This window comes from Nocardioides sp. P4_G10, from assembly GCF_056401175.1.
In genome coordinates this window covers 56248-99875 of sequence record NZ_JBFUJV010000017.1, presented here as the reverse complement: position 1 = coordinate 99875, position 43628 = coordinate 56248, and the positions used below count along the sequence as shown (strand labels likewise).

Here is a 43628-nt window from a genome sequence, read left to right as displayed (position 1 = left end):
ACTTCTGCGACCCCCACTCGCCCTGGCAGCGCGGCAGCAACGAAAACACCAACGGCCTGCTGCGCCAGTACTTCCCCAAAAGCACCGACCTGTCGGTCTACCAGCTCGACTACCTCGACCACGTCGCCGCCAAGCTCAACCGCAGACCCCGCAAGACCCTCGGCTGGAAGACACCGGCACAGGCACTCGACGAACTACTGTCGAACCCACCAAAACCAACCGGTGTTGCATCCACCGCTTGAATCCGCCACCTGGGAATGTGGCTGAGCCACCGCTCGATGGGTCAGCTGTCAGAAGGACGCCTCGTCGAGGTCCATCAGGTCGAGGGTGGTGGCCTCGGCGATGGCGCGCTCGGCGCTGATCTTCGGCAGGTTGGTCTGGGCGAAGAACTGGGCGGCGAGGACCTTGCCCTCGTAGAACGCCTTGTCCTTGTCCGACACGTCGCCGGCCAGCTTCTCCAGTGCGACCTCGGCCTGGCGCAGGAGCAGCCAGGCGCACACGACGTCGCCGAGCACCATCAGCAGGCGGGACGTGTTGAGGCCCACCTTGTAGATGTTGCGCAGCTCCTCGGCCGACGACATGAGGTCGTTGATCATGTGGCCGACGACGGCGTTGGCGTCCTCGAGGGCGGTGGCGAGCAGCGCCCGCTCGTTCTTGAGGCGACCGTTGCCGGCCTCGGAGGCGATGAAGCCCTCGATCTCCTTGGCGAGGTGGCCGAGCGCGCGGCCCTGGTCCTTGACGATCTTGCGGAAGAAGAAGTCCTGGCCCTGGATCGCAGTGGTGCCCTCGTAGAGGGTGTCGATCTTGGCGTCGCGGACGTACTGCTCGATCGGGTACTCCTGCAGGAAGCCGGAGCCGCCGAAGGTCTGCAGCGACTCGGTGCCCAGCAGCACCCACGAGCGCTCGGACCCGTAGCCCTTGACGATCGGGAGCAGCAGGTCGTTGACCGCGGCGGCGAGGCGGGCCTCGTCGGAGTCGGTGGTGCCCTCGTGCTCGGCGATCATCACCTGGTCCTGCCACGTGGCCGTGTAGAGCACCAGCGCGCGCATCGCCTCGGCGAACGACTTCTGGGTCATCAGCGATCGGCGTACGTCGGGGTGGTGGGTGATCGTCACGCGGGGCGCGGTCTTGTCGGCGGCCTGGGTGAGGTCGGCGCCCTGGACCCGCTCCTTGGCGTAGTCGAGGGCGTTGAGGTAGCCGGCCGAGAGGGTGGCGATGGCCTTGGTGCCGACCATCATGCGGGCGTTCTCGATGACCTGGAACATCTGCGCGATGCCGTTGTGGACCTCGCCGAGCAGCCAGCCCTTGGCCGGCTCGCCGCCGCCGACCTGCGGGTCGCCGAAGGTGACCTCGCAGGTGTTGGAGACCTTGATGCCCATCTTGTGCTCGACGTTGGTGACGTAGACGCCGTTGCGCTCACCGGTCAGCTCGCCGGTCTCGGGGTCGAAGTGGTGCTCCGGCATCCAGAAGAGCGAGAGGCCCTTCGTGCCGGGGCCGCCGGCGCCCTCGACGCCCTCGGGGCGCGCGAGGACGAGGTGCATGATGTTCTCGCTCATGTCGTGGGTCGCGCTGGTGATGAAGCGCTTCACGCCCGTGATGTTCCACGAGCCGTCCTCGTTGGCGACGGCCTTCGCGCGACCGGCGCCGACGTCGGAGCCGGCGTCGGGCTCGGTGAGGACCATGGTGCAGCCCCACTGCCGGTCGACCATGTGCTGGGCGACGGCCTTGTCGCGCTCGTTGCCGTTGCGGTGGACGACGTTGGCGAAAGCCGGGCCGGCGGCGTACATCCACACGGGCGCGTTGGCGCCGAGCACCATCTCGCCGAGCGCCCAGATCAGGGACGAGGGGGCGGGGGTGCCGCCCATCTCCTCGAACACCTGGAGGCGCCAGAACTCGGAGTCCATCCACGCCTGGTAGCTCTTCTTGAACGACTCGGGCACCGGTGCGGTGTGGGTGGCCGGGTCGAAGACGGGCGGGTTGCGGTCGCTGTCCTCGTAGGAGGCGGCCAGGTCCTCGCGGGAGAGCCGCTCGACCTCGCGGAGGATCTCGCGCGCGCTCTCGCCGTCGACCTCGCCGAAGGGGCCGGTGCCGAGCACGGCGTCACGGCCGAGCACCTCGAAGAGGTTGAACTCGATGTCGCGGAGGTTGGTCTTGTAGTGGCTCACAGCTTCCACCTGTTCCGTGTGCGGTGCGGTCTCGGGGGCGAGCCCTACTGAGTAGTTCTACTCGCCAGTAACTAAAGGATGCCTCGCAACCGCGCTTCGCGCAACACGAACGCCGAAAACCGCGCTGGACAGGGGGATCGGCGTACGACATCGCTGACAGAGGGGGTGCAAGGACACGCCGCGGGCTAGATCGGTTTTGTCTATCACCCTAAGTATGTCTACTCTTTCACCTGACATACCCCAGTCGCACGACTACTGCTCCCTGCTCCGTCCCGGAAGGACCTCGCAACATGCGCAAGCTCATCGTTCTCGGTGTGGTGGGCCTCATCGCCCAGCTCATCGACGGCTCCCTGGGCATGGCCTACGGCGTGACCTCCTCGACGCTGCTGCTGGCAGCCGGGGTCGCTCCCGCCGCCGCCTCGGCCGCCGTCCACTTCTCCGAGATCGGCACCTCGCTGGTCTCCGGTGCGTCGCACCACAAGTTCGGCAACGTCGACTGGCGCACCGTCTCGATCCTCGCGCTGCCGGGGTTCGTCGGCGCCTTCGTCGGCGCGACCCTCCTGTCCAACATGGACGCCGCGGTCGCCAAGCCGGTCGTCGCCGTGATCCTGCTCAGCCTCGGCTTCTACGTCGTCTACCGCTTCCTCCGCCTCGGCGGCGAGCGCCCGACCTTCAAGGGCCACCCCTCCGCGATGTTCCTCGCCCCGATGGGCCTCGTCGCCGGCACGCTCGACGCCGTCGGTGGCGGAGGCTGGGGTCCGGTCGGCACCACGTCGCTGCTCTCCAGTGGTCGGCTCGAGCCGCGCAAGGTCGTCGGCTCGATCGACACCTCCGAGTTCGTCGTCGCCGTCGGCGCCTCGCTCGGCTTCCTCTTCGGACTCGGCTCCGCAGGGATCAACTGGGGCTACGCCGGCGCGCTGCTGGCCGGTGGCGTGATCGCCGCTCCGATCGCGGCCTGGCTCGTCAAGCACCTCGCTGCCCGCGTCCTCGGTGTGGCCGCCGGTGGCCTGATCATCCTCACCAACTCCAAGACGCTGCTCGAGGCCGTCGGCGTCCCGGGTGTCGGCGTTGCCGTCGCCGCCGCGCTGATCTTCGTGCTCTGGATCTCCGGCATCGTCTGGGCGGTCAAGCAGGAGCGCCTGTCCAAGGCGGCGGCCCGGGTCGACGAGGCGGAGCTCGAGACCGCCACCGCCTGACCCGCACGTCGTTCGACGTACGCCGTCTCCCGCGCCCGCGGGGGGCGGCGTACGCGCGTGCGTGCGGGCTCCGTGTCGACCAAGAGCACTGTCTATGCCGACATATCTGACAAACTAGGCATATGCGCGTCTCCGCCAAAGCCGACTATGCCCTTCGGGCCCTGATCGAGATCGCGGTGCGCACCGACGGGACCGCGGTCAGCGCCGAGCAGCTCGGCAAGGCGCAGGGCATCCCGCACGGCTTCCTCCAGGCGATCCTCGCCGACCTCCGACGCGCCGACATCGTGGTGTCGCAGCGCGGCCAGTCCGGCGGCTGGCGCTTCGCGCGCAAGCCGGAGTCGGTGACGGTCGCCGACGTGATCCGCGCGGTCGACGGGCCGCTCGTGTCGGTCTACGGCCTGCGCCCCGAGGCGGTCGAGTACGACGACAGCGCGCAGGTGCTGCAGCACGTGTGGATCGCTGCCCGGCACTCGCTCCGCATGGTCTTCGAGCAGGTCACCATCCAGCAGCTGGCCGACGGCACGCTGCCGCAGGCGGTCTCGGCCCTCACCGAGGACGACGACGCCTGGCAGCCGCACTGACCAGACGCGTCAGGCGGCCGGCCTCCGGTCGAGCATCCGGCGTCGCCGGGTCACCTTGGCGAGCCGGCGGTCGAGGCGCGCCTCCTCCTCCATCAGCGCGATCCGCGCCACCTGCGCGGCCAGCTGCTCGTCGCTGAGCCGGGCGGGCAGCACGTGCGAGCGCTCGTCCTTCACCAGCGACAGCCAGGCGCGCGGCGGGTCGGTGAACCCGCTCGTCGCCACGAGCACGACGCGGAAGTCCGCGAGGCCGTCCAGCGCCAGTGCCGCCTGCTCGGGCGTCGCCCCGAACCACTCCGGCATGCTCACGAAGCAGTCCGCGCCGCTCTTGCGGGCACGTCGGCACACCCGGGCCCAGGCTCCCTCAACGTCCTTGCGCCGGAGGCCGGCCGACCGGTGCGCGCGCAGGATCTCGACCTGGGCGTGGGCGAGGGCGTCGTCGCCCACGGCGGGGGTCCGGACGCCGCCGACCGCCAGCGCCCCGGCCATCGACGACACGTCCACCGCGTCGGGACCGAGGTGCAGGATGAACAGTCTCTTGGCCATGGCGCGAGCCTCGGCCACGCACTCGACCCGCGGGTGAACGCTGCGCCACGGGCGGTCGAACTCCGCCCGTCGGGGCGCACCACCCGGATGCCTCCGTCACGGGAGCGGCGGGCCGCGGGCCGGTGGTCAGGGACGTCCGAGTCTCGGTGGACTGGCCACTGGCGGGGCCACCCGGACCGTCAGTCGGAGAGCATCCCCAGGCAGGCCACGGCTGCGGCACTCGCATCGCCACGGATGATCGCGTCGGAGAGCACGTCGAGCGAGTGGCGGAGCGCGGGGGAGTCCGGCGGGGCGGGAGCCTTGTCGGCCAGGAGATCGTCGAGGTCGGCGAGCAGCGGCGAGTCAGCGAGGCGGCGTACGCATCGCCACGTGTGCTCGAACGTGCGCGGGCGGCCGTCGTCGGCGAGCATGGCGAGCCGGAGCGAGGCATTCGGGTGCACCGACGCGGCGCGCGCCAGACCGGCGAGCATGGACTCGCGGGCGCTGGCCACCTCGGCGGGCGGACGCGTCTCGACTCGCTCCTTCAGCCGCGAGTCGGCACCGTGGTCGACGTCGCGCACGAGAGCGCCGACGCCGTGGCGGACCTCGATGCGCCCCCGCGTCTCGAGCGAGGCGAGGGCCCGCGACAGGGTGGCTCGACTGACGCCGAGCTCGGCGGCCAGCTGACGCTCGGGCGGCAGTCGGTCGCCCCCCACCAGGCCCTGCGCCTCGATGAAGTCGGAGATGTGCGCCGCCAGGCTCTCGTAGAGCCGCTCGCGGCGCAGCGGCGGCAGGTTCCTGCGGGACGGCGAGTCGGCCATGGCGTCATCCTAGGGGCTGGTGGACTGGTTGTCAGGTGGCCTAGCCACTGGCATGATGCTCGTCACACCGGCCCCTCGGGCACCTCGTCGAACCCAGCAAGGTGGACCTCGTGTCACACGAACTGATCTCCTTGGCGGTCCTCGCGATCGTCTTCCTCGTCGCCACCGTGCGCGGTGTCAACATGGGCGCGCTCGCTCTGGTGGCGTCGTTCATCGTCGGCCTGGCGGTCTACGACGCCACGACCGACGACGTGCTCGCCGGCTTCCCGAGCGGGTTGTTCGTGATCCTCGTCGGGGTGACCTACCTGTTCGCCCTCGCCAAGAACAACGGCACCGTCGACTGGATCGTGCACGGCTCGGTGCGTGCGGTCGGCGGCCGGGTCGCCCTCGTGCCGTGGGCGATGTTCGTGGTCTGCGCGATCGTCACGGCGATCGGAGCCGTCAGCCCGGCGGCCGTCGCGATCGTCGCGCCGGTCGCGATGGGCTTCGCGGTCCGCTACCAGATCCACCCGGTGATGATGGGCATGATGGTCGTGCAGGGCGCGACCGCCGGCAGCTTCTCGCCGATCGGGATCTTCGGGTCGATCACCAACGGTGTGGTCGAGAGCAACGACCTGCCGGGGAGCCAGACGTTCCTGTTCTTCTCCACCTTCCTCGCCGCCACCGCGATCGCCGTCGTGACCTACCTGGCGTTCGGCGGCCGGGCGTTGATCGCCCGCGGCCGCGAGGACGTCTCCGTCGCCACCATGGGGGCGGAGGCCGAGCGCGTGTCCCACGCCGCGACGCGTGCCGGCGCCAGCACAGGCGCCCCCCACTCGGCGGTCGAGGCGAGGCGCTCCGTCCGCCCCGCCGGCGCCGCGGGCGACGACCCGAGCGTGCTCAACGTCCAGCGCGGCGTGACCCTCCTCGGCCTGGTCCTCCTGATGGTCGGGGCGCTCGGCTTCGACCTCGATGTCGGCTTCACCGCCCTGACCATCGCCGTCGCTCTCACCCTCGCGTTCCCGGCCTCCGCCAAGGGTGCGGTCGAGAAGATCAGCTGGGGCACCGTCCTGCTGATCGGCGGCATCGTCACCTACGTCACGCTGCTGCAGAACCAGGGCGTGGTCGACTGGCTGGGCGACGGGGTGGCCGACGTCGGCGCGCCGCTCGTCGCGGCCCTGCTGATCTGCCTGATCGGCGCCGTGGTGTCCGCCTTCGCCTCGACCACCGGGATCATCGGCGCCCTGATCCCGCTGGCCGTGCCGTTCCTGCTCACCGACCAGGTCAGTGCGGTGGGCCTCATCGCCGCCCTCGCCATCTCCAGCTCGGTCGTCGACTGCAGCCCGTTCTCCACCAACGGAGCGCTGGTCGTGGCCAACGCCGAGCCCGACCAGCGCGAGCTGGTCTTCAAGCGCCTGATGCAGTGGGGGATGTCGATCGTGGTCATCGCGCCGCTCGTGGCGTGGGCGGTCCTGGTCGTGCCGACCGTCTGATCGTCCTCAGAGTCCGTCGACGACGTCGGCCAGCTCCGCGGCGTCCCGCACCTCGTGCGGGGGCCGTGGGCCGGTGGGGTCCACGACGTGCCCCGGGCGCACCAGTCGTACGGCGGTGATGCCGGCCTCGAGCGCACCTCGTACGTCTCGTGCCGAGGCCGCGACGTGGACCAGGCGTTCGGGCGCCACGGCTGCGACGGCGCGCGTGTAGATCGCCGAGCTGGGCTTGAAGGCGCCGAGCCGCTGCGAGCTCAGCACCAGGTCCGGGTCGACCAGCGGGTGCGCGCGAGTCAGTCGGGCGAGGTCGTCGTCGACGTTGGAGAGGAGCGCGACCCCGGCGACCCGGTCGAGGCCGGCGACCGCGGCCACCCCTGCCGCGACGTCGGGCCACAAGGGCCAGTCGGGGATCGTCTCGTGCAACCGGGCGAGATCGGTCGGCGCGAGCGCGGCGTCGAGCCGCAGGTCGGCGTACGCCGCCACGAGGGCCGTCCGTGAGACGTCGCGAAAGCTGGTCGGCGGGAGAGCCTCCCGCTGGAGCGCCTTGTTGTGGCCGTCCCAGGTGTCGTAGAGCGTCTCGCCGGAGAGGTCCCAGCCTCGCTCGTCGGCGATCGCGGAGAAGGCTCGCGACGCCCCGGTGCGGGTGTCGAGCAGGGCGCTGAAGAGGTCGAAGGTGACGATCATGGGCGTCAGTCGACCGGGACCGCGCGCAGCCAGCTGACCAGCGGGCGCAGGGACTTCCAGTCGGCGCGCACCCGGTCGACGAGCCCGGCGTCGATCGCGTCGGCCTCGAAGCCGTAGGACCGGCCGACGAAGAGCTGCTTGCGGCGCAACAGGTGGATGCGTGGGTGGTCGGTGTCGTAGCCGCGCGGCGACGTCTTCAGCTGCTCGCCGCCGACGTCGAAGCCGTCCTTCTCGAGGCGCTTGAGGAGCCGGTCGAGGGCTGCGCCGGTCTTGTCGTCGGCCATCGCGTCGCGGATCGCGGCGAGGGTGGGCCCGTCGGCGTCGTAGAACCCGGCCCCGACCCGCGTGCCCCGCGGCGAGATCTCGAAGTACCAGCCCGTGCGGGGGCCGGCCGCGACGAACGCGCCCTGGTGGGTCTTGTAGGGCGTCTTGTCCTTCGCGAACCGGACGTCGCGGTAGGGGCGGAACACCTTGGCCGTCCCGAACTCGGGCTCGAGCGCGGCCATCAGCGCCTTCGTCGGCGCCTCGACCGATTCCTTCCAGACGTGCTTGTGGCTCTCCCAGAAGGACTTGGTGTTGTCCATCTCGAGGTCGTCGTAGAAGTCGAGCGCGGCGACGGGGAATCCGGTGAAGCTCACGTCAGGAGACCGTAGCCCAGACGTGCTGGTCGCCCTTCTCGCCGTACGACGCCAGCGTGAGCACGCCACCGCCGCAGGTCGGCTCGCCGAGGAACGCGTTGCCGGTCGAGGGGGACTCGTAGGCGACCTCGAGCGTGCGTTGCGGGGTCCAGCGCATCAGTCGCGCGGGCTCGTCGGGACCCTGCGGGTCGCGGACGAAGTAGACCGAGTCGCCGCAGGGGACGGCGGTGCCGGTCGTGCCCGGTCCGAGGTCGAAGTAGGTGCCGTCGGCGGAGGCGTGGAAACGGGCCTCCTCCTGTCGGCGCGGCTTGGGCACCTCGGACCACAGGGCGCCGTCGGCGGTGGCCGCGACGTCCCACGCCGTGCAGTCGTCCGGACCCTCGAGCGGTTGCGGCACGCCGCTGTCGTCGAGGAGGTTGGCCGTGCGGCAGGCCACGGGGCGGGCGTCGTCGAAGGTCATCATCCCGACCCCGTGCTCGCTCGCCGTCAGCCCGGAGAAGCCGCTGCGGTCGGGGGCGCACCAGCCGTCCTCGCCGTTGTCGTCGGCCAGGGCCGCGGTGGCCAGGCAGTAGGCACCGCCGTCGCCGTACGTCGGGAAGTAGAGGTCGCCGGCGGTGAGGGCCCACGCGCCGCCGCTCGCCGCCGGGGGAGTGGCGACCTCGCCGGTCTCGCCGGTGGTGAGGTCGACGACCGCCACCTCGCTGGGGTCGGTCTCGGCCTTGTCCTGCCGGACGACGACGGCCCAGTCCTCGCTCATCAGGACCTCGGAGATCGTGCGCCCGCGGCCGGCCGCGACGGTCACGGCCTTGCCGTCGCGCGCGAGCTCGACCGTGGTGTCACCCGCGTCGCCGAGTGCCTCCCACTCCGGACCCTTGACGTAACGGGTGCCGGCCTCGACGCCCGTGTCCTGCCAGTCCAGCGGCGCGGATGCGGGCTCGACCTCGACCGGGTCGTCGACCGGGCCGCCGCTCGGCAGGTCGGCGGGCTCGTCGGTCGAGCTGGGGGTCTCCGTGTGGCTGGGGTCGTGGCTCGCGTCGTGGCCCGGGTCGGGCCCGTCGGGCCCGTCGGTCCCGGCGCAGCCGGTCAGCGCGAGCAGCAGCGCCAGCGTGGCCGTCGTACGTCCGCGCACGTCAGACGCCGATGTTGTGCTGGAAGTGGGCGAGGTTGGCGCGGAACGAGCGGTAGGCGTTGCGCCACTGCACGCGGCCGATGGCCGGCTCGCTGGGGTCGAACTTCGACTGGTCCCACGGCTCGAAGTAGCCGAGCTGCGGGTTCCCTCCCGGGTTCTGGTCGAAGCCGCGGCCGACCTGGAAGTGGCCGCTCGCGTCGTCGTCGAGGTAGGGGTAGTACTGCGTGAGCAGCGACGGGTGGAGGACGACGGGCGCCTTGTAGTCGTGGATGTGGCGCATCATCAGCCGGTACCACTGCTTGAAGCTGAAGTCGCTGATGTCGAGCACGACGTAGGGACCGGCGTGGGTGTCCTCGTCGTAGTCGGTCTTGTTGTTGACCACGCGCACCATGTCGGTGATCGCGGTGCCGGCCGTGGTGGTGCCGAGGCGCCGGGCCCAGTAGGACTGGTTCTTCCGCTTCTCCTGCGAGCCCCAGCCGATGGCCTGCATCGTCGCCGGGCCGCACCAGTAGGTGGTGTTCTGGGCCTGGGCCACCTTGCTGCTGAGGATCTTCGATCGCTTCGGGTAGGACTCCCCGAAGCCACCGCGGGCCTCGATCCCCGCCGTGACCTCGGGGTGGCGCGCGGCGAAGCCCTCGGGCAGCGGCACGCCCTGGATCTCGTGGCGCAGCATCCAGACCTTGCCGACCGAGCGGGCTGCCATCGTCAGCTCGGCGCGCTCCGCCTCCGTGCGTGCGGTCGACGTACGCGACTGGGCGCGGGCCAGCAGCCCGTCGGCGTCCAGGTCCCCGGTGCGCTCGGCGGCGCGAGTCGTCGGGCGGGTCTCCAGCCGTGCCGCGAGGGCCTCCTCCGACTGGTTGGTCCAGCCGAAGCCGAGGCAGTAGCGCTGGCCCTCGAAGGTCGCGCACCGCACCGACGCCTGCGCGAGCGCCGTACGCCCCTCCGCGCGGTCGAGGGCCGCACCCTCGCCGAGCACGCGGTCGATCTCCGTCCGCATCGCGGGCGTGACCCCGCCGCGGCCGACGGCGCCGGGAGCACGGGTCGTCTCGGCGGTCGGGGCGATCTCGCCCCGGTCGTCCTGCCCGCCGTCGGGGAGGAGCGGGACGGCGCCGAGGGTGAGCGCAAGCGCCGCGGCGGCGATGGTCACGGGGTGGCGCCAGAGCGGGCGCGAGGTGTCCTCGTCGGCGATGCGGTGGGCGACCTTGCGGAGGGTCGGGCGGGGAAGAGCAGGCATGGGGGAAGACCTTCGATCCGAGACAGACGGACGCCTCACTGTCCTCTCTGGCCCCAGAAGTCGCAAGTCTCACTCCTGCCCCATCCGGGGGATGTGAGCGGCGCGCTCCGGTCGCTCGAGCGGTGCGTGAGCGACATTCCGCAGGCCGGGAATGTGGGTGGGCCACCGCTCGTACGGCGACACCGGGGTGCGCCGGCGGGCGGTGCGTGAGCGACATTCCGCGGGCCGGGAATGTGGGTGGGCCACCGCTGGGGGCGGGAGACCAACGTGGAGCGGATGACGAGACTCGAACTCGCGACATCGACCTTGGGAAGGTCGCGCTCTACCAACTGAGCTACATCCGCAGTGCCGTCCGGGGACGGCGGGCCAGATGCTACTAGACGGGGCTACCGGACCGGCGGGCGCACGCTGGAAAGGGCGGGATGCTTCGGCGCGACGGTGTCGCCGGACGAGCGCCCGGTGAGCCGGCGGTGCACCCAGGGCACGAGGAACTCGCGGGTCCACTGCGCGTTGGCGGCCCAGGTCTCGCGGCGCCCGAGGACGGGGAGCGGACCGACGGTCACGGGGTCGAGGCCGTGCTCGACGCCGATGGCTTCGAGGACGGCGTGGGCCAGGTGGGTGTGGCCGGAGCTGTTGAGGTGCATCCGGTCGGTGTCCATCACGCCGGCGATCTCGATGTCGCGCATCCGCCACATGTCGACGACGCTCGCGCCGTGGCGGTCGGCGATCTCGCGGACCCACTCGTTGAAGATCGCCATCCGGCCGCGCATCGGGCCGTAGATCCCCCCGGCACCGGGGTCGAAGATGGTGAACATGACGACGTGCGCGCCGGTCGCGGTGAGCCGCGCGATCGCGTCGTCGTACGTCCGGGCGAGGGCGTCGATGTCGACGCGCGGGCGGAGCACGTCGTTGCCACCGCCGTGGATGGTGACCAGGTCGGGCTGGAGGGCGAGGGCCGCGTCGACCTGCTCGGTGACGATGGCGCCGAGCTTGCGACCGCGGATGGCGAGGTTGGCGTAGCCGAAGTCGTCGGTCTGCTGCGCGAGCACCTCGGCGACGCGGTCGGCCCAGCCGCGCAGGCCGTTGGGTCGAGCGGGGTCGGGGTCGCCGACGCCCTCGGTGAAGGAGTCGCCCAGTGCGACGTAGCGGTGGAAGGTCACCGATCCATTGTGGCCACGAGGGCCGCCGTCTCGAAACTGAGGCTAGGGTCGGCCGCGTGCTGCTCTCTGATCGCGACATCGCCGCCGAGATCGACGCCGGCCGGATCGCCCTCGAGCCCTGGGACCCGCAGATGATGCAGCCCTCGAGCATCGACGTCCGGCTCGACCGCTACTTCCGCGTCTTCGAGAACCACCGCTACCCCCACATCGACCCGGCGGCCGACCAGTCCGAGCTGACCCGTGAGGTCGAGCCGGAGGGCGACGAGCCGTTCATCCTGCACCCGGGCGAGTTCGTGCTCGGGTCGACGTACGAGGTCGTCTCGCTGCCCGACGACGTCGCCGCGCGGGTGGAGGGGAAGTCGTCGCTGGGACGGCTCGGCCTGCTCACCCACGCGACCGCAGGGTTCGTGGACCCGGGGTTCTCGGGCCACGTCACGCTCGAGCTGGCCAACGTCGCGACGCTGCCGATCAAGCTCTACCCCGGCATGAAGATCGGGCAGTTCTGCTTCTTCCGGCTCTCCTCGCCGAGCGAGCACCCCTACGGCTCCGAGAAGTACGGCTCGCGCTACCAGGGCCAGCGCGGCCCGACCCCGAGCCGGTCGTTCCAGGGGTTCCACCGCACGTCCATCTGAGCGGCGTACGCCGTCACCGTCCCGCCTCCTGCCGGGGTAGTCCATCGGGGGACGGTCGTCCTCGCGCGCCCCGGGCAACCGGAACCCGGTGGACCACCGCGTGGTCCACATCGCGGATTACGGCACACCCCTGTTGTCTTAATCGAGCGGTGTGTGGTTAGGCTTTCCTAAGTTAGCCTTGCCTTACCGAGCACACGGAGTCCTGATGAAGCGAAGCCTCGCCGCGCCCACCCTGATCAAGATGGCCGCGGTCACCGTCCTGGCCGCAGCCCTCGCCGGCTGCAGCACCGGGTCCACCAGCGGCGGCACGGAGGCCGCGGCGGAGCCGACGTCGACCACGTCCGTCGACCCCGACGCCTTCCCCGTCACGATCGAGCACGCGCTCGGCGAGACCACCATCGAGTCCGAGCCGACCCGGGTCGCCACCCTCGGCTGGACCGACCACGACCACGCCCTCGCGCTGGGCGTCGTCCCCGTCGGCGCCACCAAGATCACCTGGGGCGGCAACGACGGCGGCTCGACGGACTGGTTCGACGCGGCCGTCGAGGAGGCCGGCGCCGAGGCGCCCGTGCGCTACGACGACGCCGACGGCGCGCCGATCGACGAGGTCGCCGAGCTCGCACCGGACCTGATCCTGGCGACGAACTCCGGCATCACCGAGGCGGAGTACGCCAAGCTCTCCAAGATCGCGCCGGTCGTCGCCTACCCCGAGGCGCCCTGGACCACTCCCTGGCAGACCTCGCTCGAGATGGTCGGCGAGGCGCTCGGTCGTACGGCCCTCGCCGAGGACGTCGCGGCCGACACCCAGACCACGATCGACGAGGCCGCCGCGGCCAACCCCGAGCTCGAGGGCGCGGAGCTGATCTACGGCTACCTCGCCGCCACCGACCTCTCCACCGTCGGCATGTACGCCCCCGAGGACCCGCGCGTGTCGATCCTGCGCGACTTCGGCATGGTCGACGCGCCGGCGGTCGCCGACGCCATCAAGCCGGGTGAGTTCTACGGCACGGTCTCCGCCGAGCAGGCGGCCGACCTCGACTCCGACGTGTTCCTCACCTGGGTCGACTCGCCCGACAACGTCGAGACGATCGAGAACGACAAGCTCCTCGGCCAGATCCCCGCGATCGCCGAAGGCCACTGGTACGCCGAGACCGACAAGCAGAACGCGATGGCGTCCACCAACCCCACGCCTCTCTCCATCCCGGTCATCGTGAGCGACTTCCTGCCTCACGTGGTCGAGGCCATCGAGGGCTGATGGCCGCCCTCGTCCCGACGCGGGACGACGTCTCGAGGGCTCCGGGGGGAGGCCAGAGGCGTCGTCCCGCCCTGCCGGCCAGCGTCGCGATCTCGATCGTGGCGCTGGCCGGTGCCGGCGCCCTGTCGCTGCTGGTGGGGGCGCGAGCGGTGCCGCTCGCCGCCGTCTGGGACGCCGCACATCCCATGCACGCGGTGGTCGAGGCCCGCCTGGACCGCACGCTCCTCGGCCTCGCCGTCGGCGCCGCCCTCGGGCTGGCGGGGGCGGTCATGCAGGGCCTGACCCGCAACCCGCTCGCCGACCCCGGCATCCTCGGCGTCAACGCCGGAGCCACCTTCGCGATGGTCGTCGGGATGACGGCCTTCGGGTTCTCCGGGATGGGCCAGTTCCTCCCGCTCGCCTTCGTCGGCGCCGCCGTCGCCGCGGCGGCGGTCCACGGCATCGCGTCCCTGGGCCGTGACGGCGCGACGCCGATGAAGCTCGCGATCACCGGCGCGGCCCTCAGTGCCGGCCTCGCCAGCTGGACCACCGGCCTGCTCCTGGCCGACCGCAAGACGATGGAGAGCTTCCGCTTCTGGCAGGTCGGCACCGTTGCCGGGCGGGGCACCGACGTGCTCCTCGCCGGGCTCCCGTTCCTGCTCCTCGGCGCAGCGCTGGCGCTCGCCGGCGCGCGCCTGCTCAACACCCTCGCGCTCGGCGACGACCTGGCCCGCGGCCTGGGCCGCCGAACCACCCGCGACCGCCTCGTGATCGCGCTCGCGATCGTCCTGCTCGCCGGCACGGCGACCGCGCTGGCCGGGCCGATCGCCTTCGTCGGCCTCGTCGTGCCCCACGTCGTACGCGCCCTCGTCGGCCCCGACCACCGCCGGCTGCTCCCGTTCTCCATGCTCGGCGGCGCCGTCCTCGTCGTCGTCGCCGACACGGTGGGCCGCGTCGTGCTGCCGCCGTCGGAGGTGCAGGTCGGCATCATGGCCGCCGTCGTCGGCGTCCCCGTCTTCCTCGCCCTGATCCGCCGCACCGGGAGGGCGTTGTGACCGTGACCCTCGGCCGCCCCCTCGCCACCGAGCCGCCCACGCCGTCCAGCCCGGACGCCCTGGACGTCGTACGCCGTGCGCGCCGCGCGCCGGTGCGCCACCACCGCCGCCTCCTCGCAGGCCTCCTCGTCGCGCTGGTCGGCGCCTTCGCCGCGCGCGTCCTGCTGGGCGACTACACCGTCACGGTCCCCGACTTCGTCCGCATCCTCGGCGGGGAGCAGCTCCCCGGCGCCACCTACATCGTGATGGAGTCCAAGCTCCCGCGGGCCGTGCTGGCCGTGCTGGTCGGTGTGGCCTTCGGCGTGGGCGGTGCCATCTTCCAGACCACGCTGCGCAACCCGCTCGCGAGCCCCGACATCGTCGGCGTGAGCCTCGGTGCGAGCGCCGCCGCCATCACGGTGATCGCCCTGGCCGGCTGGACCGGCTGGCCGGTCTCCGCCGCCGCCATCGTCGGTGCCCTCGCCGTCGCGCTCGCTGTGCGCGCCGTCGCCGGTGACCACGGCGGCTTCCGGCTCGTCCTGGCCGGCATCGGCCTCGCCGCCGCCATGCAGTCGGTCATCCAGTACGTCTTCACCCGCGTCGACGAGTACGACGTCCAGCTGGTGCTGCGCTGGCTGACTGGCAGCGTCAACGGCGTCGCGTGGCAGGCGATCGGGCTGCTGTCGCTCGCCCTGGCCGTCCTGCTGCCTGCCACTGCGTGGGTCGCCCGCTCGCTGCGCGCGACCGAGCTCGGCGACGACACCGCCGCCGGCCTAGGCGTCGGGCGCGGCCGTACCGACCTGCTCATGCTCCTGGGCGTGCTGCTCGTCGCAGTCGCGGTCGCCGCGGCGGGCCCCGTCGCGTTCGTCGCCTTCCTGTCCGGGCCGATCGCCCGCGCCCTCAACCACGGACGTACGACGCTCCCGGCGGCCGCTCTCGTCGGGGCGGTGATCGTGCTGGCGGGCGACTACGCCGGCGCCTACGCCTTCGCCGACCTCAACCTGCCCGTGGGCGTCGTCACCGGCGCCTTCGGTGCCCCGTTCCTCCTCTGGCTGCTCGCCCGCGGCCCTCTCAGAGGACACCGTGGAAGGAGGGCGGCATGACCACCGCCACACCCACCCAACCCGCCCGGCTGGAGGCCAGCAGCCTCACGCTCGGCTACACCGACACCGCCGTCGTGCGCGACCTGGACCTGCAGGTCCCGCACGGCCGCATCACCGTCATCGTCGGTGCGAACGCGTGCGGCAAGTCCACGCTGCTGCGCGGGCTCGCCCGCCTGCTCCGGCCGCGATCGGGCTCGGTCCTGCTCGACGGCGAGGCGATCCACCGGCTGCCGACCAAGCAGGTCGCCCGCACGCTGGGGCTGCTGCCGCAGAACCCCGTCGCGCCCGAGGGCGTGACCGTCGCCGACCTCGTGGGCCGCGGCCGGCACCCGCACCACGGACCGTTCGGCCGCTGGACCAGCGCCGACGACGAGGCGGTCGCCGAGGCCCTCGCCCTCACCGACACCCTCGGGCTCGCCGACCGCGTCGTCGACGAGCTCTCCGGCGGCCAGCGCCAGCGGGTGTGGATCGCGATGGCGCTCGCCCAGGGCACCGACCTGCTGCTGCTCGACGAGCCGACGACCTACCTCGACGTCGCGCACCAGGTCGAGATGCTCGACCTGCTCGCCGAGCTCAACGCCCGGCGCGGCACCACGATCGTCATGGTGCTCCACGACCTCAACCTCTCCGCCCGCTACGCCGACCACCTCGTCGCCCTGCACACGGGGCAGATCGTCGCCGAGGGCAGTCCGCGCGAGGTCGTCACCGAGGAGGTCGTGCGGACCGTGTTCGGCCTCGACAACCGAGTGATCGACGACCCGGTCTCGCACACGCCCCTCGTCGTGCCCGTCGGCCGCCACCAGCCGCGACGCCCCAGCCCGTCCACCCCTGCCCGCCACGCCAGCCAGGAGATCCGATGACCGTGACCGCCAGCTCGAACCAGGCCGCCCTGCCCATGCTCTTCACCGAGGTCGAGGTGGTCGCGGTCGAGCGGCTCTCGCCGACCTTCGTCCGCGTCGAGCTCGGCAGCCCCGACCTCGCCGAGTTCGGGGTCGACGGTCCGCGCTGGGACCAGCGCATCAAGCTCATCCTCCCGGACCCCGAGACGGGCGGCATCACCTCCACCGAGGGTGCCGACGCGACCTGGTTCTCGACCTGGCTCGAGCGTCCGGCGGCCGAGCGCGGTCACATGCGCACCTACACGATCCGCGACGTCCTCGGCTCCGGGGCAGCGACGACCTTCGTCGTCGACATGGTGCTCCACCTCGACGGCGACATGGTCGGCCCCGGCTCGCTCTGGGCCTCGCGCGCCACGGTCGGTGACCGGATCGCGCTGCTCGCGCCGCGGCGGGGCTACCCCTACGGCGGCATCGAGTTCACGCCCGGCCCCGGCGCCGACCTCCTCCTCGTGGGCGACGAGACCGCCGTGCCCGCCGTCTGCACCGTGCTCGAGCAGCTGCCCGACGACGCCCGGGGGACGGCGTTCCTCGAGGTGCCTCTGGCTGCCGACGTCCAGGACGTACGCGGTCCGGCGGGCGTCGAGGTCGTGTGGCTGGCCCGCGAGGGCGACGAGCTCGGCCTCGGCCTGCACGACGCCGTGGTCGCCCACCTGGGGATCCCGGGCGCCCACGTCGACGTCGCTCCCGACGAGGTCGACCCCGACCTGTGGGAGACGCCGTTCTACTCCTCCTCCGGCGAGGACGTCCCGGGCGACGTGACGGGCGTGGGCGGCACCTACGCGTGGATCGCGGGCGAGTCCACGGTCGTCACGGGCCTGCGCCGCCACCTGGTCAAGGAGCTCGGCTTCGACCGCAGCCAGGTCGCCTTCATGGGCTACTGGCGTCGCGGTGTCGCGATGAAGTCCTGAGCGGCCGGCTCCACGACCGGGCGGGGAGCTCGCAACTTCCCGGCCCGTGCGCACGTCTCCATGCGGACAGCACCGACGAAGGAGCCCGCATGCGTACGACGTCCCTGACCGCCGCGCTCGGTCTGGCCACCGCCCTGGCGGTCACCCCGACCCTGGCCGCACCCGCGTCGGCCGACGTGCCGACCTGTGAGGGGAAGACGGCCACGATCGTCGTGCAGTCCACCACGACGTGGCCCAAGCCGTGGGTGGTGGGGACGCCCGGGGACGACGTGATCGTCGGCACCGACGGGCGCGACCGGATCGACGGCGGGGCCGGCAACGACACGATCTGCAGCCTCGGCAGCGACGACCACGTCGTCGGCGGGGCCGGCGACGACCGGCTCTTCGGCGGGCTGGACGAGTACTACCCCGACGACGACTACTGGGGCGACGTCATCGAGCCCGGCCCGGGCGACGACTTCGTGGACCTGGGCTTCCAGGGCGGCTGGAAGGACATCGACTTCGTCGACAGCGTCTACGCCGACCAGGTGAGCTATGCCAACGCCGCCGGACCGGTCACCGTCGACCTCACCACGCTGACCGCGACCGGCGAGGGCACCGACACGTTCGCCGCGACGCCGGCAGGGAAGTTCACCGGCATCGTCGGCTCGCCGTACGACGACGTGCTGACCGGCGGGCCGGCCGACGACCAGATCCACGGAGGCGGCGGAGACGACACGATCACGGGCGGGCCCGGCGACGATCTGGTGCACGGAGACCTCAGCTGGGCGCCGGACAAGCGCAACTACGACACCTTCGTCCCCGGCGACGACGTGGTCGAGGGCGGCGCCGGCGACGACATCGTCGAGGGCGGCCACGGCGCCGACATCCTCACCGGGGAGGACGGCGAGGACTACCTCGTCTCCGCGGGTGACGCTGCCGGCACGAGGCTGGGCGGTGGACCCGGCGACGACTTGTTCGCCACCTCGCAGCAGACGAGGGCGCGAGGCGGTGGCGGGGACGACACGTTCGAGCTCGGCATCGGACGCGGCCAGGAAGCCGACGACTCCCGCGTCGTGAACGGCGGCAACGGCCGCGACAGGATCCAGCTCACGTCGTACGTCGGCGGCAAGAACCGGTACGACCTCACGATCCACGTGCCGAAGCGGCGCATCACGGTGGGCGGCGGGCTCTTCGCGAAGATGACCGGCACCGAGGAGTTCATCGTCGAGGGCAACGACGGACCCGGGCTCGTGGCGTTCCGCGGGGGAGCCCGCCCGGAGCTCTTCCGCCTCCGCTGGATCCAGAAGGCCACCGTCCGCGCGTACGGCGGCGGCGGTGACGACGTGCTCATCGGTGGCTACCGGGGCGACGTGCTCGACGGAGGCCCCGGCCGCGACCGGCTGGACGGCAGCCGGGGCCGGGACCTCTGCGTGAAGGGCGAGCAGCTGCGCTCCTGCGAGCGACGCTGATCGGCCGTCGGCCGTCGGCCGTCGGGCGTCAGCGGCGCTTGGTGCGGGGCGCGCGGGGGAAGTAGCGCACGCGCTCGGCGATGCGGTGACGTGCGATCAGCTCGATGTCGGTGAGTGACTCGTGCATGGCGATGCTCCTTTCGGGTCGGACGTGAGGACGGAACGGGGTGGCTGCGGTCAGCTCTCGTGGAGGGTGACGTCGCCGGAGGCGGTGGTGGCCCGCACCTCGAGGTAGGGCTGGTCGGGCGCGGGCTCGCCCGTGCTGGGCAGGGTCGAGGTGAGGCGGCCGCTCGCGGTCCTGACGTCGGTCCACACCGGCGTACCCGACACGACGCCGATGCGGACGTCTCCGCTCGCGGTCTTGGCGGTCACGCGGCCCGAGGCGACCTCGGTGACGACCAGGTCGCCCGAGCCGGTGGTGAACACCGCCTCGCCGCCCATCGACAGGACGTGGGCGTCGCCCGATCCGGTCTTGACGGCGAGCTCGTCGCGGGCGGACTCGACGCGGACGTCGCCGCTGCCGGTCGTCACGACCAGCGCGGACTCGGCACGGCGTACGACGACGTCGCCCGAGCCGGACTTGATGCGCGCGTCGCCGAGCAGGTGCTCGGCGACCAGGTCGCCCGAGCCGGTCTGGACGAGGGTGTCGCCGTCGACGACGTCGAGGGACACGTCGCCGGACCCACTGTCGACGCGGGTGTCGCTGAACCGGCCGTGCGCCGCGACGTCGCTGCTGCCGACCTTGGCCTGGAGCCCGCTGGCGACGGGGACCTCGACGACGATCTCGGCGCGTGGGTCCTTGCCGAGGAACCCGCCGCTGCGGTGCGGGGCGATGATGGCGATCCGGTCGCCGAGGTCGCGCACGTCGAACTCGTCGGCGCGCTCCCCGGTGATGCGGACGGTGGTCTCGGTGGTGTCGGTGGCGGTCACGTCGACGGTCCCGCGACCGTTCTCGACGTAGAGGCCGATCGGCTCCGGGGTGTCGAAGGTGAGGTCCAGCTGGTTGCTCATCGGGTCTCCTGAGGGTGTGCTCGCCCACCGGGCCGGCGGTGCCGGTCCGTGGAGCGATGGGTGGTGGGGCGCGGAGGCCCCGGGACGTCAGGTCGTGGTGGTCAGAGCCAGCCGCTCATCCGGCGGTTGCCCTGCCCCTGCCTGCGGTTGCCTGCGAACGGGTCGTAGCCGACGAACGGGACGCTGCTGAGGTCGATGTCGACGTTGATGGAGTGGTCGTTGGTGGCGGCGCGCACCACGTTGACCATCCAGGTGTTGAGGCTCTGCCCGGCCGCGGCCGCCTTCTCCTCGGCCCGGGCCTTGACGCCCTCGGGGATGCGGAGGGTGATCCGGGCCAGGTCGCCGGCCTCCTCCTCCAGCGGCGCCGGGGGTGCCGGCGGCGGGGGCGGCTCGGGCATCGCGGCCTGGGGCGTGACCTCGACGACGAAGTCGAGCTCGCGGCCCACCAGCCGGACGTCGACGCTGCCGTCGGGGAGCTCGGCGGTGATCTCGGCCGCGGCGTGGGAGATGGCCTCCATCAGCGCGAGGCGGGCACTCGGGTCGAGGGCGTACGCCAGGCGCTCGGCAGCCTGCTTGAGCTCGTCGCTGCCGGCCTCGGACGCGGCCACGAGGTCGCGTCGGAGGCTGTCGACGTACGGGGTGATGTCCATGTGCACCACTCTGACATCACAGTGATGTCATGTCAATGCCTTAGTGATGTCATGTGACGTCGCGGTGACATCACGCCTGCTCTCCGGCCGCTTCAGCGATCCCCGGTCAGCCGGGGATCGCTGAGCTTGTCGGCCCATGCACGGGCCGACAAGTTCAGCGAGAGCCTGACAACCCCGTCGGTCGAGCTCGCCTCAGAGGTCGAAGAGCGAGCCCGAACCGCTGATGTCGACATCCGTCCGCGGCGTGTGAGCCTGGCCGTCGGAGGCGGGCGTGGGCTCGTCCTCCGTGGTCGGGGGTACGTCGCTCGCGTCCGCCGAGGCCTCGGCTGCGGGCTCGCTGTCGGCGTCGTCCGCGTCGAGCACGGTCTCCGGGTCCTTCGCGGGCTCGGGCTCGGCCGGTGCCGTGGCGTCGTCGGGGTCGCGGAACAGGGCCGCCTGGCTCAGGTCCGCCCCGCTCGGAGGTGCCGACGGGGACTCGGCCTGCGGCTCGGGCGCGGGCTCGGGCTCGGACGTGGTCTCCGGCGCAGCTGCCGAGTCGGGCTCGGCCGCCACCTCGGCGGGCGCGCTGGCCGTTGAGTCGCTGGGAGACTCAACGTCCCCGGCAGCCTCGGCCGGCTCGGAGCTGGCTGCAGGCTGGGTTGCCGGCTGGGTTGCCGGCTGGGTTGCGGGTTGGGTCGCGGGCGCCTCGAGGTCGAACAGCGACCCGAGGCTCGACAGGTCGACGTCCGTCGCCGGCGTCGACGTCGTACCGCTCGCGGGCGCCAGCTCGGCAGCCGTCGGCTCCGCCTCGGGCGCCGGCTCGGCAGCCGTCGGCTCCGCCTCGGTGGCCGGCTCAGCGACTGGCTCAGCGGGCTCGCTGGCCTCTGAGTCTCCAGGAGACTCACGGTCCACTGCGGCCTCGGGCTCGGCGGCGGCGGGTGCGGCGGCTGCCGGCTCGGGCGCCGGGAGGTCGAAGAGCGACCCGCTGCCGAGGTCCACCTGGGGGGCGGGTGCGGCAGGCGTGCTGGGCGTTGAGTCGCTGGGAGACTCAACGGCCACTGCGGCCGCAGGTTCCTCCTCCGTCGGGGCTGCCGGGGTCGCCTCGTCGGCGACCTCGGGCTCGGCGGCTGCCGGCTCGGCAGCGACCGGCTCGGGAGCTGCGATGTCGAAGAGCGAGCCTCCGCCGCCCAGATCGGCGGTCGGCGCGGGGGCGGCCTTCTCCTCGGCGGCGGTGGGCTCGGTCGTGGCTGCCGGCGGGGTCGCAGCGGGGGCGGGCTCCGGCTCGGGGGTGCCGAGGTCGAAGAGCGAGCCACCGGAGCCGAGGTCTGTCGTCGGCTGGGCCGCGGGCTTCTCCGCGGCGGCCTCGGCGGGCTTCTCCTCGGCAGGCGCCTCGTCCTTCGGTGCCGCCGGCTCCGGGGCCGGGGTGTCGAAGAGCGACCCGCCGGAGAACGCCTCGGCCGGCTTCTCCTGGGCCTTCTCGTCCGCCTTGGCTGCGGGCGCCTCAGCGGGCGCAGGGGTGTCGAACAGCGATCCGGAGGACGCCGGCGCGGCGGCGGGGGCCGACTCCTCGGGAGCCGGGGTGTCGAAGAGCGACGAGCCGCCGGACGCCTTGGCGGCGGGACCGACGTCGGCGGTCTCGGTGACGGTGTCCTCGGTGACGGTGACGTCACCTGCCTCCGGCTCGTCCTTGGTCGCCACATCGGTGGCGGTCCCACCAGCGGCAGCAGCACCAGCACCAGCGGACGCAGCGGCCGGAGCAGCGGCGGGCGCCGAGCCCGGCGCGGCCTTGGTCGCCTGCTCGCCCTTGACGGACGCGAGCAGCATCTGCGCGACGTCGAGGACCTCGACCTCCTCGCGGGCCTCGCCCGACGCCTGCTGCGACGTCAGCCCGTCGGCGAGCATCACCCGGCAGAACGGGCACCCGACGGCGATCTGGTCGGCGCCGGTGCCGACGGCCTCCCTGGTGCGGTTCATGTTGATCCGCTCGCCGAGGTTCTCCTCCATCCACATGCGCGCGCCACCGGCGCCGCAGCAGAAGGAGCGCTCGGAGTTGCGCTCCATCTCGACGAACTCGGCACCCGGGAGGATCTCGAGCAGCTCGCGCGGCGGCGAGTAGACCTGGTTGTGACGGCCGAGGTAGCACGGGTCGTGATAGGTGATCGAGCGCTTCGCGGCGCCCGCGCCGTCCTTGACGGGCGTCAGCTTCCCCTCGCGCACGAGGCGGTTGAGCAGCTGCGTGTGGTGCACGACCTCGAGCTCGATGCCGAAGTCCTTGTACTCGTTCTTGAGCGTGTTGAAGCAGTGGGCGCAGGTCGAGACGACCTTCTTGACCTTGTACTCCTTGAACGTCTCGACGTTCTGCTGGGCCAGGCCCTGGAAGACGAACTCGTTGCCGGCGCGACGTGCCGGGTCGCCGGTGCAGGTCTCGCCGTTGCCCAGCACGCCGAAGGAGATCCCGGCCATGTCCAGCAGCTCGGCGACCGCCCGGGTCGTCTTCTTGGCACGGTCCTCGTACGCCCCGGCGCAGCCGACCCAGAACAGCCAGTCGACCGACTCGAGGGACTCCAGGTCCTCACCGACGACCGGGACGTCGAACTCCAGGCCCTTGGCCCAGTCCATCCGCGCGCTGGCGGACATGTTCCACGGGTTGCCCTTGTTCTCCAGGCCCTTGAACAGCTGGTTGAGCTCGGCCGGGAAGTTGGACTCCACGAGCAGCTGGTAGCGCCGCATGTCCATGATGTGGTCGACGTGCTCGATGTCGACCGGGCACTGCTGGACGCAGGCGCCGCACGAGGTGCAGCTCCACAGCACGTCCTCGTCGATGACGAAGTCGCCGTCGGCGGGGTTGTAGAAGTAGTCGAGCACGTCGGTGCCCGCACCGGCGGTCTCGCCCTTGGAACCGACGCCGACCAGCTCGCGCTCGGCGTGGGCCTCGACACCGTCGTGCTTGGCGTACGCGTGGTCGCGCAGGCTGGTGATGAGGAGCTTGGGGGAGAGCGGCTTCTCGGTGTTCCAGGCGGGGCACTGCGACTGGCAGCGACCGCACTCGGTGCAGGTGGTGAAGTCGAGGATGCCCTTCCAGGAGAAGTCCTCGACCTTGCCGACGCCGAGCACGGAGTCCTCGTCGAGGTCGTCGATGTCGTCGAGGGTGATCGCCTTGCCCTCGGAGGTGAGCGGCTTCATCGCGCCGAGCGCGGTGCTGCCGTCGGGCTCGCGCTTGAAGTAGATGTTGAACCACGCGGTGAAGCGGTGCCACGCGATGCCCATGGTGATGTTGCGGGCGATCACCATCAGCCAGATCATCGCCAGCGCGATCTTGAAGGCCGCGATGAAGTAGATGAGGTTGTGGAGCGACGACTCGTCGACGGGGTAGATCGCGTCGCCGATCCAGGACGAGATCGGGTAGTGGGAGCGCCCGACCTCCTCGTCCAGCTTCCACTCGGCGGCGCGGACGAAGAGGATCGCCGAGCCCTCGAGCAGTGCCAGCGCCTCGACGAAGTAGGCCTGCCAGAAGGTCGAGCCGAAGAAGCGGCTGCGCCGGCCCTCGGAGCGCGGGTGGTGCTTCTGCCGGTAGATGATCAGGTAGACGATGCCGACCGTGCTGAGCAGGCCGATCAGCTCGCTGAACCACTCGTAGGGGTACCAGTGGCCGATGAGCGGCCAGGCGAAGTCGGGCTTGAAGAGCTGGAAGTACGCCGCCAGGACCGCGGTGCTGAGGAACAGGAACGCCGCGTAGACGAACCAGTGCATGATGCCGACCCAGTGCCACTGCAGCATCCGGGTGTGGAGGAACGTCTCCTTGAGCATCGTGAGCGTGCGACCGGTCGGGTTGTCGCTGCGCCCGGGGGCCGGCTGGCCGCTCCGGATGACGCCCAGCATGCGCCGTACGGCCGGGACCAGCATGGCCACTGCGGCGACGGTCAGTGCGAACGACAGGACGATCGCGAAGATCTGCATGAAGTGCTGCTCCTCGGTAGGGGCGTACAGAGCCGCAGCCTAGGGCCGCCCAACATGCCGACGGCAGGGCCCTGCGGAGTGAGAAGAATCCTACCCGCAGGTAACTTGGCGTCGTGCGGGCGGGCGATCAGTTCACGATCGCGACGTTCTCGACCTCGATCTCACGGGCGTCCTCGCGGTAGCTCGCGACCTTCGCCTTGATCTGGTCGAGGGCATCGGTGAGCCGCTTCACGCCGTCGCGGAGCTTCTGCTGGTGCTCCAGCTGAGCCATGTGCGACTCGCTCGACTCGTCCCAGCCGGGCGTGAGCGACTCGACCCGCTCGAGGAGCTCGGCGATCTGCGTGGTGATCTGGGTGGTGGCGTCGGCCAGGGCGGTCTCCAGCGTGGAGAGGGAGCCCTGGTGGACGACGAGTCCGCGGTCGCTCACCGGGGACCACCGCCCAGGCGGTCCGCGAGGTTGCCCGCCCGCTCGGCCTGGGTCACGTCGTTGGTGGCGTGCTCCTGGGCGACGTACATCAGGCTCTGGGCGTAACCGTCGAGGATCGGGCCGAGGGTGATGGCGACGTCGAACCACTCGTTGATCGCCTCGCCGAAGCCGGCTGCTGCCTGGCCCTTGAACCCCTTGCCGGCCTCGGTCTCGATGGTGGCACCGAGCTCCTGCAGGGTCGTCTGCAACGGCTCCACCGCGTCGGCCACGGCCTGCGCCGCCGCCTGCATCTCGGAGTAGACAAGTCCGACGGCCACGGCCGCCCCCTCTCGCTGGGATCGATCACCCCTTCCTACCCCGTGCGCCGCCCGCTCACACACCCCGGAGCCAGAACGTCCTTCCCGGTTTGAGGGACCGGCCAGAGGGGAATCGGGACCCCATGCCGTCGTACGACTACGAGGTCGACCTCGAGAGCATGGGCCAGGCCGCCCAGGGGCTCAGCGAGACCGTCCAGCTGTTCAAGGACAAGGACGTCGAGGACCTCGTCCCCGGCAAGGGCGACGTGGGGAGCGACGCCGTGTGGGACGCCCTCGACGAGTTCAAGAACCGCTGGGAGGAGGGCGTCAACAACCTCTGCCAGGACGTCGAGGAGATGTCCGGGCGCCTGGGCAAGATCGCGATGAACTACTTCGAGACCGACAAGGCCGGCTACGACGCCCTGTCCGCGCTCAAGGGCACCATCGCCGGGATCAAGGTCATGTGACGTGCCGGACTTCGTGATCGAGGGCAACCCCGGCAACGTCCGGGCCAAGGCCCTCACGATGGAGCAGAAGGGCCAGCTCTTCTACGACACCGGTGACGCGCTGGGGAAGATCGACGTGTCCGGGTGGACCGGTCGCGCCGCCGACGAGTTCCGCGAGGCGCACGACCTCGAGCCGGACCGCTGGGTCAAGGCGGGCAACGGCTTCAAGAAGGCTTCCACCGGCCTGACGACCTACGCCGGCGCCCTCGAGGACGCGCAGCGGCGGGCCGCCGAGGCCAAGGCCGAGTACGAGCGCGGGGAGCGGGAGTCGGCGAGCGCGCGCACGCAGTACGACTCCTACATGGGCCGGATGCGGTCCTACTGGAGCAGTGGCGGCACCGACCAGGCCGAGCCGTTCGTCGACTGGGGCGACCCGATCCAGCAGGAGGCGCTGGGCGCGTTGAACGCCGCGAGGGCCGACCTCGACAACGCCGCGGCGGTGTGTGCGGGTGAGGTGCGCGCCGGGTGCGCGGACGCGCCGGAGGAGCCCAACTGGCTGGAGTCGGGCCTCAAGTTCGTCGGCGGCATCTTCGAGGGCGCCGGCGAGGCGGTGTGGGACCTGCTGACGATGGTGCCCTTCAGCCCCGTCAACATGGTCATCGACTCCTACAAGCTCGCGACGGGTGACCTCACGCCCGAGGAGCTGATGAAGAAGTACGAGCTCTCGGCCGAGAACGCGTGGTCGATGGCCCAGGGCATCTACACGGGCCTGACCACCGACCCGGTCGGCTTCGGCAAGGAGCTCGGCAAGTCGCTGCTCGATTGGGACACGTGGGCCGACGACCCGGCCCGCGCGATCGGCCACCTCGTCCCCGACGCCGTCGCCGCCGTCGCCACCGCCGGCACCGGCGCGCTGGCCACCCGAGGCGCGAAGGGCGGGATGGACCTGCTGGACGGGCTGTCCGACCTGTCGAAGCTCGACAACCTGGCCGACCTGAACAAGCTCGACAACCTGTCGGACCTCAACAAGCTCGACAACCTGTCCGACCTCAACCGGCTGGACAACCTCGCCGACCTGAGCAGGTACGACGACGTCACCCCGTCGCCGCAGGGCGTCGGTCGCACCCTCGACGACCCGGCCCTCGAGCCGTGGCTGGACGAGGTGACCCAGCAGCACCCGGAGCTCGACCGCGAGGGCGTCCGTGGCATCTGGGACTACACGACCAACGACGGCTACGACGTGATGAACGGCAACATGCGCGAGATCGGCCCCAACGAGCTGAGCGTGCAGGAGCGGATCGACGCCACCAACAAGGGCCTCGACCAGCTGCCGAAGTACGACGGCACCACCTACCGGGCCACCAACCTGCCCGACTCCGTGGTCGACAACATCAACAACGGCGGCAACTACTCCGACCGCGCCTTCACCAGCAGCTCGACCAACCCCAACGTCGCCGAGGGGTTCATGAACCCCGGCAAGGACAACCCCACCCGGATCACGATCGACGGTCACTCGGGCAGCAACGTGGGCCCGTTCTCCGCGGCCAGGTCCGAGGCTGAGATCCTGTTCAAGGGAGGCACCGAGTTCGAGGTGCTCAGCAACACGATCGGGCCCGACGGGGTCCGGCAGCTGGTGGTGAGGGAGATCCCGTGAGCGGTCGCGACGACCTGGGCGACATGACCCCGGAGGAAATCGCCGACTGGGCCGCCCGCGACTGGGCCGCTGCCAAGGAGGCGCACAAGGACGACCCGCTGCCGGAGTTCAACCGCGCCAAGCAGGACGACCACCCCCACTGGAACCTCGTCGCCTACATGTTCCACACCCGCGCCGGCGAGCGGGTGCTCGTCGACCGCGGCGACGGCGTGCAGGTCGAGGGCACGCTGGGCGGCGTCCGCCCCGCACGGGGGCAGGACGAGCTGCTGGTCGACCTCGAGGGCACCACGTGGGCCTGCACCCGGGCCGACGGCGAGCAGTGGGCTCCCGGTGACCGGGGCCGGGTGCGGGTCGAGACGTTGACCGTGCCCGTCGTCGCACGGCACGGTGACGGCTCGGGCGCCAGCGCCCGGTGGAGCCTGCAGACCAACATGGAGGGTCAGCCGTGACGCAGACACCCGACCTGGAAGCCTTCTTCGCGACGCTCGAGCAGCTGCCGCCGCACAGGGGTGTCGTCTTCCGGGGTTGCGAGGCGCGCAGCCACGAGCGGTGGGCGGGGCGGGCCCACGTCACCGAGACGCTGCTGTCCACCTCGCGCGACCCGCGCGTCGCGACCGAGAACTTCAGCACGGAGGCCGTCTACGCGATCCTCAGCCGCGCGGGCCGGGGGATCGAGCAGTTCTCGGCAGCCCGTCACGAGCACGAGGTCGTCTTCCTGCCGGGCACGATCTTCACGCTGGTCACGCGCGTGCGGGTCAAGGACCTCGGCGTGACGATCGTCGAGGAGTTCGTCCCCGAGGCCGAACCGCCGCCCGTCGACTTCGCCGCGCTCCAGGAGGAGATCGGCCGCGCGATCCTGGAGGCCGAGCTGCGCGAGCCGGTGCCCCAGCCCATCGCCGGCAAGTTCGCCGGCGACATCGCGTGACGCTGCCGGACGACGGCGACGCCGCCCTGGCCGACCGGATCGAGGGCGTGCTCCTCGGCGCGGCGTGCGGCGACGCCCTCGGGGTGCCGTACGAGTTCGGCTCGGCGCCACTGGGTCGCGGCGAGGTGCCGCGGATGATCGGCGGCGGCCTCGGGCCCTACGCGCCCGGCGAGTGGAGCGACGACACGCAGATGGCCGTCGTCATCGCCCGGGTGGCCGCCGACCGCGGGCTGCGGACGGTGGACGCGCTCGACGCGATCGTCACCGGGTGGGTCGACTGGCTCGCTGCGGGAGCCACCGATGTCGGCATGCAGACGCGGCAGGTACTCGGGGCCGTGTCGGGCGAGGAAGCCCGGCGAGCGTGGTCGGCCGCGGCCTCGGCGTCGACCGGCCTCCACCGCCGCACCGGACGGACCGCCGGCAACGGGTCGTTGATGCGCACGGGCCCGGTCGCGCTCGCCCTCCTCGACGACCCGGCGATGCTCACGCTCGCCGCACGATGGGTCTCGGAGGCGACGCACCACGACCCGCTCGCAGGAGACGCGTGTGTGCTGTGGTGCCACGCGATCCGACTGGCCGTCCTCGACGGCGCGCTGCCCGACCTGGTCGGGCTCGTCGACGTCGTGCCGCTCGCCCGACGGGAGCAGTGGGCGGCCTGGATCGCTGACGCCGAGCGTCGTACGCCGTCCGCGTTCGCGCCCAACGGCTACGTCGTCACCGCCCTCCAAGCGGCGTGGTCCGCGATCCGCCACCCGGCTGATGACGGATCGCCGGTCGTCGCGTCGCTCGGCGCGGCGGTGCACGCGGGCGACGACACCGACACGGTCGCCGCGATCGCCGGGGCACTTCTCGGCGCGGCCCACGGGGCGTCGGCCCTGCCCGCGGACTGGCTCGAGGCCGTGCACGGGTGGCCCGGCCTGCGGGCCGACGACCTGCGCGACCTCGCTCGGCGGGTGGTCGAACGCGGAGCCGCGGACGCGGCCGCTCATCGGGTCCCGTCGTGATGGCGCCCTTGACTGCTCAGCCGCGGCCTACACCCGTCACCTTGCCGGCGCGGGACAGCTCGACGGTCATCAGCACCCGCTTCCTGCCCGGCTCCTTCGCGCAGTAGGTGAGCTCGCGGCCGAGGCGCTGCCACGGCTGACCCACCCGTCGCATGAGGGCGCGGACGCCGATCCCGGTGTCCGTGGCGCGGGTGAAGGACCGCGCGGACCTTCGCAGGCCCGGGTTGCGGCACGAGTCGGGCGCCAGGCCCCACGCGCGCTCCCAGGTCTGGAGGTAGGCCTCGGCGCCGCGGGCCAGGTCGGCCCCGAGCGCCGGCCCGTCGGCACCCGCCACGTGCTCGGCGTCCTCGACCCAGTCGGCGTACAGCCCGTAGTGCGCGACGCCGTCGGAGTTGACGTCGTACACCCGCTCGCCGCTGCGCTGCCGGTCGACCCGGACGCCACCGAGACCGCTGAAGGGGTACGTCACCGGGTCGGCCGCGCCGGCGCCGCGCGGGTCGCCCTGCGCGCCGAAGCCGTTCATGTCGGACCCGAAGCCGAAGCCGAAGTAGAAGCGCCGGTCGGTCCAGCCGAGGTGCTGGCGCCACTTCTCCACGAAGCCGGTCGAGTCGCCGGCGTAGGGCGCGACGAAGCCACCGAGGCGGTAGATCCGTGGGTAGGCGTCGGGCGTGGACCACGAGTGGGTCGACACGACGCCCACGGGACGACCGGCGGCCTGCTGCTGCTCGAGGTAGTCGAGGGCCGCGTTGCGTCCGGCGACGCTCATGTGGTCGGGGTCGAAGAGGATCCGCTGGTCGATCATCGCCGAGATGAGCCGCTCGCCGAGCGGGCTGAGCCCGAGCTGGTTGCAGTGCGGGCCGGCCGGGTAGGCGGGCGCCGGCTGCACGCCCAGGTCGCCGAACAGCTTCCAGATGGCGCCGAAGATCGCGTCCTGGTCGGGGGTGGCCTGCCAGCCGCCGCCCAGGTTGTCGAGGTCGCCCAGGTTCGGCGACTGGAGCCGGTCCTCGGTGCCGGCGGGGTAGGCGGCGGGGCACTGCTGCATCCGCAGGAAGGACCCGGTGCTGAGGAAGTTGGCGCTGTTGGTCAGCGTGCCGGTGGTCCCGGCGTCGCCGGCCACGCCGGTGAAGGCGTTGTCGAACTTGTTGGTGAGCTCCATCTGGCTGACGCCGAGCCGCTTCATCTCGGCGAGCTCCGCGAGCATCTGCTCCTCGGTGCAGGTGGGTCGCCCGAGCTGGACGTTGCACCCCAGCGGCACGGACGTCTCCATGCCCATCACCACGGCGAGCTTGCCCTGGTTGATGACCTTCCGCGCCTCGAACGGGTTGGTGACGATGCGGTACCAGCCGCGGCCGGGACCGCCGTACTGCGCATCGATGTAGTCCTGCATCGCGCGCATCCCCTTGGCCTGGAGGCGCACGGAGTCGCGGTCGTCGCACGAGTTCTTCTTGAGCGGGTAGACCGTGCAGAGGACGTGGTTCTCGGTCAGCAGGCTGGTGTGGATGCGCAGGCCGGCGCGCCAGCTGCGCTCCAGCCACCGGTAGTAGACCTGCTGGTGCGTGAGCGAGTGCGGGTTGGGCCAGTAGGAGAACGTCGGCCAGCCGACCGGGTCGTGGCCGGTGCCCGGGGTCTTGTCGGCGAGCACGTCCTCGAGCGCCGCACCGCGGCCGTCGGCGACCTGGTGGTCGGGGCAGTCGACGAGGGCGGCGGGTGCGCCGTAGCGGTGGTAGGGCGGGCTGCAGATCACGCGGCCGCCGAGGAACTCGTGGGTCTGCCCGTGGACGTGCGGGTCGACCCAGCCGCGGACCTCCTGGAAGGACGAGACGCCACCGAACGGGCGGCCCCGCACGTTGGTGCCGACCTCGGGGAACGCGGCGCACCCGGTCGTACGACGCAGCGCGAAGGCCCCGGCCGCCCCAGTGGCCAGGCCGCTGTCCGCCCTCCGCAGCGAGCGGCCGTCGGCGAGGGTGAAGGTGAACCGGCCCCTGCCGACCTTCTTCACGGTCCAGTCCGCGAGCGGTGACGGCTCGGTCGCCAGGCCCGTGCCGTCGGTCCCCGACGCGGCGAGGAAGGTGCGGTCGGGGGTGTAGAGGAGGTAGGAGCCGAGCCCGGTCGCCTGGAACGTCAGCCGGCTGCCCGCGAGGCGGTAGCAGCCCCCGGCCATGGCGTACACGCTCTCGGGGACCGCGCGACGCTTGCTCCGCAGGGGTACGCCGGTGAGCCGCGGCTCGCGCTGCGTGCGCTGCTCCGCGACCCGGGCGAGGCTGGCCGCGCGCTGTCGTGGGGTGGTGCGGTCCGGTGCCGCGGCCGCCTCGCCGCTGCGGCTGACGGCGTTCTTGGTCGACGGGTCGTCGTGCACGTGGCCGTCGCCGGCGACCGCCGCGGTCTCCGCGGTGTCGTAGGCGGTGCCGGTCGTGCCGTCGCGGTGGGTGTGCGGCCGCCGCTCTGCGCGCACCTCGGCCCGCTCGCGGGCCTGCGCGTCGTAGGTCGACGGCAGGTCGCCGCGCCCGGTCCCCGTCGGCGCGGCGGCGACGAATCCGCCCACCACCAACCCTCCCGCGGTCAGCAGGGAGATCGCGATGCGCTGCACGTGACGGGGTGTCGGCTCCACGGGTGCTCCTTGTCGTCGTCCCCGCTCAACGAGGGCGCCGCCCCGCGGGTCACGCTGCCCGGCTCGGTCCGCTGCTCGAAGGCTCCTCCCACATTGCTCGAAGATCGACTCACGGACGCCCCCGCGGGCGTAGCCTCCGAGCGCCGGAGGAGGGGGCTCGTCCGGCGGGGCTGACGGAGGGGTCGAGCGATGTGGGGCATGCGCAGGTTGCTGGTCGTCGTGCTGGTCGCGGCGGCCGTGCTCGCGGGTGCGCCCGCGGGTGCCGGTCCGGTGACGACCGCCGCCGGCGGGACCGATCGGTCCGCGGCGCTCGGCCGACTCTCGATCCCGGCGATCGGCGTGGACGCCGGGATCATCCCGGTCGGCGTGACGCGGGCCGGCCACCTCGCGATCGGGCGGAGCGTCCGCGACGTCTACCGCTGGCGCTCGGGCGTGCTGCCCGGCCAGCAGGGGAGCGCCGTCCTGGCAGGGCACACGTGGTCCCAGGGGCACGGGGTGTTCGACGACCTCGGCCAACTGCGCCCCGGCAACCACGTCGTCGTGGGACGCAACCGCTTCGAGGTGACCCGCGTGCGTCGGGTCTCCGGGATGACGCGCTCGGCCGTCGCCGGGCTCTTCAGTGATCGCGGCGCCCCGCGCCTGGTCCTCATCACGTGCGGCGACCGCAACGACCTGACCGGCGTCTACCGCACCCGGATCATCGTCAACGCGCGCCTGCTGCCCTCCCGCTGACCCGCCGGGTCAGCCGGGCGGCCGTCACGGTCACGGCAGTCGCGATCGCGTCGACGTCACCGGCGTCGCTGGGGAAGGTAACCGCCACCCCGGCCACCGGGTGGGCGTTGTGGTCGAGCACGGCAGCCGCCACGCTCTGCAGCCCGGGCGTCACCTCGCCGTCCTCGGTCGCGTGGCCCCGCTGTCGCGTCTCGGACAGCACGCTGCGTAGGGCGCTCAACGACGACGGGCCCTTGCCGTGCCGGTCGACGAACGCGGCCCGGTCGGGATACAGCGCACGGACCTGGCTGGCCGGCAGCGCGGCGAGGATGGTCCGACCGGAGGCGGTCAGGTGGGCGGGCAGGCGTACGCCGACGTCGGTGACCAGCGGCGGCCGCCCGGGTGCCCGCTCCTCGATGACGTAGAGGACGTCGCGTCCGTGGAGCACCGCCAGGTGGGCGCCGTGCCCGGTCCGGTCGACGAGCTCGGCGAGCGGTCGGCGCGCCAGGCGGGCCAGCGGCTCCTGGCGGGTGAAGCCGCTGCCCACCTCGAAGGCGGCCACGCCGAGCCCGTAGCGGTGCTCGTCGGGCAGGTGCACGACGAAGCCCTCGTCGATCATCGTGTTGAGCAGGTGGTACGCCGTGCTGCGCGGCAGGTCGCACGCGCGCACGATCCGGTCGAGGGGGACCGGGTCGGCCTGCGTGGCCAGGAACCGCAGCACCCGCAGGGTGCGCGTCGCTGCGGGGACCTGGCTCACGGGGGTCCGCGATCAGGACTTGTCGGATCCCTTGGTGAACCAGCCGCCGCCGGTGTCGGTCTGCTCGATCGGCTTGCCGGGCATCTCGTTGGCGCCCGGGGTGCGGCGCGGGAGCAGCGGGGCCCGGCCGTCCTGCGTGCCGTCCCCGGTCTCCGAGGTCGCCGGCTGCTCGGCGGCGGGCTGCTCGGGAGCCGGCTCGGACACGGGCTGCTCGGCGGCGGGCTGCTCGGGAGCCGGCTCGGACACGGGCTGCTCGGTCGTGGTCGGCTCCGTCGGAGTCGGCTCGGCAGCGGTCGGCTCGGTCACGGGCTGCTCGGTCGTGGTCGGCTCGGCGTTGACCTCCGACGGTGGGGTGGGGGTGTGGTCGGCGGTGCCGGGGACCTGGGGCGCGTAGTCGTCGGCCTTGTGGTCGACGCGCGGATCGACCCGGTCGGCCGCRCGGACCTGTCCCTCGTGGGTCGCCTCGATCTGCTGCGCGGCCAGTCGGGCCTCGTGGGCCTCCGCCTCGGCCTTGGCGGCTGCGGCCCGGGCCTGCTCGGCCTCGGCCTCAGCGGCGGCCGCGCGCTCCTGGGCGGGGGCGATCGTGGACTGCGCCTGCGTCGCGGCCTGGGCGCGGAGCTGGTCGGCGCGGGCGACATTGGCCTCGCGGTTCTTCCTCTGGACGAGGAACGCCGCGACAGCGATCACGACGGCGATGATGACGAGGACGATGATGAGGGTGGTCACGGGCTTCCTCTTTCACGGGACAGGGGCGGCCAGTCTTCCAGCACCGGCCGTCCCTGTCCTGCGTTGCGTCGCGAGGCGCGCGGATCAGGCGCGGTGGGTGCCGTCGGTCCCGTCCGTGCGGCGCGGGTCGTCCGCGTCGAGCACCGTGTCGGGGTCGTGCGTCGCGGCGCTCCGGCCGTCGGCCGTCGTACCAGGGGTGTACTCGTCGGACGAGGTGTCGACGCGGGGGTCGACCTGGTCCGCGGTCCGCAGCCGGTCCTCGTGGACGGCCTGCTGCTGGGTGGCCGCGACCTGCGCGTCGCGCGCCTCCTTCTCGGCACGCTCGGCCTCGAGCCGGGCACGCTCGGCCTGTGCCTCCGCCTCCTTGGCGCGCACCTGCGTCTCCGGGATCTCTGCGGCGTGCTCCTGGGCCTCGTGCCGCAGGTGCTCGGCGTGCTCGTGCTGCTTCTTCTTGCGCTGCTGGGCCATCAGCCAGGCGGCGAGTGCCGCCAGGACCAGGACGACGACCAGGATGATGATGATCCACTCGGTCGTTCCCATGGCGAACCTCCTGCTCCCGGCGACCGCCTGCGGGCCGCCCTCCGTGCACGGTGCCACAAGCGGCGGCGGCCCGCCCTCCGGAGTCATCCGAACGGGTGGGCCGCCGGGGGCCTCACGTCACTCCATCGCCTGCATCACGGTGCGTGCGGTCCTGCGCCCGATTCCGTACGCGTCGGACATCGCGTCGCGGAAGTGGAGCCCGCCCCAGATGCGGGAGTTGAGGGCGTCGAACTCGAGCTCCTCCAAGGTGGCGTAGGTGCGCGGGATCGGGACGACGCTCGATCGCAGCTCCAGGGGGATCGAATCGCCGAACCTGGCCCTGATCACCTCGACCTGCGGAGAGGTGACGCAGCCGTGACCGCTGACGTAGTCGGAGTACGGGGGCGTGGGGGACAGGAGCGGTGTCCACCCGGCCGCCGGCCGCGTGTCGGGGTTCCCGTCGTCACCTGCTGCCGGCACGGCCTCGACCGGACGCCAGAACCCGACGTCGCGCTTGAGCTGCCAGCACTTGATCAGCGAGTCCGTCATGGCCCCGTGCATGGCTGCGAACGTCCAGACGGTGTCCTCCAGGCTCACCGGGTTGGCCTCGAGGTAGCGGACGAGCGCGTCGCCGACCGTGGTGGCCGCATTGGCGCTGAAGAACCGGGAGGTGTCGGTCTGCGCCTGGCTGCGCACGGTGGACGTCGCCGACCCCAGGAGCTTCACCTCGTTGTAGTCGGTGGCGTAGTCGTCGCTCGTCAGCTTGTCCGGGCCGTCGACCTTGGCCAGCCGGCGCACCACGAGCGGGTCCATCGAGCCGATCCAGGCGCCGAGCATGTCGGTCGCCGGGGGCACGGGCTGCCAGGTGCCGACCGCGGGCGGCAGCGTGTAGTGGATGGTGGTGTCGCCGTAGCCGTCGTCCGCACGCTCCTCGATGAGCCGCGCGGCGACCTTCTCACCGATGCGCACCCCCAGGTCCTCGGCATCGCCGTCGGGGACGCCCGCGAGCGTCGTCACGAGCCGCGCATCGAGTGCGGTCACGGCCCCTGACGCGTAGTGGACCAGCACGTCGTGGGCAGCTGTCGCGATCGCCGCAGTCTCCGAGCTGTCGTGGTGGCGCATCGACCACCTCGCAGCGTCGTACATCGCCGTGGAGGTGTAGCCCAGCAGGGGCACTCCGACCGGGATGGGGTTGGCGGGATAGATGGCCGCGAAGGCGGCGCGTTCCCAGTCCAGGACCACCTGGGCACTCTCGGTGCTCGTTGGATGGTGGTGGTGGTCGTGGTGGTGCGGGCGAGGGGCGACGGCAGGGGCGCTCCCTCCGGTCAGGAGGAGCGGGGCGGCGAGCGCGCTGGCGGCGAGCACCACGGCGGTGCGACGTAGCGGGGTCATGGGGTGCCTCTCGGGACAGGATCGGGGCAGGAGTGGTGGTCCTACGAGTGAAGCGACCGGCATGCGCGGCCGGGTATACGCCATCAGGCGTATTCGTCCACCAGTTCCGCCTGCTCGGACCGCAGCTGAGGCACCCCTCCGAACGCCACCACGGCGGCCATCCTGTTGTGCACGCCCAGCTTGCGATAGGCGTGCTCGAGGTGCTTGCGCACCGTCGCCACGGAGACGTAGAGGTCGGCAGCGATGTCGGAGTTGGACCGGCCGGTCGCGAGGAGCTGGAGGACGCGTCGCTCGGTCAGGGTGAGGGAGGCAGGCAGGGCGGTCGTCTGGGTCGTGCGCAGCAGTCGCTGGAGGGCGGGGGTGATCATCCGCAGCATCGCCAGGTCGCCATCCGAGAACGTCTGGCCGTAGCGATCCATCGAGAGCTGGACGACATGGTCCGGTCCGCACCTGAAGCCGAGCGTGACGCCGTCGGTGACGCCGAAGTGGCGCAGCATCTGGCGTTCGACCGGGTGGGTCCCCTGGTGCACCAGTCCGAGCATGAGCGGTCCATCGCACACCTGCGGGTCGTCCGCGGGCAGGGCCCTGGCGGAGAGCATGACGTGGTCGACCACGCACCCTGTCGAGTCCGACAGGCTGACGACGATGCAGTCGCTCGGGACCAGCCGGTCGACGATGTCGAGCAGGACGCCGGGCGGCAACGAGCCGGGGGTCGCCTCGAGCGCCAGGAGGCGGCGCAGGCTGTCCTGCTGTCGCTCGCCCAGCACGATGTCGGGCACGGCGTGCCTCCTCCACCTCGTCTCGACGGTAGTCCCGCTACTGCGGCCCCTGCATGCTGGTCCAGACCTAGTGGTCTGGGATCCGAGACACGTGCTTCGTCGCCGGGGTGTTCACGAGGTGGGGGCCCGGCGTTGGATGAGGTGCATGCAGACCGTTCACGTCGGGGTCGGCCCCGTCTCGTTCGACGACCTCGTCCACGTCGCCCGCGAGGGCGCCCCCGTCGTCCTCACCGACGACGCGCTGTCCGCGATCGACCGTGCCCGCGGGGTGGTCGAGGCGCTCGCCGCCGCGGAGACGCCGACCTACGGCGTCAGCACCGGCTTCGGCGCCCTGGCCACCCGTCACATCCCCACCGAGATGCGCGCCCAGCTGCAGCGGTCGCTCGTGCGGTCCCACGCCGCCGGCTCCGGTCCCGAGGTGGAGCGCGAGGTGGTGCGGGCGCTGATGCTGCTGCGGCTGTCGACGCTCGCGACGGGTCGGACCGGCGTACGTCGTGAGACCGCGCAGCTGATGGCCGACCTGCTGTCGCACGGCATCACCCCGGTGGTGCGGGAGTACGGCTCGCTCGGCTGCTCCGGCGACCTCGCGCCGCTCTCGCACTGCGCGCTCGCGCTGATGGGGGAGGGCGAGGTCCGTGACGCCGACGGCGCGCTGGTGCCGGCCGCGGACGCCCTCGCGGCCGCCGGCCTCGAGCCCGTGGAGCTGGTCGCCAAGGAGGGCCTCGCGCTCATCAACGGCACCGACGGGATGCTGGGCATGCTCGTCATGGCGATCACCGACCTGCGGATGCTGCTGCGCACCGCCGACGTCGCCGCGGCGATGAGCGTCGAGGCGCAGCTCGGCACCGACCGGGTCTTCGCCGCCGAGCTGCAGGACATCCGCCCCCACCCCGGCCAGGCCCTGTCGGCGGCCAACCTGACCTCGCTGATGGCCGGCTCCGCGATCGTGGCCTCGCACCGCACCGGCGACTGCAACCGCGTCCAGGACGCCTACTCGCTGCGCTGCTCGCCGCAGGTGCACGGGGCTGCCCGTGACACCGTCGAGCACGCCGCGACCGTCGCCGGCCGCGAGCTCGCGAGCGCGATCGACAACCCCGTGGTGGTCGGCGACCGCGTCGAGTCCAACGGCAACTTCCACGGGGCGCCGGTCGGCTACGTGCTCGACTTCCTCGCGATCGTCGCCGCCGACGTCGCGTCGATCAGCGAGCGACGGACGGACCGCTTCCTCGACCGGTCGCGCAGCCACGGGCTGCCGCCGTTCCTCGCCGCCGACCCGGGGGTCGACAGCGGGCACATGATCGCGCAGTACACCCAGGCCTCGATCGTCTCCGAGATGAAGCGGCTAGCGGTCCCGGCGTCGGTGGACTCCATCCCCTCCAGCGCGATGCAGGAGGACCACGTGTCGATGGGCTGGAACGCCGCCCGCAAGCTGCGCCGGTCCGTGGACGGGCTGTCGCGGGTGGTCGCCGTCGAGGTGCTGACCGCGGCCCGCGCGCTCGACCTCCGCGCACCCCTCACCCCGTCGCCGGCCACCGGTGCGGTCGTCGACCTCCTCCGCAGCAACGGCATCGCCGGCCCCGGCCCCGACCGCCACCTCTCGCCCGAGATCGAGGCCGCCGTCGACCTCGTCCAGTCCGGCGCCGTGCTCGCCGCCACCGAGAGCGTGCTCGGCCAGCTCGCCTGAGGCCGCGACGCGACGTCCGGTCCGCACCGGTGCCGTTGTGCCGTTCCGGGGACGCGGCGCGTCACGGGCACTACGGTCACGTCTCGTGAGAAGGAGCATGTGCGGCATCGTCCTGACGGGGGTCCTCGCCGCGGCCGTCGTCGGCCCCGCTGCTCACGCGCTGCCGGTAGCGGCGAGCCCGCGTCCCGCTGCGGCACCGTCGGCGGCCGGCCCGTGGAGGTGCTGGTGGGCCCCGACGATGGACGACAACTGGCACAACGACGCGCTGTGCTCCGACGGCGTGCGCAAGGTGCGCCCCCACCTTCGACCGGCTGACTCCTACATCACCCGTGACGAGCTGATGAGCTCTGCGCGGGCCTGGGCGCGCGCCCGCAACGGCGGCCGCTGAGCGCGTCGCTCCCGACCAGGCAGTCTCGGATCACAGACTGCGAACCGGGTCGGCCTCTTTCCGGGGCCGACGCCGCGGCGTTTTGATGAGGGCATGACCACGGACGCTCCTCACGGAAACCCCCGCCTGCCCATCCACGCCGCCACCGGCACCGGGCTGACCGCGAAGTCGTGGCAGACCGAGGCGCCGCTGCGGATGCTGATGAACAACCTCGACCCCGACAACGCCGAGCGCCCCGAGGACCTCGTCGTCTACGGCGGCACCGGCAAGGCCGCGCGCAGCTGGGAGGCGTACGACGCCCTCGTGCGCACCCTGCGCGACCTCGAGGACGACGAGACCCTGCTCGTGCAGTCGGGCAAGCCCGTCGGCGTGATGCGCACCCACGCGTGGGCCCCCCGCGTGCTGATCGCCAACTCCAACCTGGTCGGCGACTGGGCCAACTGGGAGGAGTTCCGACGGCTCGAGGACCTCGGCCTCACGATGTACGGCCAGATGACCGCCGGCTCGTGGATCTACATCGGCACCCAGGGGATCCTCCAGGGCACGTTCGAGACGTTCGCCGCCATCGCCGACAAGCGGTTCGGCGAGACGCTGGCCGGAACGATCACCGTCACCGCGGGCCTCGGCGGCATGGGCGGCGCCCAGCCGCTCGCCGTGACGATGAACGACGGCGTGGCCATCTGCATCGAGTGCGACCAGCACCGGATCGACCGCCGGCTCGAGACGCGCTACCTCGACGTCCAGGCGCGCGACCTCGACCACGCGCTCGAGCTCGCGCTCGAGGCACGCGCCGAGCGGCGCGGGCTGTCGATCGGCCTCCTCGGCAACGCGGCCGACGTGCTGCCCGAGATCCTCGAGCGCCACCTCGAGCGGCAGGAGCAGGGTGACGGCCCGCTCGTCGACATCGTCACCGACCAGACCTCGGCGCACGACCCGCTCTTCTACCTGCCGGCGGGGACGTCGTACGACGACTGGGAGCGCGAGCGCACCGAGGACCCGCGCGGGTTCACCAAGCGCAGCCAGGAGTCGATGGCGCGCCACGTGCGGGCGATGGTCGAGCTCCAGGACGCGGGCGCCGAGGTCTTCGACTACGGCAACTCGATCCGCGACGAGGCGCGCAAGGGCGGCTACGACCGGGCCTTCGAGTTCCCGGGCTTCGTGCCGGCCTACATCCGACCGCTCTTCTGCGAGGGCAAGGGCCCGTTCCGCTGGGCCGCGCTGTCCGGTGACCCCGAGGACATCTACGCCACCGACCGGGCCATCAAGGAGCTCTTCCCGGCCGACGAGAAGCCGGAGTACGCCCGCCTGCACGCGTGGCTCGACATGGCCGCCGAGCGCGTGCAGTTCCAGGGGCTGCCGGCCCGCATCTGCTGGCTGGGCTACGGCGACCGCGCGAAGGCCGGGGCGAAGTTCAACGAGATGGTCGCCAGCGGCGAGCTCACGGCACCGATCGTGATCGGCCGCGACCACCTCGACTGCGGCTCGGTCGCCTCGCCCTACCGCGAGACCGAGGCGATGCTCGACGGGTCCGACGCCATCGCCGACTGGGCGATCCTCAACGCCTTGGTCAACACCGCGTCGGGCGCCACCTGGGTCTCCTTCCACCACGGCGGCGGCGTCGGCATCGGCCGCTCGCTCCACGCCGGACAGGTCACCGTCGCCGACGGCACGGACCTCGCGGCGGAGAAGATCGAGCGCGTCCTGACCAACGACCCGGGCATGGGCGTCATCCGCCACGTCGACGCGGGCTACGACCGGGCCATCGAGGTCGCCGACGAGCGTGGTGTGCGGGTGCCCATGTCCGGAGCCTGAGCTCGCCCTTCGCCCGTAGAGGGGTGACCGGCCGGTAGGCGTTGACACCCCTCGGGCCCGATGGGTGGATGGACGCGAGACCACCTATCGGGAGGCAGGCTCATGCACTCATCCATCACCAGGCGCACCCGGACGTGCGCCCTCGCCGCGGCGGCCGTCGCGCTGGCAGCCGCAGGCACCATGGGACCGGCGACCGCCGATCCGCCCACCACGCCGGGCGGCCCGTGGCCACAGGGCGGGGAGAACACCAACGCCATCCGCAGCTACGAACAGCTCTGGAGCACCCTGGAGTCGATCGAGGGCCGCGCGCAGGGGAGCTTCGACCTCAGCCCGGCGCCGCTCCCCTCCAACACCGGCCGCGAGATCCCCGTCGTGACGATCGGCGACGGCGACACCGACATCATGTTCGTCGCCAACCAGCACGGCGACGAGTACATCGTCTCCAACGCCATGATCAGCGTCGTCCGGGGACTCGCCGGCGGATCCGCAGAGGCCAAGGCGATCAGGGACGCGCTGACCGTCACCATCGTCCCGCGCGTCAACGTCGACGGCTTCGACGCCGACGTGACCGACCTGGCCGGGAACACTACGCCGTGGCGGCAGAACTTCGACACGTCGTGCCCGGCCTTCTGCGAGTTCTACCAGGCCGGCCGCGGCTACGACATCAACCGCTACCACTCCTACTCCGCGAGCGCGTACGACCACCCGTACCAGCCGGGCCCGGACACGAACAACCCGGTGCCCGAGGCGATCGCGATGCGGCTCCTGTGGGACGAACGGCAGCCGAGGCTGGTCGTCGACTTCCACCACCAGGGTACCTACGTCGACGACGACGGCCGGATGATCACCGGCTCGGTGATGTGGCCCAACGCGGAGGAAGAGGCGGCGGCCCTCGGCATCAGTGAGCAGTTCGCGGGTGTCGTGACCGACTCCAAGCGCGTGGTGTCGGAGATGCTCGAAGCGCTGGAGGGCAAGGGCTACGCCAACATCACGCGCTACCCGAGCACCCCGTTCCCCGGCATCGCCCGCAACGCCTACGGCCTGCTCGGATCGGCCTCGGTGCTCTACGAGGCCCGCGGCGACATGGGCCAGGCCAGCAGCGGCATGATCGCGAAGCAGACCGAGGTGGCCGGCACGGCCATCCTCCGGGCCGCCGCGGACGGGTCGCTCTGGACCCGTGACACGGTGCCCGCGGACACCATCCGCGAGCGCGGGCCGTTCGTCCCCGACCCGCACGGCTGACGGCAACCTTCGCGGCGTCGGTGGCAGGTGCATCCCCATGGACGCCGACGCCGCGAAGGTCAACCTGCACACCTACCTGAAGCACGAGCGCCAGGCGGTGCTCGCCAAGCTCGATGGCTTGTCGGAGTACGACGTACGGCGCCCGATGACCGTCACCGGGACCAACCTCCTCGGGCTGGTCAAGCACCACGCGACCTGGGAGGCGCGCTACCTCGGCGAGGTCTTCGACCGTCCGTTCCCCGGCGGCTGACGCTGCTCGGGTCCGCGGTGCTGATCGACGTGCGCGCGCTCCCGGACGTCCGGGGCGGCGGGTCAGGTCTCGGCAGGAAGGGCGCCGACCCGTCGCGCCGACGCCTTCACCAGGAAGGCCACGGTCCCGGTGAAGTCGCCCGCCCCGTCCTCGGTGGCGGCCGCGATCGCCGCGAAGGTGACGGTCTGGAAGACGAGGTCGGCGAGCGGCGCCAGGGCCAGGGCGCGGTCCACGTCTGCCTCGGGGTACGCCTCCCGCCACGGCTCGGCGAAGGCGGCGAGCTGCAGATCGGCGTCCGCGCCCGCGTCGGAGGCGACGAAGTACGCCAGGTGGCTGCCGTCGAGGAACGGGTGGCTGATGCAGGCGTCGGTCCAGTCGAACAGGCGGAGGGTCTGACCGTCGTAGGCCACGTTGCCGGGGTGCAGGTCGCCGTGGGCCAACGTGTCGGGCAGGCCCGTGCTCCAGAACTCCCGGACGCGCTCCTCCACCTCGTCGGCCGCCCCGAGGACCGCGGCACGCTCGTCGTCGGTCAGCAGCGCCATCTCCGGGTCGTCGGCCAGCACGTCGCGCCAGGCTGCCAGCGTGGGCTCGGGGCCGCGGTCCGGGCAGCCGGCCGCCCGGAGCTCGTCGAGCCAGGCGAGCGACGCGAGCTGGGCGGCCGCCCACACGGGCGCGAGCGCCTCGGCCGCGCCCTCGGCACGGTCTGACGCGCCCGCGAGCGGCTCCATCAGCAGCCAGCCCTCCGCGTCGTCGGCCGCCACCACGATCGGCACCAGGTCGGGCAGCCGCTGCGAGAGACGTTGGAGGATCGCGGCCTCGGCGCGGAAGTGGTCGCAGCACGCCTTGAACCAGAGGGTGCCGTCCGACGTCGGGACCTCGAGCACCGCGGAGATGGACCACACGCGGTGCGTGCGGACCGGCTCCGTCCGCCGTCGGCCGCGAGCGCTCAGGCAGTCGTCGATCCAGGCCTCGACCCGGTCGTACCACCCGGCCTGGAACCAGTCGGGTCGCTGTCGTGGCGCACTGCCGGAGTGCTGCGCCAGTGCGGTGCCGACCCGCGCGCCGAACGGTTCGGCGAGGTCGCCGACCGGCAGCCAGGCGCCGCCGGCGACACCGTCGGGATGTCCCCTCAGCGCCAGCACGTGGAGGAGGTCGGCCCGGAGGGACTCGTCGGGCTGCGGCAGCGGGATCGGCGGGGCGGCGTGCACGCCGTCGGCCACGTGCCGGGTCGCGGTCCGGGTCGGGTCGCCGTCGTCCTCGTCCGCGTGCACGAAGGTGGGCAGCGCACCGTCCTCCGACCACACCGTCCCGTCGTGGACCAGCGCGACGTGGTGGGTCCGGGTCCGGGCGGGCGCCTGCTGGTCGTCGGTCGTCACCGGAGGATTGTGTCCCGGTCCGCCTGAACCCGGCACGCGAATATCCGGTCCGACGAAGCCTGTGACGCAGCGAGGCCCCGGACACCAGTGGTGTCCGGGGCCGTGTCGCCAGGTGGTGGCGAGCCGCTACCAGACCCGTCGGGAGGAGCCGCCGATCGGCACGAAGTTGAGCACC

At 72.1% G+C, this 43628-nt stretch carries 43 protein-coding genes and 1 tRNA gene (1 of these 44 running past the window's edge); 22 read left to right on the top strand and 22 right to left on the bottom strand.

The features are described 5' to 3' along the window. A partial coding sequence (locus tag AC1DP1_RS17220; RefSeq protein WP_477507862.1) for an IS30 family transposase occupies positions 1–242 on the top strand: 242 nt, incomplete at its 5' end. 48 nt (positions 243–290) lie between these two features. Here the strand turns inward: AC1DP1_RS17220 and AC1DP1_RS17215 are convergent. Further along, the gene (locus tag AC1DP1_RS17215) at positions 291–2165 is read right to left on the bottom strand and encodes an acyl-CoA dehydrogenase (RefSeq protein ID WP_457184546.1); all 1875 of its coding nucleotides are present in this window, start codon (positions 2163–2165) and stop codon (positions 291–293) included. Positions 2166–2455: 290 nt separating this feature from the next. Between AC1DP1_RS17215 and AC1DP1_RS17210 the strand changes: the two genes are divergently transcribed. Together AC1DP1_RS17210 and AC1DP1_RS17205 are read left to right on the top strand one after the other, a co-directional pair. Continuing rightward, positions 2456–3361, top strand: a complete 906-nt coding sequence (locus tag AC1DP1_RS17210) for a sulfite exporter TauE/SafE family protein (RefSeq protein ID WP_477507861.1) — start codon at positions 2456–2458, stop codon at positions 3359–3361. Positions 3362–3483: 122 nt separating this feature from the next. Then, positions 3484–3942 carry an RrF2 family transcriptional regulator gene (locus tag AC1DP1_RS17205; RefSeq protein ID WP_300047892.1) on the top strand — a complete coding sequence of 153 codons (459 nt, stop codon included), beginning with the start codon at positions 3484–3486 and terminating at the stop codon, positions 3940–3942. A gap of 9 nt (positions 3943–3951) precedes the next feature. Here the strand turns inward: AC1DP1_RS17205 and AC1DP1_RS17200 are convergent, their stop codons facing one another. Together AC1DP1_RS17200 and AC1DP1_RS17195 are read right to left on the bottom strand one after the other, a co-directional pair. After that, the gene (locus AC1DP1_RS17200) at positions 3952–4485 is read right to left on the bottom strand and encodes a hypothetical protein (protein WP_477507860.1); all 534 of its coding nucleotides are present in this window, start codon (positions 4483–4485) and stop codon (positions 3952–3954) included. Between the two features lie 179 nt (positions 4486–4664). After that, positions 4665–5285 carry a winged helix-turn-helix domain-containing protein gene (locus AC1DP1_RS17195; RefSeq protein WP_477507859.1) on the bottom strand — a complete coding sequence of 207 codons (621 nt, stop codon included), beginning with the start codon at positions 5283–5285 and terminating at the stop codon, positions 4665–4667. A gap of 110 nt (positions 5286–5395) precedes the next feature. On the opposite strand from AC1DP1_RS17195, the gene AC1DP1_RS17190 reads away from it, so the two are divergent. Further along, the gene (locus AC1DP1_RS17190; RefSeq protein WP_477507858.1) at positions 5396–6757 is read left to right on the top strand and encodes an SLC13 family permease; all 1362 of its coding nucleotides are present in this window, start codon (positions 5396–5398) and stop codon (positions 6755–6757) included. A 6-nt stretch (positions 6758–6763) separates the two neighbouring features. Here AC1DP1_RS17190 and AC1DP1_RS17185 read toward each other — a convergent pair whose 3' ends face one another. The 6 genes from AC1DP1_RS17185 to AC1DP1_RS17160 form a co-directional block, all read right to left on the bottom strand. Continuing rightward, positions 6764–7438 carry an HAD family hydrolase gene (locus AC1DP1_RS17185; RefSeq protein ID WP_477507857.1) on the bottom strand — a complete coding sequence of 225 codons (675 nt, stop codon included), beginning with the start codon at positions 7436–7438 and terminating at the stop codon, positions 6764–6766. Between the two features lie 5 nt (positions 7439–7443). Continuing rightward, the gene (locus AC1DP1_RS17180; protein ID WP_477507856.1) at positions 7444–8076 is read right to left on the bottom strand and encodes a DUF2461 domain-containing protein; all 633 of its coding nucleotides are present in this window, start codon (positions 8074–8076) and stop codon (positions 7444–7446) included. Position 8077: 1 nt separating this feature from the next. Beyond that, entirely contained in the window at positions 8078–9205 is a 1128-nt protein-coding gene (locus AC1DP1_RS17175; RefSeq protein WP_477507855.1) for a hypothetical protein, read from the bottom strand. Between the two features lies 1 nt (position 9206). Beyond that, complete coding sequence (locus tag AC1DP1_RS17170) at positions 9207–10439, bottom strand: C39 family peptidase (protein WP_477507854.1); 1233 nt, start codon at positions 10437–10439, stop codon at positions 9207–9209. 268 nt (positions 10440–10707) lie between these two features. Continuing rightward, positions 10708–10783 (bottom strand) — tRNA-Gly (locus tag AC1DP1_RS17165). A gap of 42 nt (positions 10784–10825) precedes the next feature. Further along, entirely contained in the window at positions 10826–11599 is a 774-nt protein-coding gene (locus AC1DP1_RS17160) for an SGNH/GDSL hydrolase family protein (protein WP_457184539.1), read from the bottom strand. Between the two features lie 56 nt (positions 11600–11655). Here AC1DP1_RS17160 and dcd point away from each other — a divergent pair, with 56 nt between their 5' ends. The 7 genes from dcd (at position 11656) to AC1DP1_RS17125 (ending at position 18860) form a co-directional block, all read left to right on the top strand. Further along, on the top strand, positions 11656–12231 hold the full coding sequence (dcd, locus tag AC1DP1_RS17155) for a dCTP deaminase (protein WP_191193528.1): 576 nt from the start codon (positions 11656–11658) through the stop codon (positions 12229–12231). 205 nt (positions 12232–12436) lie between these two features. Continuing rightward, a complete protein-coding gene (locus AC1DP1_RS17150; RefSeq protein ID WP_477507853.1) occupies positions 12437–13486 on the top strand; it encodes an iron-siderophore ABC transporter substrate-binding protein in 1050 nt (349 codons plus the stop codon). After that, a complete protein-coding gene (locus AC1DP1_RS17145) occupies positions 13486–14520 on the top strand; it encodes a FecCD family ABC transporter permease (RefSeq protein ID WP_477507852.1) in 1035 nt (344 codons plus the stop codon). The genes AC1DP1_RS17150 and AC1DP1_RS17145 overlap by 1 nt, the downstream gene beginning before the upstream one ends. After that, positions 14517–15602: a FecCD family ABC transporter permease gene (locus tag AC1DP1_RS17140; RefSeq protein WP_477507851.1), complete on the top strand. Its 1086-nt coding sequence runs from the start codon at positions 14517–14519 to the stop codon at positions 15600–15602. The genes AC1DP1_RS17145 and AC1DP1_RS17140 overlap by 4 nt, the downstream gene beginning before the upstream one ends. Then, positions 15599–16462 (top strand): ABC transporter ATP-binding protein, encoded by an 864-nt coding sequence (locus AC1DP1_RS17135; protein WP_477507850.1) that lies wholly within the window; start codon positions 15599–15601, stop codon positions 16460–16462. The genes AC1DP1_RS17140 and AC1DP1_RS17135 overlap by 4 nt, the downstream gene beginning before the upstream one ends. Then, the gene (locus AC1DP1_RS17130) at positions 16459–17409 is read left to right on the top strand and encodes a siderophore-interacting protein (RefSeq protein ID WP_477507849.1); all 951 of its coding nucleotides are present in this window, start codon (positions 16459–16461) and stop codon (positions 17407–17409) included. The genes AC1DP1_RS17135 and AC1DP1_RS17130 overlap by 4 nt, the downstream gene beginning before the upstream one ends. 89 nt (positions 17410–17498) lie before the next feature. Continuing rightward, positions 17499–18860, top strand: coding sequence for a calcium-binding protein (locus AC1DP1_RS17125; RefSeq protein ID WP_477507848.1), 1362 nt, complete (start codon positions 17499–17501; stop codon positions 18858–18860). Positions 18861–19037: 177 nt separating this feature from the next. On the opposite strand, the gene AC1DP1_RS17120 is transcribed toward AC1DP1_RS17125, so the two are convergent. The 5 genes from AC1DP1_RS17120 to AC1DP1_RS17100 all read right to left on the bottom strand — a co-directional run bounded on the left by AC1DP1_RS17120 (position 19038) and on the right by AC1DP1_RS17100 (position 25201). After that, positions 19038–19871, bottom strand: a complete 834-nt coding sequence (locus tag AC1DP1_RS17120) for a DUF4097 family beta strand repeat-containing protein (protein ID WP_457184532.1) — start codon at positions 19869–19871, stop codon at positions 19038–19040. Positions 19872–19972: 101 nt separating this feature from the next. Beyond that, on the bottom strand, positions 19973–20521 hold the full coding sequence (locus tag AC1DP1_RS17115; RefSeq protein WP_457184531.1) for a toxin-antitoxin system HicB family antitoxin: 549 nt from the start codon (positions 20519–20521) through the stop codon (positions 19973–19975). 192 nt (positions 20522–20713) lie between these two features. Continuing rightward, positions 20714–24457 carry a (Fe-S)-binding protein gene (locus AC1DP1_RS17110; RefSeq protein ID WP_477507847.1) on the bottom strand — a complete coding sequence of 1248 codons (3744 nt, stop codon included), beginning with the start codon at positions 24455–24457 and terminating at the stop codon, positions 20714–20716. 127 nt (positions 24458–24584) lie between these two features. Then, positions 24585–24884, bottom strand: a complete 300-nt coding sequence (locus AC1DP1_RS17105) for a hypothetical protein (protein ID WP_457184529.1) — start codon at positions 24882–24884, stop codon at positions 24585–24587. Next, the gene (locus AC1DP1_RS17100; protein WP_457184528.1) at positions 24881–25201 is read right to left on the bottom strand and encodes a WXG100 family type VII secretion target; all 321 of its coding nucleotides are present in this window, start codon (positions 25199–25201) and stop codon (positions 24881–24883) included. Before AC1DP1_RS17100 ends, AC1DP1_RS17105 begins: the two co-directional genes overlap by 4 nt. Positions 25202–25323: 122 nt before the next feature. Here AC1DP1_RS17100 and AC1DP1_RS17095 point away from each other — a divergent pair, with 122 nt between their 5' ends. The 5 genes from AC1DP1_RS17095 to AC1DP1_RS17075 are packed head-to-tail and all read left to right on the top strand — an operon-like array spanning position 25324 to position 29209. After that, positions 25324–25647 carry a hypothetical protein gene (locus tag AC1DP1_RS17095; protein WP_457184527.1) on the top strand — a complete coding sequence of 108 codons (324 nt, stop codon included), beginning with the start codon at positions 25324–25326 and terminating at the stop codon, positions 25645–25647. A 1-nt stretch (position 25648) separates the two neighbouring features. Beyond that, positions 25649–27280 (top strand): putative T7SS-secreted protein, encoded by a 1632-nt coding sequence (locus AC1DP1_RS17090; protein ID WP_477507846.1) that lies wholly within the window; start codon positions 25649–25651, stop codon positions 27278–27280. Continuing rightward, complete coding sequence (locus AC1DP1_RS17085) at positions 27277–27729, top strand: hypothetical protein (protein ID WP_300047849.1); 453 nt, start codon at positions 27277–27279, stop codon at positions 27727–27729. Before AC1DP1_RS17090 ends, AC1DP1_RS17085 begins: the two co-directional genes overlap by 4 nt. Further along, a complete protein-coding gene (locus AC1DP1_RS17080; RefSeq protein ID WP_477507845.1) occupies positions 27726–28205 on the top strand; it encodes a hypothetical protein in 480 nt (159 codons plus the stop codon). The genes AC1DP1_RS17085 and AC1DP1_RS17080 overlap by 4 nt, the downstream gene beginning before the upstream one ends. Then, positions 28202–29209, top strand: a complete 1008-nt coding sequence (locus AC1DP1_RS17075) for an ADP-ribosylglycohydrolase family protein (protein WP_477507844.1) — start codon at positions 28202–28204, stop codon at positions 29207–29209. Before AC1DP1_RS17080 ends, AC1DP1_RS17075 begins: the two co-directional genes overlap by 4 nt. A 16-nt stretch (positions 29210–29225) precedes the next feature. Here the strand turns inward: AC1DP1_RS17075 and AC1DP1_RS17070 are convergent, their stop codons facing one another. Next, positions 29226–31817: a hypothetical protein gene (locus AC1DP1_RS17070; protein WP_477507843.1), complete on the bottom strand. Its 2592-nt coding sequence runs from the start codon at positions 31815–31817 to the stop codon at positions 29226–29228. Positions 31818–32015: 198 nt separating this feature from the next. Between AC1DP1_RS17070 and AC1DP1_RS17065 the strand changes: the two genes are divergently transcribed. Further along, a complete protein-coding gene (locus AC1DP1_RS17065) occupies positions 32016–32549 on the top strand; it encodes a class F sortase (RefSeq protein ID WP_477507842.1) in 534 nt (177 codons plus the stop codon). Here AC1DP1_RS17065 and AC1DP1_RS17060 read toward each other — a convergent pair. The 5 genes from AC1DP1_RS17060 to AC1DP1_RS17040 all read right to left on the bottom strand — a co-directional run bounded on the left by AC1DP1_RS17060 (position 32521) and on the right by AC1DP1_RS17040 (position 36701). Then, complete coding sequence (locus tag AC1DP1_RS17060; protein ID WP_477507841.1) at positions 32521–33285, bottom strand: IclR family transcriptional regulator; 765 nt, start codon at positions 33283–33285, stop codon at positions 32521–32523. The genes AC1DP1_RS17065 and AC1DP1_RS17060 overlap by 29 nt on opposite strands. A 12-nt stretch (positions 33286–33297) precedes the next feature. After that, positions 33298–34011, bottom strand: a complete 714-nt coding sequence (locus tag AC1DP1_RS17055) for a hypothetical protein (protein WP_477507840.1) — start codon at positions 34009–34011, stop codon at positions 33298–33300. A gap of 84 nt (positions 34012–34095) precedes the next feature. Continuing rightward, positions 34096–34551, bottom strand: a complete 456-nt coding sequence (locus AC1DP1_RS17050) for a hypothetical protein (protein WP_477507839.1) — start codon at positions 34549–34551, stop codon at positions 34096–34098. 117 nt (positions 34552–34668) lie between these two features. Continuing rightward, positions 34669–35922, bottom strand: coding sequence for a vanadium-dependent haloperoxidase (locus AC1DP1_RS17045; RefSeq protein WP_477507838.1), 1254 nt, complete (start codon positions 35920–35922; stop codon positions 34669–34671). An 83-nt stretch (positions 35923–36005) separates the two neighbouring features. Continuing rightward, positions 36006–36701 carry a helix-turn-helix transcriptional regulator gene (locus AC1DP1_RS17040; protein ID WP_477507837.1) on the bottom strand — a complete coding sequence of 232 codons (696 nt, stop codon included), beginning with the start codon at positions 36699–36701 and terminating at the stop codon, positions 36006–36008. Between the two features lie 145 nt (positions 36702–36846). On the opposite strand from AC1DP1_RS17040, the gene hutH reads away from it, so the two are divergent. The 5 genes from hutH (at position 36847) to AC1DP1_RS17015 (ending at position 42077) form a co-directional block, all read left to right on the top strand. Continuing rightward, positions 36847–38385 (top strand): histidine ammonia-lyase, encoded by a 1539-nt coding sequence (hutH, locus tag AC1DP1_RS17035; RefSeq protein ID WP_477507835.1) that lies wholly within the window; start codon positions 36847–36849, stop codon positions 38383–38385. 85 nt (positions 38386–38470) lie between these two features. Further along, a complete protein-coding gene (locus AC1DP1_RS17030; RefSeq protein ID WP_477507834.1) occupies positions 38471–38773 on the top strand; it encodes a putative cross-wall-targeting lipoprotein signal domain-containing protein in 303 nt (100 codons plus the stop codon). 93 nt (positions 38774–38866) lie between these two features. After that, a complete protein-coding gene (hutU, locus tag AC1DP1_RS17025) occupies positions 38867–40585 on the top strand; it encodes a urocanate hydratase (RefSeq protein WP_477507833.1) in 1719 nt (572 codons plus the stop codon). Positions 40586–40687: 102 nt separating this feature from the next. After that, positions 40688–41827, top strand: coding sequence for a M14 family zinc carboxypeptidase (locus AC1DP1_RS17020; RefSeq protein ID WP_477507832.1), 1140 nt, complete (start codon positions 40688–40690; stop codon positions 41825–41827). A 37-nt stretch (positions 41828–41864) separates the two neighbouring features. Then, entirely contained in the window at positions 41865–42077 is a 213-nt protein-coding gene (locus tag AC1DP1_RS17015; RefSeq protein WP_477507831.1) for a mycothiol transferase, read from the top strand. A 62-nt stretch (positions 42078–42139) separates the two neighbouring features. Here the strand turns inward: AC1DP1_RS17015 and AC1DP1_RS17010 are convergent, their stop codons facing one another. Beyond that, the gene (locus tag AC1DP1_RS17010) at positions 42140–43453 is read right to left on the bottom strand and encodes an aminoglycoside phosphotransferase family protein (RefSeq protein WP_477507830.1); all 1314 of its coding nucleotides are present in this window, start codon (positions 43451–43453) and stop codon (positions 42140–42142) included. Positions 43454–43579: 126 nt separating this feature from the next. Further along, positions 43580–43628, bottom strand: partial view of a hypothetical protein gene (locus AC1DP1_RS17005; RefSeq protein WP_186339411.1) — the 3' end only. It continues 95 nt past the right edge of the window; only the last 49 of its 144 coding nucleotides appear in the window; its start codon lies off the right edge, out of view; it ends in the stop codon at positions 43580–43582.

Excerpts from the sequence above, each read along its gene's own strand:
- AC1DP1_RS17210 (WP_477507861.1), top strand. The coding sequence starts at position 2,456 with ATGCGCAAGCTCATCGTTCTCGGTGTGGTGGGCCTCATCGCCCAGCTC.
- AC1DP1_RS17205 (WP_300047892.1), top strand. The coding sequence starts at position 3,484 with ATGCGCGTCTCCGCCAAAGCCGACTATGCCCTTCGGGCCCTGATCGAG.
- AC1DP1_RS17200 (WP_477507860.1), bottom strand. The coding sequence starts at position 4,485 with ATGGCCAAGAGACTGTTCATCCTGCACCTCGGTCCCGACGCGGTGGAC.
- AC1DP1_RS17195 (WP_477507859.1), bottom strand. The coding sequence starts at position 5,285 with ATGGCCGACTCGCCGTCCCGCAGGAACCTGCCGCCGCTGCGCCGCGAG.
- AC1DP1_RS17185 (WP_477507857.1), bottom strand. The coding sequence starts at position 7,438 with ATGATCGTCACCTTCGACCTCTTCAGCGCCCTGCTCGACACCCGCACC.
- AC1DP1_RS17170 (WP_477507854.1), bottom strand. The coding sequence starts at position 10,439 with ATGCCTGCTCTTCCCCGCCCGACCCTCCGCAAGGTCGCCCACCGCATC.
- AC1DP1_RS17150 (WP_477507853.1), top strand. The coding sequence starts at position 12,437 with ATGAAGCGAAGCCTCGCCGCGCCCACCCTGATCAAGATGGCCGCGGTC.
- AC1DP1_RS17145 (WP_477507852.1), top strand. The coding sequence starts at position 13,486 with ATGGCCGCCCTCGTCCCGACGCGGGACGACGTCTCGAGGGCTCCGGGG.
- AC1DP1_RS17135 (WP_477507850.1), top strand. The coding sequence starts at position 15,599 with ATGACCACCGCCACACCCACCCAACCCGCCCGGCTGGAGGCCAGCAGC.
- AC1DP1_RS17130 (WP_477507849.1), top strand. The coding sequence starts at position 16,459 with ATGACCGTGACCGCCAGCTCGAACCAGGCCGCCCTGCCCATGCTCTTC.
- AC1DP1_RS17125 (WP_477507848.1), top strand. The coding sequence starts at position 17,499 with ATGCGTACGACGTCCCTGACCGCCGCGCTCGGTCTGGCCACCGCCCTG.
- AC1DP1_RS17120 (WP_457184532.1), bottom strand. The coding sequence starts at position 19,871 with ATGAGCAACCAGCTGGACCTCACCTTCGACACCCCGGAGCCGATCGGC.
- AC1DP1_RS17115 (WP_457184531.1), bottom strand. The coding sequence starts at position 20,521 with ATGGACATCACCCCGTACGTCGACAGCCTCCGACGCGACCTCGTGGCC.
- AC1DP1_RS17110 (WP_477507847.1), bottom strand. The coding sequence starts at position 24,457 with ATGCAGATCTTCGCGATCGTCCTGTCGTTCGCACTGACCGTCGCCGCA.
- AC1DP1_RS17095 (WP_457184527.1), top strand. The coding sequence starts at position 25,324 with ATGCCGTCGTACGACTACGAGGTCGACCTCGAGAGCATGGGCCAGGCC.
- AC1DP1_RS17065 (WP_477507842.1), top strand. The coding sequence starts at position 32,016 with ATGCGCAGGTTGCTGGTCGTCGTGCTGGTCGCGGCGGCCGTGCTCGCG.
- AC1DP1_RS17050 (WP_477507839.1), bottom strand. The coding sequence starts at position 34,551 with ATGGGAACGACCGAGTGGATCATCATCATCCTGGTCGTCGTCCTGGTC.
- AC1DP1_RS17045 (WP_477507838.1), bottom strand. The coding sequence starts at position 35,922 with ATGACCCCGCTACGTCGCACCGCCGTGGTGCTCGCCGCCAGCGCGCTC.
- hutH (WP_477507835.1), top strand. The coding sequence starts at position 36,847 with ATGCAGACCGTTCACGTCGGGGTCGGCCCCGTCTCGTTCGACGACCTC.
- hutU (WP_477507833.1), top strand. The coding sequence starts at position 38,867 with ATGACCACGGACGCTCCTCACGGAAACCCCCGCCTGCCCATCCACGCC.
- AC1DP1_RS17020 (WP_477507832.1), top strand. The coding sequence starts at position 40,688 with ATGCACTCATCCATCACCAGGCGCACCCGGACGTGCGCCCTCGCCGCG.
- AC1DP1_RS17015 (WP_477507831.1), top strand. The coding sequence starts at position 41,865 with ATGGACGCCGACGCCGCGAAGGTCAACCTGCACACCTACCTGAAGCAC.